This is a genomic window from Enterobacter asburiae (assembly GCF_008080435.1).
GTDB lineage: Bacteria > Pseudomonadota > Gammaproteobacteria > Enterobacterales > Enterobacteriaceae > Enterobacter > Enterobacter asburiae_C.
Genome location: NZ_VRKN01000001.1, coordinates 115,343 through 172,532 on the forward strand (window position 1 = coordinate 115,343; position 57,190 = coordinate 172,532).

55 protein-coding genes are annotated in these 57,190 nt (G+C 55.3%); 22 read left to right on the plus strand and 33 right to left on the minus strand.

The window, feature by feature from the left end; genetic code table 11:
- Positions 1-12: 12 nt before the first annotated feature.
- Entirely contained in the window at positions 13-858 is an 846-nt protein-coding gene (nhoA, locus tag FU672_RS00530) for an N-hydroxyarylamine O-acetyltransferase (protein WP_148241743.1), read from the minus strand.
- A 108-nt stretch (positions 859-966) separates the two neighbouring features.
- Here nhoA and FU672_RS00535 point away from each other — a divergent pair, with 108 nt between their 5' ends.
- The 3 genes from FU672_RS00535 (at position 967) to FU672_RS00545 (ending at position 2,480) form a co-directional block, all read left to right on the plus strand.
- Complete coding sequence (locus tag FU672_RS00535) at positions 967-1,539, plus strand: flavin reductase family protein (protein WP_063142679.1); 573 nt, start codon at positions 967-969, stop codon at positions 1,537-1,539.
- A gap of 127 nt (positions 1,540-1,666) precedes the next feature.
- Positions 1,667-2,026, plus strand: a complete 360-nt coding sequence (locus tag FU672_RS00540) for a CHAP domain-containing protein (RefSeq protein WP_148241744.1) — start codon at positions 1,667-1,669, stop codon at positions 2,024-2,026.
- A 1-nt stretch (position 2,027) separates the two neighbouring features.
- On the plus strand, positions 2,028-2,480 hold the full coding sequence (locus FU672_RS00545; protein ID WP_148241745.1) for a DUF3828 domain-containing protein: 453 nt from the start codon (positions 2,028-2,030) through the stop codon (positions 2,478-2,480).
- A 44-nt stretch (positions 2,481-2,524) separates the two neighbouring features.
- Here the strand turns inward: FU672_RS00545 and fusA are convergent, their stop codons facing one another.
- Complete coding sequence (gene fusA / locus FU672_RS00550) at positions 2,525-4,624, minus strand: elongation factor G (protein ID WP_148241746.1); 2,100 nt, start codon at positions 4,622-4,624, stop codon at positions 2,525-2,527.
- A 160-nt stretch (positions 4,625-4,784) separates the two neighbouring features.
- Here fusA and FU672_RS00555 point away from each other — a divergent pair, with 160 nt between their 5' ends.
- Complete coding sequence (locus tag FU672_RS00555) at positions 4,785-5,087, plus strand: ArsR/SmtB family transcription factor (protein WP_148241747.1); 303 nt, start codon at positions 4,785-4,787, stop codon at positions 5,085-5,087.
- A gap of 69 nt (positions 5,088-5,156) precedes the next feature.
- On the opposite strand, the gene FU672_RS00560 is transcribed toward FU672_RS00555, so the two are convergent.
- On the minus strand, positions 5,157-5,612 hold the full coding sequence (locus FU672_RS00560) for a GNAT family N-acetyltransferase (protein WP_148241748.1): 456 nt from the start codon (positions 5,610-5,612) through the stop codon (positions 5,157-5,159).
- A gap of 148 nt (positions 5,613-5,760) precedes the next feature.
- Here FU672_RS00560 and pdxR point away from each other — a divergent pair, with 148 nt between their 5' ends.
- On the plus strand, positions 5,761-7,239 hold the full coding sequence (gene pdxR / locus FU672_RS00565; protein ID WP_148241749.1) for a MocR-like pyridoxine biosynthesis transcription factor PdxR: 1,479 nt from the start codon (positions 5,761-5,763) through the stop codon (positions 7,237-7,239).
- Between the two features lie 27 nt (positions 7,240-7,266).
- Here pdxR and FU672_RS00570 read toward each other — a convergent pair whose 3' ends face one another.
- Together FU672_RS00570 and FU672_RS00575 are read right to left on the minus strand one after the other, a co-directional pair.
- The gene (locus tag FU672_RS00570; RefSeq protein WP_148241750.1) at positions 7,267-7,902 is read right to left on the minus strand and encodes an ECs1377 family protein; all 636 of its coding nucleotides are present in this window, start codon (positions 7,900-7,902) and stop codon (positions 7,267-7,269) included.
- 121 nt (positions 7,903-8,023) lie between these two features.
- Positions 8,024-9,355 carry a 2-hydroxycarboxylate transporter family protein gene (locus FU672_RS00575; protein ID WP_033145663.1) on the minus strand — a complete coding sequence of 444 codons (1,332 nt, stop codon included), beginning with the start codon at positions 9,353-9,355 and terminating at the stop codon, positions 8,024-8,026.
- Positions 9,356-9,763: 408 nt separating this feature from the next.
- Between FU672_RS00575 and FU672_RS00580 the strand changes: the two genes are divergently transcribed.
- Complete coding sequence (locus FU672_RS00580) at positions 9,764-10,711, plus strand: AEC family transporter (RefSeq protein ID WP_148241751.1); 948 nt, start codon at positions 9,764-9,766, stop codon at positions 10,709-10,711.
- 31 nt (positions 10,712-10,742) lie between these two features.
- The gene (locus FU672_RS00585) at positions 10,743-12,428 is read left to right on the plus strand and encodes an NAD-dependent malic enzyme (RefSeq protein WP_148241752.1); all 1,686 of its coding nucleotides are present in this window, start codon (positions 10,743-10,745) and stop codon (positions 12,426-12,428) included.
- A 45-nt stretch (positions 12,429-12,473) separates the two neighbouring features.
- On the opposite strand, the gene FU672_RS00590 is transcribed toward FU672_RS00585, so the two are convergent.
- The 11 genes from FU672_RS00590 to FU672_RS00640 all read right to left on the minus strand — a co-directional run bounded on the left by FU672_RS00590 (position 12,474) and on the right by FU672_RS00640 (position 22,102).
- Positions 12,474-13,475 (minus strand): Kdo(2)-lipid IV(A) acyltransferase, encoded by a 1,002-nt coding sequence (locus tag FU672_RS00590; RefSeq protein WP_148241753.1) that lies wholly within the window; start codon positions 13,473-13,475, stop codon positions 12,474-12,476.
- 191 nt (positions 13,476-13,666) lie between these two features.
- Positions 13,667-13,897 carry a tautomerase PptA gene (pptA, locus tag FU672_RS00595; protein ID WP_023335848.1) on the minus strand — a complete coding sequence of 77 codons (231 nt, stop codon included), beginning with the start codon at positions 13,895-13,897 and terminating at the stop codon, positions 13,667-13,669.
- A 37-nt stretch (positions 13,898-13,934) separates the two neighbouring features.
- A complete protein-coding gene (locus FU672_RS00600; RefSeq protein ID WP_148241754.1) occupies positions 13,935-14,552 on the minus strand; it encodes a glutathione S-transferase family protein in 618 nt (205 codons plus the stop codon).
- A 41-nt stretch (positions 14,553-14,593) separates the two neighbouring features.
- Positions 14,594-15,481 carry an ABC transporter substrate-binding protein gene (locus FU672_RS00605; protein WP_187360765.1) on the minus strand — a complete coding sequence of 296 codons (888 nt, stop codon included), beginning with the start codon at positions 15,479-15,481 and terminating at the stop codon, positions 14,594-14,596.
- A 9-nt stretch (positions 15,482-15,490) separates the two neighbouring features.
- Positions 15,491-16,264, minus strand: a complete 774-nt coding sequence (locus FU672_RS00610; protein ID WP_148241755.1) for an amino acid ABC transporter ATP-binding protein — start codon at positions 16,262-16,264, stop codon at positions 15,491-15,493.
- Positions 16,248-17,174, minus strand: a complete 927-nt coding sequence (locus FU672_RS00615; RefSeq protein ID WP_148241756.1) for an amino acid ABC transporter permease — start codon at positions 17,172-17,174, stop codon at positions 16,248-16,250. Before FU672_RS00615 ends, FU672_RS00610 begins: the two co-directional genes overlap by 17 nt.
- 9 nt (positions 17,175-17,183) lie before the next feature.
- Positions 17,184-17,693, minus strand: coding sequence for a GNAT family N-acetyltransferase (locus FU672_RS00620; protein ID WP_148241757.1), 510 nt, complete (start codon positions 17,691-17,693; stop codon positions 17,184-17,186).
- A 9-nt stretch (positions 17,694-17,702) separates the two neighbouring features.
- The gene (locus tag FU672_RS25520; protein WP_063142668.1) at positions 17,703-18,635 is read right to left on the minus strand and encodes an ABC transporter substrate-binding protein; all 933 of its coding nucleotides are present in this window, start codon (positions 18,633-18,635) and stop codon (positions 17,703-17,705) included.
- Between the two features lie 14 nt (positions 18,636-18,649).
- Positions 18,650-19,966, minus strand: coding sequence for an LLM class flavin-dependent oxidoreductase (locus FU672_RS25525; protein ID WP_148241758.1), 1,317 nt, complete (start codon positions 19,964-19,966; stop codon positions 18,650-18,652).
- Between the two features lie 16 nt (positions 19,967-19,982).
- Complete coding sequence (locus tag FU672_RS00635; protein ID WP_148241759.1) at positions 19,983-21,104, minus strand: M20 peptidase aminoacylase family protein; 1,122 nt, start codon at positions 21,102-21,104, stop codon at positions 19,983-19,985.
- A complete protein-coding gene (locus FU672_RS00640) occupies positions 21,101-22,102 on the minus strand; it encodes an LLM class flavin-dependent oxidoreductase (protein WP_148241760.1) in 1,002 nt (333 codons plus the stop codon). Before FU672_RS00640 ends, FU672_RS00635 begins: the two co-directional genes overlap by 4 nt.
- A gap of 537 nt (positions 22,103-22,639) precedes the next feature.
- Between FU672_RS00640 and FU672_RS00650 the strand changes: the two genes are divergently transcribed.
- On the plus strand, positions 22,640-24,175 hold the full coding sequence (locus tag FU672_RS00650; RefSeq protein WP_148241761.1) for a methyl-accepting chemotaxis protein: 1,536 nt from the start codon (positions 22,640-22,642) through the stop codon (positions 24,173-24,175).
- On the opposite strand, the gene FU672_RS00655 is transcribed toward FU672_RS00650, so the two are convergent.
- The gene (locus FU672_RS00655) at positions 24,172-24,570 is read right to left on the minus strand and encodes a (R)-mandelonitrile lyase (protein ID WP_148241762.1); all 399 of its coding nucleotides are present in this window, start codon (positions 24,568-24,570) and stop codon (positions 24,172-24,174) included. The genes FU672_RS00650 and FU672_RS00655 overlap by 4 nt on opposite strands.
- Positions 24,571-24,682: 112 nt before the next feature.
- On the opposite strand from FU672_RS00655, the gene FU672_RS00660 reads away from it, so the two are divergent.
- Both FU672_RS00660 and ansP read left to right on the plus strand, forming a co-directional pair.
- Positions 24,683-25,597, plus strand: coding sequence for a LysR family transcriptional regulator (locus FU672_RS00660; RefSeq protein WP_148241763.1), 915 nt, complete (start codon positions 24,683-24,685; stop codon positions 25,595-25,597).
- Between the two features lie 304 nt (positions 25,598-25,901).
- Positions 25,902-27,398 (plus strand): L-asparagine permease, encoded by a 1,497-nt coding sequence (gene ansP / locus FU672_RS00665; protein WP_148241764.1) that lies wholly within the window; start codon positions 25,902-25,904, stop codon positions 27,396-27,398.
- Between the two features lie 92 nt (positions 27,399-27,490).
- Here ansP and yncE read toward each other — a convergent pair whose 3' ends face one another.
- On the minus strand, positions 27,491-28,552 hold the full coding sequence (gene yncE / locus FU672_RS00670; RefSeq protein ID WP_148241765.1) for a 7-bladed beta-propeller protein YncE: 1,062 nt from the start codon (positions 28,550-28,552) through the stop codon (positions 27,491-27,493).
- A 242-nt stretch (positions 28,553-28,794) separates the two neighbouring features.
- Here yncE and pqqU point away from each other — a divergent pair, with 242 nt between their 5' ends.
- Positions 28,795-30,909 (plus strand): TonB-dependent receptor PqqU, encoded by a 2,115-nt coding sequence (pqqU, locus tag FU672_RS00675; RefSeq protein ID WP_148241766.1) that lies wholly within the window; start codon positions 28,795-28,797, stop codon positions 30,907-30,909.
- A 119-nt stretch (positions 30,910-31,028) separates the two neighbouring features.
- Here the strand turns inward: pqqU and FU672_RS00680 are convergent, their stop codons facing one another.
- From FU672_RS00680 to FU672_RS00690, 3 genes are all read right to left on the minus strand, one after another.
- Positions 31,029-31,697, minus strand: coding sequence for a GntR family transcriptional regulator (locus FU672_RS00680; RefSeq protein WP_148241767.1), 669 nt, complete (start codon positions 31,695-31,697; stop codon positions 31,029-31,031).
- Between the two features lie 254 nt (positions 31,698-31,951).
- Positions 31,952-32,992, minus strand: a complete 1,041-nt coding sequence (curA, locus tag FU672_RS00685; RefSeq protein WP_148241768.1) for an NADPH-dependent curcumin/dihydrocurcumin reductase — start codon at positions 32,990-32,992, stop codon at positions 31,952-31,954.
- Between the two features lie 65 nt (positions 32,993-33,057).
- Positions 33,058-33,633, minus strand: a complete 576-nt coding sequence (locus FU672_RS00690) for a helix-turn-helix domain-containing protein (RefSeq protein ID WP_148241769.1) — start codon at positions 33,631-33,633, stop codon at positions 33,058-33,060.
- 148 nt (positions 33,634-33,781) lie between these two features.
- Here FU672_RS00690 and FU672_RS00695 point away from each other — a divergent pair, with 148 nt between their 5' ends.
- Both FU672_RS00695 and FU672_RS00700 read left to right on the plus strand, forming a co-directional pair.
- On the plus strand, positions 33,782-34,300 hold the full coding sequence (locus FU672_RS00695; RefSeq protein WP_148241770.1) for a GNAT family N-acetyltransferase: 519 nt from the start codon (positions 33,782-33,784) through the stop codon (positions 34,298-34,300).
- A complete protein-coding gene (locus FU672_RS00700; RefSeq protein WP_148241771.1) occupies positions 34,297-34,746 on the plus strand; it encodes a DMT family transporter in 450 nt (149 codons plus the stop codon). Before FU672_RS00695 ends, FU672_RS00700 begins: the two co-directional genes overlap by 4 nt.
- Before the next feature lie 3 nt (positions 34,747-34,749).
- On the opposite strand, the gene FU672_RS00705 is transcribed toward FU672_RS00700, so the two are convergent.
- A complete protein-coding gene (locus FU672_RS00705; protein ID WP_148241772.1) occupies positions 34,750-34,983 on the minus strand; it encodes a YdcY family protein in 234 nt (77 codons plus the stop codon).
- A gap of 96 nt (positions 34,984-35,079) precedes the next feature.
- Entirely contained in the window at positions 35,080-36,678 is a 1,599-nt protein-coding gene (locus FU672_RS00710) for an ABC transporter substrate-binding protein (protein ID WP_148241773.1), read from the minus strand.
- A gap of 283 nt (positions 36,679-36,961) precedes the next feature.
- On the opposite strand from FU672_RS00710, the gene FU672_RS00715 reads away from it, so the two are divergent.
- From FU672_RS00715 to FU672_RS00725, 3 genes are read left to right on the plus strand one after another with little or no spacing between them, the layout of a single operon-like run.
- A complete protein-coding gene (locus FU672_RS00715) occupies positions 36,962-38,302 on the plus strand; it encodes an SrfA family protein (protein WP_148241774.1) in 1,341 nt (446 codons plus the stop codon).
- A gap of 4 nt (positions 38,303-38,306) precedes the next feature.
- Complete coding sequence (locus FU672_RS00720) at positions 38,307-41,288, plus strand: virulence factor SrfB (RefSeq protein WP_148241775.1); 2,982 nt, start codon at positions 38,307-38,309, stop codon at positions 41,286-41,288.
- Complete coding sequence (locus FU672_RS00725; protein ID WP_148241776.1) at positions 41,285-43,462, plus strand: virulence factor SrfC family protein; 2,178 nt, start codon at positions 41,285-41,287, stop codon at positions 43,460-43,462. The genes FU672_RS00720 and FU672_RS00725 overlap by 4 nt, the downstream gene beginning before the upstream one ends.
- Before the next feature lie 71 nt (positions 43,463-43,533).
- Here FU672_RS00725 and FU672_RS00730 read toward each other — a convergent pair whose 3' ends face one another.
- From FU672_RS00730 to ymcF, 9 genes are all read right to left on the minus strand, one after another.
- Entirely contained in the window at positions 43,534-44,289 is a 756-nt protein-coding gene (locus tag FU672_RS00730; RefSeq protein ID WP_148241777.1) for an alpha/beta fold hydrolase, read from the minus strand.
- 86 nt (positions 44,290-44,375) lie between these two features.
- On the minus strand, positions 44,376-44,549 hold the full coding sequence (locus FU672_RS00735) for a GhoT/OrtT family toxin (protein WP_013096478.1): 174 nt from the start codon (positions 44,547-44,549) through the stop codon (positions 44,376-44,378).
- Between the two features lie 174 nt (positions 44,550-44,723).
- A complete protein-coding gene (patD, locus tag FU672_RS00740) occupies positions 44,724-46,148 on the minus strand; it encodes an aminobutyraldehyde dehydrogenase (RefSeq protein WP_148241778.1) in 1,425 nt (474 codons plus the stop codon).
- A gap of 24 nt (positions 46,149-46,172) precedes the next feature.
- A complete protein-coding gene (locus tag FU672_RS00745; protein ID WP_008501291.1) occupies positions 46,173-46,979 on the minus strand; it encodes an ABC transporter permease in 807 nt (268 codons plus the stop codon).
- Complete coding sequence (locus FU672_RS00750) at positions 46,969-47,907, minus strand: ABC transporter permease (RefSeq protein WP_410053320.1); 939 nt, start codon at positions 47,905-47,907, stop codon at positions 46,969-46,971. The genes FU672_RS00745 and FU672_RS00750 overlap by 11 nt, the downstream gene beginning before the upstream one ends.
- Before the next feature lie 7 nt (positions 47,908-47,914).
- Complete coding sequence (locus tag FU672_RS00755; RefSeq protein ID WP_148241780.1) at positions 47,915-48,928, minus strand: ABC transporter ATP-binding protein; 1,014 nt, start codon at positions 48,926-48,928, stop codon at positions 47,915-47,917.
- A 17-nt stretch (positions 48,929-48,945) separates the two neighbouring features.
- Entirely contained in the window at positions 48,946-50,091 is a 1,146-nt protein-coding gene (gene ydcS, locus FU672_RS00760) for a putative ABC transporter substrate-binding protein YdcS (RefSeq protein ID WP_148241781.1), read from the minus strand.
- A 271-nt stretch (positions 50,092-50,362) separates the two neighbouring features.
- The gene (locus FU672_RS00765; RefSeq protein WP_148241782.1) at positions 50,363-51,772 is read right to left on the minus strand and encodes an aminotransferase-like domain-containing protein; all 1,410 of its coding nucleotides are present in this window, start codon (positions 51,770-51,772) and stop codon (positions 50,363-50,365) included.
- An 82-nt stretch (positions 51,773-51,854) separates the two neighbouring features.
- Positions 51,855-52,043, minus strand: a complete 189-nt coding sequence (gene ymcF / locus FU672_RS00770) for a cold shock small protein YmcF (protein ID WP_148241783.1) — start codon at positions 52,041-52,043, stop codon at positions 51,855-51,857.
- 425 nt (positions 52,044-52,468) lie between these two features.
- Between ymcF and FU672_RS00775 the strand changes: the two genes are divergently transcribed.
- From FU672_RS00775 to hslJ, 6 genes are all read left to right on the plus strand, one after another.
- Positions 52,469-52,951 carry an Hcp family type VI secretion system effector gene (locus FU672_RS00775; protein WP_148241784.1) on the plus strand — a complete coding sequence of 161 codons (483 nt, stop codon included), beginning with the start codon at positions 52,469-52,471 and terminating at the stop codon, positions 52,949-52,951.
- Entirely contained in the window at positions 52,948-53,427 is a 480-nt protein-coding gene (locus FU672_RS00780; protein ID WP_148241785.1) for a DUF2778 domain-containing protein, read from the plus strand. The genes FU672_RS00775 and FU672_RS00780 overlap by 4 nt, the downstream gene beginning before the upstream one ends.
- Before the next feature lie 383 nt (positions 53,428-53,810).
- Complete coding sequence (locus FU672_RS00785; protein WP_148241786.1) at positions 53,811-55,211, plus strand: cytochrome ubiquinol oxidase subunit I; 1,401 nt, start codon at positions 53,811-53,813, stop codon at positions 55,209-55,211.
- The gene (gene cydB / locus FU672_RS00790) at positions 55,211-56,221 is read left to right on the plus strand and encodes a cytochrome d ubiquinol oxidase subunit II (RefSeq protein WP_148241787.1); all 1,011 of its coding nucleotides are present in this window, start codon (positions 55,211-55,213) and stop codon (positions 56,219-56,221) included. The genes FU672_RS00785 and cydB overlap by 1 nt, the downstream gene beginning before the upstream one ends.
- On the plus strand, positions 56,221-56,349 hold the full coding sequence (locus FU672_RS00795) for a DUF2474 domain-containing protein (protein WP_008501283.1): 129 nt from the start codon (positions 56,221-56,223) through the stop codon (positions 56,347-56,349). Before cydB ends, FU672_RS00795 begins: the two co-directional genes overlap by 1 nt.
- Positions 56,350-56,477: 128 nt before the next feature.
- On the plus strand, positions 56,478-56,915 hold the full coding sequence (hslJ, locus tag FU672_RS00800; RefSeq protein WP_148241788.1) for a heat shock protein HslJ: 438 nt from the start codon (positions 56,478-56,480) through the stop codon (positions 56,913-56,915).
- Here the strand turns inward: hslJ and FU672_RS00805 are convergent, their stop codons facing one another.
- Positions 56,916-57,182: a putative hemolysin gene (locus FU672_RS00805; protein ID WP_032658293.1), complete on the minus strand. Its 267-nt coding sequence runs from the start codon at positions 57,180-57,182 to the stop codon at positions 56,916-56,918.
- Positions 57,183-57,190: the final 8 nt, after the last annotated feature.

The following is a 57,190-nucleotide window of genomic DNA, read 5'->3' on the forward strand; positions in this document are numbered from 1 at the left end:
CCCCTTTGCGCGTTATTTCCCGGCCTGAGGATGTGTATCAAAGCCCGCCATTACCGCCGTCAGATCCGCCAGTGAAAATCCGTGTTTTGCATCGTCAACGCCCAGTCCAAAGCGTTCCTGCATCAGCTGGTAAAGTGCCTCCGCATCCGGCAAGTGGATCTGCTCTTCCACATGGCCATTCTGCCAGTGGGTAAAGTTGAAGTTAGTTAGCGTCAGCTTACCGCCGTCAGGCAGATGGCGACACATCAACAGATGATGACGGAAATGCGACTGCGGCCAGTGTGCCGACCAGAAATTCCCCATCACGTAATCACTGAAATACTGCGTCGTCAGGTCAAACTGGTACATCGACTGCCAGTGCTCGTGGTGACGGAACTGCAGCACCCAGTCATTACCCTCGCTCAGCAGACGATACAGCCCGTGCGGCGTCTCTTGTTCTTCACTGGCGAGCAGACGAATCGGCGCCGTCAGCGTCTGGCCGCCAAACCCGACATCGGCAATCCAGCGCTCACCGTTAAGCTCAACCAGCAGCAGGCGGTGCGTGCGTGGCGGCATTTGCGGCGGATTTGCTAATACCACGCGTCCCAGCATGCTACGCACCGTAAAGCCGACTTCACGCAATACGCGCTCGAACAGGCCGTTTTGCTCAAAGCAGTATCCTCCGCGACGCGCGGCGACCAGCTTGTCGACAAGGGACCGATCGTCAAGCTGGATTTCACGCGGCAGAACGACATCAATATTCTCAAAAGGGATCGCACAGTTGTGATGTAAATGCAGCGCGCGCAGGGTATCGATATCCACCCGTGTCGGTTGCGTCCAGCCAATGCGAGCGAAATAGGCGGTCAGGAATGGGGACATGCATCAGTTTCCTTTGATTGTGATGTTCTGTTTATAAACTAATTTTACGCACTCACTTTGATTTCCGTGCTTTTTCGTCATACTCATCGGTGTAGATGAGGAGATCCTATGAGCCACTTTCGCCCTGTTGAATTACGTCATGCCAGCCGTCTGCTGAACCACGGTCCTACTGTGCTTATCACCAGTCGGGATGAAAGCCTCGACAGACGCAACGTGATGGCCGCCGCATGGTCAATGCCCGTTGAGTTTGAGCCGCCGCGCATCGCGATCGTCGTGGATAAAAGTACCTGGTCGCGTGAGCTGATTGAACGCAGCGGGAAATTTGGCATCGTCATCCCCGGCGTGGCGGCGGCCAACTGGACATACGCGGTCGGTAGCGTCAGCGGGCGCGATGAAGACAAATTCAACTGCTACGGGATCCCGGTCGTGAACGGTCCTGAACTTGGCCTGCCGGTGATTGAAGAAAAATGTCTGGCGTGGATGGAGTGTCGGTTATTACCCGTCACCTCCGCGGCAGAAAAATACGATACGCTGTTTGGTGAAGTGGTTTCAGCGGCAGCCGATGAACGCGCGTTTATCGCCGGACGCTGGCAGTTTGATGAGGATAAACTGAATACGCTGCATCATCTTGGGGCCGGTACGTTTGTGGCGAGTGGGAAGATGGTGAAGGCGCTGGATTGATTGCCTAAATTCTATCTTACTGAATTATAGTAAATTTCTATGGCATTTTATGTTTACCATGACGATGTAAAACGGAGGATATTTCCGTAGCTGTTGCATTAGCAACTCTCTCGTTAAGGAAATATCGATGTCATGGAATAAATATGCCGCTGTTGAATATGCCAAAAATCATGTTTACCGAGAAAGTCACAGAAAGTGTGAGCTTTTTGTGAAAAACGCGATAATTGCTGGTGGCTTGCCTATTCATGGAATAGGTTCGGCAAAGAACATGGGTCTTACGTTGTCTCAGGTTGGGTTTCAAAAAATTATCGGAGCCCCACAGTTAGGCGATGTGGTGGTTATACAGTCCATAGCAAATCATCCAGATGGTCATGTTTGTATTTATGATGGCCATCAATGGCTAAGCGACTTCGCGCAACGCACTATGTATCCTGGTTCAGGATACAGAAAATCCCATCCTCCTTATCAGCTTTACAGACATTATTGATATGAAAATCATACCCATACTTTCCTTACTCATAACCAGCTCTGCCTGTGCAGGTTATAGCGACAATGCAGCAGAAGCAGCGTTGAATTTCAATAAATGGTACATTGCTCAATATGCCGCAAACAAATTCCCCATCATGGACAATGCTGAAATAAATAAATACGTCACAGCAAGTACCATGAAAAAACTGCGACATGCACAGGATCCTCGCTTTGCCGATGAAGAGTTTTATGATGCTGATTTCTTCCTGAAGTCGCAGGATATTGAGGAAGATTGGGCAGAGAATGTGACAGTGGTTTCATCCGAATACGATCCGGTTTGCACGAATATTTATGTGTCGTTCGGGAAAAAAGAGGAGCATACGGTCATCGATTGTATGGTTAAAGAAAAAGGTATCTGGAAGGTTCAGTCTGTTTCAGGACAAGAAGTACTGCGCAACGAACATCTCAAATAGAAAAGCACATGGTAGCCTCACGACTACCATGTGCAATTAATTAACTACTTCGCACGTCGTGAAATAATCTCATCCGCAACATTCCGCGGGGCTTCCGCAAAATGATGGAACTCCATCGTATACGTCGCGCGCCCTTGGGACATCGAGCGCAATGTCGTGGCATAACCAAACATCTCTGCCAGCGGCACGTCAGCACGAATAATCTGGCTACCGTACTGCTCTGCCATTCCCTGCACCATGCCGCGGCGGGAAGAGAGATCGCCCATGATGTTACCGGCGTACTCTTCCGGTGTTTCCACCTCCACGTGCATGATCGGCTCAAGAATCACCGGATCCGCCCTTCGGGCGCCCTCTTTGAAACCGAGGATCGCCGCCATGCGGAACGCCATCTCCGAGGAGTCGACGTCGTGATACGAGCCAAACGTCAGCGTCGCTTTGACATCGACTACCGGATAGCCTGCCAGCACGCCGCTGTTCATCGCTTCCCGCAGCCCTTTCTCAACGGACGGAATATACTCGCGCGGCACCACACCGCCCTTGGTGGCATCTTCAAATTTAAAACCACTCCCGGGCTCCAGCGGCTCCAGGCTCAGCACCACATGGCCGTACTGCCCTTTACCGCCGGACTGACGGACAAACTTGCCTTCGATATCCTTCACCGTTTTGCGCAGGGTTTCACGGTAGGTCACCTGCGGACGACCAATGTTCGCCTCGACGCCAAACTCACGTTTCATTCGGTCGACGATAATTTCCAGGTGTAACTCTCCCATTCCGGAAATAATCGTCTGGCCCGACTCCTCGTCAGTGTGCAGTCGGAACGACGGATCTTCAGCCGCCAGACGCTGCAGCGCGATCCCCATTTTCTCCTGATCGGCCTTGGTTTTCGGCTCGATCGCCAGCGAAATTACCGGATCCGGGAACTCCATACGTTCAAGCGTAATCACCGCATTGGGGTCGGTCAGCGTGTCACCGGTCGTGACATCTTTCAGACCCACACAGGCCGCGATATCCCCGGCGCGCAGTTCATCCACCTCATGGCGATCGTTGGCATGCATCAGGACGATACGTCCAATACGCTCCTTCTTCCCTTTCACCGGGTTATACACCGCGTCGCCTTTGCGCAGCACGCCAGAGTACACACGGATAAAGGTCAGTTGCCCGACGTACGGGTCGCTCATCAGCTTGAACGCCAGGGCGGAGAACGGCTCATCATCGCTGGGGTGACGCTCCGCGTGCTGCCCTTTTTCATCCACACCATCAATGGCCGGCACGTCCAGCGGCGACGGCATCAGCTCAATCACCGCATCGAGCATGCGCTGTACGCCTTTATTTTTGAACGCGCTGCCGCACAGCATCGGTTGGATTTCCCCGGCAATGGTGCGAATACGCAGCCCCTTGATGATTTCAGCTTCATCAAGATCGCCCGTCTCCAGGTACTTATCCATCAGTTCATCGCTGGCTTCCGCCGCCGCAGAGACCATTTTTTCCCGCCATTCCAGAGCGATATTCACTAAATCATCCGGCACGGGCGCATAGGTAAACACCATGCCCTGCGTCGCATCGTCCCACAGAATGGTGCGCATCTTGATGAGATCCACCACGCCGGTGAAATGATCTTCTGCACCCACCGGGATGACAATCGGCACCGGATTGGCCTTCAGGCGCTCCTGCATCATCCGCACGACGCGGAAGAAATCAGCGCCCGGACGGTCCATTTTGTTGACGAAGGCCAGTCGCGGAACGTGATATTTATTGGCCTGACGCCAGACGGTTTCCGACTGCGGCTGCACGCCGCCCACGGAGTCATACACCATCACAGCACCGTCGAGTACGCGCATGGAACGTTCCACTTCAATGGTGAAATCCACGTGCCCCGGGGTGTCGATGATGTTGATCCGGTGCGGCTCATATCCTCTGTCCATACCTGGCCAGAAGCAGCTGACTGCCGCGGAGGTAATCGTGATCCCGCGCTCTTGCTCCTGCGCCATCCAGTCAGTGGTTGCCGCACCATCGTGTACTTCACCCAGCTTGTGGCTCATCCCGGTATAAAACAGGATGCGCTCAGTGGTGGTTGTTTTACCGGCATCGATATGCGCGGAGATACCGATGTTGCGATAACGTTCGAGAGGGATGGGTCGGGGCATGATATTTCCTTAGTCACTGTGACTTGTTTGTGACGACCAGGATGGTCGTTCATTCGTTCGTTTGCTATAATAGTCCTATTGTACGAGTATTATCGAACTATTTTTTAACGGTTGACCTATTGTTGATATAGCTCAATCTGACGCCATACGCAGGAAAACGATGATCCCAAACCACCCTGAAACCGAACAAATACTGCTGGAAAATGTGCTGTTTGCCCTCGGCAATCCGCTCCGGCTGTCGATAATTCGCCGGCTGGCCGATGGCAGCGAACTCAGCTGTAACGCGCTGCGCCCGGAAGATGTGGTGAAGTCCACGATGACCCATCACTGGCGCGTACTGCGCGACAGCGGCGTGATCTGGCAGCGTCCGCAGGGACGAGAAAACATGATTTCATTGCGAAGAGACGATCTGGATGCCCGCTTTCCGGGGCTGATGGCGATACTTTTACAGGCTAAAATCTAAGGACACGCCTGTTTCCCTCCTGAAAAATGCCCCGTAAAGATGTAAGGGGCATAACGTCAGCTGAGGGATTTATCTTACGTGCATACGATATTCAATCATGCCGCTTTTTTTCGCAATCCAGTCGTACAATCGTTGCCCGCGATAATTGGCTTCATGCGTATGCCAGTAAAGATGACTGGCATGATGTTTTCTGGCTTCTCTCTGAACATATTCTATTAACTGTTTGCCAATGTGTTTGCCCCTGACCGCTTCGCAGACATATAAATCTTCGAGGTAGCAGTAATCGCTCTCAGCCCATGTCGAACGGTGAAAAAGATAATGCGCAAAACCCACTACGTCTCCATTACATCGTGCCACCACGCAGAATAGCGGTTCAACGGGGCTGAAAAATCGTTGCCAGGTTCGTTCAGTAATTGCCCCGGACAGATCGACGTTGTAAAACGCCTGATATTTTCCCCATAGTGGCATCCAGCTTTCAAAATCACGTTCTGTAACTGCCTCAATTGTCACGCTCGTATTATTCATATTGCCTCTTTACCCATCCGTTATTCATTTCAGGAAGAGTGTATTATCTAAATGGCACGTTTCGCCCCGCCAATTTTCATGACTGAAGCAGACCATTTTTCCGTATTGTTTTATAATGGATGCCATACGAAGGAGAGTGGAAAAACGGATGTTTAAGCACGCACAACTTGAAACGGTCAAGGCATGGATAATTGATCCTTCACACGGATCGCTGCCCCTTCATGAAAGGATCCAGAGAGCAATACGGACACTGATACTGGAAGGGATCTTATCTAACGGTAAGGCTCTTCCTGCTTCACGTGCGCTGGCAACCTCACTGAGTGTTTCCCGGGATACGATTGAAGCAGCCTATTCCAGCCTGCATGCCGAAGGTTTTATTGAGCGACAAACAGGCAGAGGAAGCTTTGTCTCTTCCAGCGCACGGTTTTTAAAACCACATTCCCGACAGCATCATCCCGTCGCTGATAGACGAAAAGCAAAACTCAGCGCCCGAGGAAAAGTCATCTATGAAAGTGGCGGGATCCGCGAATTTTCCTCGCCCCGCCCGCTGGCGCCCGGTATTCCTGAAACCCGCATGTTTCCCATTCCAACCTGGGAGCGTCTTCAGCGGCAGGTCCTTAAGGAATATCAGCACCAGATATTGGCGCAAAGCCCTCCGCAGGGCATGGAGCACTTACGGCGAGCAATCGCGGAATACGTCAATCTTGAGCGCGGGACACGTGCGAAGGCAGAACAGGTCATCATTCTGACAAGTTCTCAACAGGCGCTTGCTCTGTGTTCCCATGTACTAATGGACACCGGGGATGGCATTGTCATTGAAGATCCCTCCTATCAAGGGGCACACAAAGCGTTTAACGCTGCCGGACTGCACTGTATTCCGGTATCTCTTGATGATAACGGCATCTCAGTTGACGCTCTGAATTCTCTGGCCGAGCCTGTCAGGGCTATCTACCTTACGCCTTCTCATCAGTATCCAACCGGGGTGACGCTCTCTCTTGACCGACGACTGGCTGTCATTGACTGGGCAAATCGTCACTCCGCCTGGATCATTGAGGATGACTATGACAGTGAGTTTCACTACGAAGGAAAGCCTATGGCCTGTCTTCAGGGACTTGATGCTTACAACCGGACAATTTATATCGGCACGTTCACCAAGTCCCTGTTCCCTGGGCTGCGTATTGCGTACATGATTGTTCCCTCAGAATTGACAGAGCCCCTTACGATGGCCAGGACATTAATGGATGGCCATACCGCCTCAATCACCCAACTGACGCTGGCTAAATTTTTGGAGGGTGGGCATTTTGGTGCCTATATTCGCAAAATGCGGAGCGTTTATGTTGCTCGTCGCGACAAACTGGCTAGCCTGATGGACGAGTATCTTTCTGATTATGTTGTGTGTGTAACGCCAGCGGGTGGAATGCAAATGCCTTGTCACCTCAGGCACGGGATATCCGAGAAAGAGATTGCCGCCGCCGCCCGCCGCGCAGATGTTGATATATTAGGGCTTACCGGTTTATATGCAGGACCGCCCGCGTCCACTGGTTTTTTGATGGGATTTGCTGCTTACACGGAAAGGGAAATAGAAGACGCTGTAAAAAAACTGGCCGCAGTTTTCCGTCATGTTTGATGCTGTCGACTGGCCAGCTGCTACTACTCATCCAGGACGAGCAAGACTATAAACAGGGATCCGCCGGCTGGTCTTTGTAAGCGTATCAAAGACCTCGGTCTCCGAGGTCACAATCCTCACGCCCATTTTCCTTAACCTCTGTACATCCGCTGCGATGCGCTGAATGCCAAACCAGAAAAGCCCGTCGAGTGCCGTCACAGACAGCCCGTTTTCCAGAGCCATCTTGAGGCGTTCCTTTGGAGCTTTAACCTGCTGGGCAATTTGCCTGTAAGGCGCTTCATTACATCCCGTCGCGTCACTGCGCTGGATCCGCGTTTTCAGGTGATAGGTAAACTCGTCAGGTATTCCGTCGAGATCCCTTTTAAGGCTATAGACGCAGCCAAAGCGCTTGCCGTTAAACAGAACATTTTTCTGACTGAGCTGCAGCTCTTTTCTGACAACATCTATTAACTGGGGCGCACGGGTAAGAAGCAGCCTGAAGGGCAGCTCGAAGCTGGTGACGTAATCCACATTAAGCAACGCGAGACGCAGCCGCTCCTCTGCCCCGGATTTTTGCTCACGACATTCCTCCATCACCTCTGCCCACTGGCGCGTCAGACGCTCCGGTTCGGCGGCTTCGGTAAGGAGATATTTTTCAATCTGATAATCAACTCTTCCGGTCATCGTGTGGTATCCCGTCGCTGTGGATGCGGTAATTCTATACAGTGCGGTGATATTTATAAAGGACTGAACCGCAGCGGCATCCTGGAAATGTCGTTGCGATTCAGTATCCTGACGTTTCGGATCAGTGTGCCATAATCCAGCCCATCAGCAGCGTGGCGAAAATCACCGTCGACGCGCCGCCGATGCGGGTGGCGATCTGCGCGAACGGCATGAGCGACATCCGGTTAGACGCGGACAAAATGGCTACGTCCCCCGTTCCGCCCAGCCCGCTGTGGCAGCAGGTCACAATGGCCGCTTCCACAGGATACATATTCAGACGCGACGCGATAAAGTAGCCGCTCAGCGCCATCGCAATCACAACCGAACCGCATACCACCACGTATCCCACCGAGAAGACCGACACCACGCTCTCAAGCGGCACGTATAACATCCCGAGGCCGATCATCAGCGGCCAGACCAGCGCAGCCGAGACGAATTTATAGCAACTGTGTGCGCCCTGCTCCATTGAGGCCGGGATCACCCTGAAGTATTTACACAGAACGGCAATCAGGATCATCAGTACCGGGCCGGGAATGTGTACCAGTTTTTCGAACAATCCGCCGACGATGAAAAACGCGCACACCATCAGTAATCCGCCCCCCATCAGATGAAAATCCGTCTGCTGCGTGCTCTGCGCCCCGGCAAACAGGCTGGCGTCGTCTTTACTCCGCGTGAGCATGCCATTTCCCGAAAGCGCAGGACGTTTCGCACCGAGACGTGCCAGCGAGCCCGCACAAATAATGGCGAAGATATTCCCGACGACCGCAGCGGGTGCCAGCTGCGCAACGTAGACGTCCGGCGTCTGCCCCAGTATTGCCGAATAGGCCAGGGACAGTGGCAAAATCCCCTCGCCAATCCCGCCGCCAATGATGGGCACAATGATGAAGAAGAAGGTGTGGTAAGGCGTATAACCAAACAGTGAGCCCACAATGAGGCCGCTCAGCACGGCCATGCATGTTCCTGCTACCAACGGAACAAACATGCGCATCATTCCCTGGATCAGCAGCACCCGGTTCATCCCCAGAATGCTGCCGACCACCAGGCAGGCGATGACGAAGTAGAGCAGATTCGCCTCTTTCATCAGCAGATGCACGGTATCAAGGGTATGTTTCCCGAATACGCCAAAATAGACCAGCACGGAGGGCACCATCAGGCACAGTATCGCCGGGCCGCCGATATCTTTCAGCACCGGGATTTGACGCCCTACTTTGGCAAACGCGAAACCGAGGGTCATGATGACCGCGAGTCCACCTATCATATTTTTCGGTAGCAGCCCTGCCCAGGCGGACGTCGCCACAATGGCGGCAATCCCGACGAACAGCATCAACGGGACCGTGCCAACCTCAGTATTGTTGAGCCCAAAGGCAAAACGCGAGGTCGACAGTTCAGAAGTCGGTACAGGATTATCTTTCATATAATCACCTGAAAATTGTGTTCGGATATACAGAGAAAGGAATAAACTGGAACTATTCCTGATACGAATAAATGTTCTTAACATATAAATTAATGACTTAGATGGCCTTTTCTAAAAACAGGCTCATCGTGAAATTAACACGGGCCTGCGGGGAGAAATGTGAACAATTCGGCTCTTTGTCTTTAAATAACTTAATTCAGAGTTAAGTAACTAAAGTTATTTATAACAGCTAATGTCGCTTTCTTGCGTCTTATCAATATTTGACGAAAGTATTACTTATCCAACTAATGCAATCTTTTTGAAATTAATAAAACCAGAGAGAGTGTGACCCTTGTCACTCCTGCCCTGCTATCTAAGCGCTAGATTAGCGCTGCAACAAAACACATAAAATACCCTACAGGAAATACTATGCCTTCATTACTATTACAGTCACTGTTTCCGCTCGTCTTTATAATGTTACTTGGATGGCTAAGTGGAAAGCTGGGATATTCCCGGCGTGAAGATGCAAACGTCATGGCAACCGTGGTGATTCGTTTCGCCCTTCCTTTCCATCTTTTTATTGGTGCATTGCATACCGATCCCAATAAAATTAAGAACCTGACCTTTATGGCCGTTTTGGTTGTCGGTTTAATGGGGTCGTATTTACTGACGCTATTTATTTCACGCTATGTTTTTCGCCACGATATCAAAACCAGCGCCATTCAGTCTCTGGTTTGCGCCTTTCCTGATATGGCCTACTTTGGCGCACCGGTCTTGGCGGTATTGATTGGGCCAGAAGGATTTATCGGTGTGCTGATTGGCAATATTATCACCAGCGTTATCATGATCCCTCTGACTATCGTCCTGATTCGTATGGGCGATAAAAACGGTCATGATGGCCTGGAGGCACTGCACCCGGGCGCGATGATCGTGCAAAACCTCATCAAAGCGGCACGCAATCCTATCGTCTGGATCCCGGTCTCCGGCGTCTTACTCAGCCTGGCCGGTGTGCAAATCCCTTCTATTCTCAGCATGCCTATTGAGATGGTTGGCAAGGTTTCAGGTGGACTGTCCCTATTTGCCCTCGGCCTGCTGTTTTACGGTGAACGTCCAAAGCTGAATGTGCAGACATTTACCAATATCAGTATTAAAAACCTGATTCAGCCAGCAATGATGGCCGCCGCAGGGCTCGCCTTTGGTCTTAGCCATAGCTTATTGCAGCAGGTTGTGATTATTGGCGCAACGCCTTCCGCTATTGCCGCGGGGATGTTTGCCTTACGCAGCGATACCTATATTGATACCGCATCCTCTTCCATATTAATTGGCACGGCCGTCGGAGTCGTGACCGAAGGCATTATGATTTATTTCATCTCTTAATCTGTTTTATTTAAAAATTCAGGAGTTAACCATGTCCCGGAAAGAAGTTCTGTACACCCCTTATAACGGGGCCGTATTGCTGGAAAATCCGCTGCTCAATAAAGGGCTCGCATTTATTAAAGAAGAGCGTGATAATTTTAATCTGCATGGGTTATTGCCGCACAACGTTGAAACCATTGAAGAACAAACCGAACGCGCCTGGGTGCAGTTCTGCCATTTTAAAAGCGATATTTCGCGTCATGTTTACCTGAGAAACATTCAGGACACCAATGAAACTCTCTTTTACAACCTCTTGCGTTTGCATCTGAAAGAGACGTTACCGATTATCTATACCCCGACGGTCGGTGAAGCCTGCGAGCATTTCTCCACGATTTATCGACGCGCGCGCGGCTTGTTTATTTCATGGCCTAACCGCCATCGTATTGATGAGATGCTGCAAAGTTTTTCGCGTAACGACATTCGCGTGATTGTAGTGACGGACGGGGAACGTATTTTAGGGCTTGGCGATCAGGGTATCGGCGGAATGGGTATTCCAATTGGTAAGCTGTCGCTGTATACCGCCTGCGGAGGGATCCATCCGGCCTCTACCCTCCCGATTATGCTGGATGTCGGTACCAATAATCAGCAACACCTCGACGACCCGATGTACATGGGCTGGCGTCATCCGCGCATCAGCGACGATCAATACGCTGAGTTTATGGATATGTTTGTCAGCACCGTTAAAGCGCGCTGGCCGAATGTTCTCCTGCAATTTGAAGACTTTGCTCAGAAAAACGCCACCAGGCTGCTCCAGCGCTACCGCGACCAGCTGTGCTGCTTCAATGATGATATCCAGGGCACGGCAGCCGTCACCGCCGGTACGCTGATGGCGGCGGCGCATGCGGCGGGCACGCGCATTCGCGATCAGCGCGTGGTCTTCCTGGGCAGCGGCTCTGCCGGATGCGGGATAGCTGAAAAAATTGTGGCGCTGATGGTGGATGACGGCCTGAGCGAGTCCGAAGCGCGCAGCCGGATCTTTATGGTCGATCGCTTCGGCTTGCTGACCGACGACATGACTAACCTGCTCGATTTCCAGAAAAACCTGCTCACCGCGCGCGACGCCGTTTGCAGCTGGCAGGTAGACGCGAAGAATATTTCCCTGCTGGACGTGGTGAAGAACGCGCATCCCACGGTGATGATCGGCGTTTCAGGCCAGCCGGGGCTGTTCAGCGAAGAGATTGTCAAAGAGATGCATCGCCACTGTCCGCGCCCGATCATCATGCCGCTCTCGAACCCAACCTCGCGGGCGGAAGCCCAGCCGCAGGATCTTATCGCCTGGACCCAGGGTGCCGCACTGGTGGCCACCGGCAGCCCATTCGCCCCGGTATTCTGGGAAAATGCGCACTACGAGATCGCCCAGTGTAATAATGCCTATATCTTCCCGGGTCTGGGGCTGGGCGTACTGGCCTGTAACGCGCGCCGGGTGACTGAAGAGATGCTGATGGCAGCAAGCCGCAGCCTGGCCGCGCAGTCTCCACTGGTCACCACGGAAAAAGGGGGATTGCTGCCGCCGGTAGATCAAATTGAAACGGTCTCACGCCAGATTGCCATCGCCGTCGCCCGGGCCGCGATCGAACAGGGCATGGCTCCGGCGATAGATGAGGCGACGTTGATGGCGCGTATCGAGAAGACCTGGTGGCAGGCGGACTATGCGCCGTACCGCAGGTCTGCGCTGTAAGCCTCGATCCTGCCCTCACCGCATAGTGAGGGCAGGATTGCTGCCTTAGTGCGGGACGCCCGACTGGTCTGAAAGATCGGCGGCGGACAGAATATCTGCCCGTGATGCCACGCTCTTGCGGCGGGCATACCGGTCAGGCTGACCTTCAGGACGCGTTTTGAAGCGCCGGTGCAGCCACATATACTGTTCTGGCGCCATCCGTACCGCTTGCTCAATCGCCCTGTTCATCTGCGTCGCAACAGATTCTTTATCTCCCCCCAGCAACGCCTCGCTGATATCCTCCAGAATGATCAGTTCGTAACCGGTGCCATCCGCCCTGCGGCGCGGCACAAAGGGAATGACGGCAGGCTTCGCGCTTTTGACCAGCATATAGCTTCCAGCGGTCGTGGCGGCATCCGGAACCGCAAAAAACGGCACAAAGACGCTATTGCTTTTGCCATAGTCATGGTCCGGGGCGTACCACAAAATCTCATTCTGCTTCAGGGAGCGGATCATGCCCTTTAAATCATGGCGATCGAGCATGGTTTTATTTGAGCGCAGGCGTCCGCGCGTCTGAAGCCAGTCCAGCAGGGCATTATTGTTGGGACGGTACACCCCAATACCGGGGTTAAGCATGCCAAATATCCGTGCGCCCAGCTCAAGCGTCAGAAAATGCATCCCCACCAGCACCACGCCCTTTCCTTGCGCCATGGCCTTTTCCATGTGCTCATAACCCGTCACGGTAAAGCATTTCCGCACCCGCCATGCAGGCCAGAACCATGCAATCCCGGTTTCGATCACCCCCATTCCTACCGATTCAAAATTACGCTGCAGCAATGACTCGCGTTCATCCTTTTTCATTTCCGGAAAACAGAGCTCCAGGTTGCGGCGGGCAATCTCGACGCGGCGTGGAAGCAGGCGCATCGCCAGTCGACCAAGGCCATGACCGATTCTGAACAACAGCGGATAAGGGAGCAGCATGATAAGCCACAGTGCGGCAATGCCGGTCCAGCTTAGCCAGTAACGGGGATGAAGAAAGGCGAGTGAAAAACGGGGTAATTTTGTCATGAGAAAATTATCCTTTAACGTGTCTGTCCTTAACTGATTCTGCAGGAGATCTTTCCTGAGGATTGATGAGATGTCAGCCAGAAACGTAAAGTGTAACGGATAAGATAAAACGCATTTTTATCGATTTTTGCGAAAAGCGGGAAGACGAGACGGGAAAAACCGGGGAGAAGAGATCCCCCCGGCGAATGCGCTTACATTGAATAGCCTGGCTTTTTGATTAACTCGTCCAGCTTCGGTCCTATTTCGGTATCCCAGACCTGCGCTTTCCAGTCCTCCTGGTTCACCTGATTCAACGCTACGGACACCGAGCTGTCTTTGCTGTTGAAATGGCGAATAATGACCTCAGCAATATCCTCGGCCAGTGCAGTTTTTTGTTCGTCGTTCAAATCGCGGGGAAAACATTTGATATCTACGTGTGGCATATGCAGGCTTCCAGTTGTGAGTCAGGACTCCACGTTATCAGATAATACCGTTGGCCTTTAACACCTTGTGCAGTTCCGGCAGCTGACATACGGTGTCCGCAATAGCCGTAAGCCTCGGCGTATTGGTCGCAAACCAGTCATGACGAGGCCCCCAGGTTCGCGCCACCGCGATATACACATCCAGCAGCGTCAGCCGTTCACCCAACGCAAACGGGGCGGCCTTGAGCTGAGTGTCGAACCACAAATAAAGGGACTTCCGGTATTCGATGCAGTTTTTCTGCAGCTGTTCCGGCGCATCCGGCACCCAGCGTTCGGGATAGTCCGCATACGTAAAAGTGGGGTAGACGTTGGCCACAAACCAGATCAGCAGACGCTGAAACTGCTGGCGTTCGGCCTGTCCCACGGGCGGAGCGAGATCGGGACATCTGTCGAGCACCATCAGGGCAATCGCCGCCGTTTCGGTCATGATGGCGCCATTTTCCAGCTCCAGCGTGGGTACCTGACACAGCGGGTTGAGCTTTTGCAGCAGCTCACGCTGCGGACCGGGCTGGTCAAACCCGTCCACGTTGATAAATTGATAAGGGATATCAGCCAGGGTTAGCATCACTTCACCGATTGCCGAGCCCCAGCCGGGTACGCCATAGAGTTTAATCATGTTGCCCCCTCAGGGATGAAAACCCTAAGTGTAGAGCACCATTAGTAGGTTATCCCAGGCGGGTTGACCTCCGATTGCGCCACCGCTTCCCCCTGCTCGCCCCAGCGCGCCAGTACCTTCTGGTAATCTCCCCGCTTAATCGCACCGTCCAGCGCGGCCTGCAACGCGTACACCAGCTCATTACCCTTTTTAGTGGTCGTGGCAACAAACGCCTTCTTCGGGCCTAACCCCACGACGCGGGTTTTGCCGGTGAGCGCCGCTTTGTAGGCTGAAACCGACTGAGGACCAAAGAACACATCCGCCCTGCCGGACTGAATATAGAGATTGCCCGAGGCATCGTCGTGGAGATAGACCGGCAGCGCAGGCGTCCGCCCCGCCTTTTTGTTCTCTTCGTTCCAGCCCAGCAGAATGCGCTCCTGATTCGTACCGGAGCCGACAATCACCTTTTTCCCTGCCAGATCTTCCGCGCTTTTGATTGACTGGATCTCGCTGGTGGATTTCACCGAAAACGCCAGCGAATCGACGCGGTAGGTCGCAAAATCAAACTTCTCTTTACGCTGTTCGGTCACCGCAATGTTCACCAGCGCCACGTCGTAACGCCCGGAGGCGATCCCCAGCGGCCAGTCTTCCCACGCCGTCGGCACCAGCTTCAGCTTTAGCCCCAGGCTGCCCGCCAGCAGGCGGGCGATATCCGGATCGCTGCCGATGCGCGTACGGTTATCGCTGGCCAGCAGCGCCAGCGGCGGGGAGTTCAGCATTGAGATGGCGACCGTCAGTGTACCCGGCTCAACGAATGTGTAATTGGCGGGGATCTTCGCCACGGCCTGCCGATCCACCGTCACCGGCAGCGGCTGCTCGTTGGCTTTCAAATCAATGCTGGCGTGGCTCACCGTCGTGACGATCAGCCCCGCCAGAAGTCCATATTTCATTGGCACTCCTTACAAGACTTTGGAGAGGAACTGACGCGTTCGCGCATGTGACGGACGGTTTAATACCTCGTCACTGCTTCCCTGCTCGACAATTTTTCCGTCGACCATAAACACCACCTGATCCGCCACTTCCCGGGCAAAGCCGATCTCGTGGGTCACCACCACCAGCGTGGTGCCGGACCGGGCCAGTTTTTTGATCACATCCAGCACTTCCCCCACCAGCTCCGGATCCAGCGCCGAGGTGGGCTCATCAAACAGCATCACCCGAGGACGTAACGCCAGCGCGCGGGCAATGGCAATACGCTGCTGTTGCCCGCCAGAAAGATGACGTGACCAGGCATCAGCTTTATCCCGCAGCCCAACCACGTCCAGCAGGCTGTACGCCCTTTCCACCGCCTCTTTTTTGCTGAACTTTTTATGCGCGATGGGCGCCTCTATCAGGTTTTCCAGCACCGTGAGATGGGGGAAGAGATTGAAGTTCTGGAACACATAGCCCACGTTGACGCGCTGTTTGAGGATCTCCTTCTCCTTTAGTTCATAGAGCTTATCGCCCTGACGACGATAGCCAATGTAATCTCCGTCAATCTGAATAAAGCCTTCGTCGACGCGCTCCAGGTGATTAATGGTGCGCAGCAGCGTCGATTTACCGGAGCCGGACGGCCCGAGGATGACCGTCACGGACCCGGGCGGGATCTCAAGCGAAACGTTGTCGAGCGCTTTATGGCGGCCAAAATACTTGCTGACGCCGGTAATCAAAATATGTCCTTCAGGAGAGGCTTGCATGGACGGGCTCCTGTGCTGGCGTGGTGGTGACAGAACGGGTACGACGGGTGGCACGGTTCTGATTAACGGCAGAGCGGCGTTCGCTGCGGGCAAGCGCGCGCTCGACGCCATACTGGATAGCGGACAGGACGGTGGTGATCGCCAGGTACCAGGCGGCACCGACCATCAGCAGCGGGATCACCTCCTGCGTGCGGTTGTAGATCATCTGGATGGTATAGAACAGCTCCGGCATCGCCAGGACATACACCATCGCCGTGCCCTTGGCGAGGCTGATGATTTCATTGAACCCCGACGGCAGAATGGTACGCAGCGCCTGAGGCAAAATGATGCGCACCGTGCGGCGCCAGGCTGGCAGACCGAGCGCGGCGGCGGCCTCGTACTGCCCGTGGTCGACCCCGAGGAATCCGCCGCGAATGATCTCGGCGGTATAGGCGCTCTGCACCAGGGTTAGTCCCACCACGGCGGTAGAGAACTGCCCCAGCACGTTGATGGTTTCAAAGCTGCCCCAGGTGATGCCGGTGAACGGCACGCCGAGAGAGAGCGTGTCGTAGAGATAGGAAAAGTTATAGAGAACGATCAGCACCACAATCAGCGGCAGCGACCGAAACAGCCAGATGTAGGCCCACGCCAGGCTGCTCAATAGCCAGGAAGACGAGAGTCTCGCCAGCGCCAGCATGCCGCCAATCACCACGCTCAGCGCGGTACCGATCAGCGTCAGCAGCAAGGTCTGGCCGACACCTTCAAGGATCACCGGGTCAAAGAACCAGCGGGCGAACACCGCCCACTCCCAGCGCGGGTTAAAGGCCACGGACTGAATCACGACCGCCAGGACAAACAGCGCCACCGCGGCGCCGACGGTCCGCAGCGGATAACGCGCCGGGACCACCTTAATGGTTTCAACGTTGCTCATCGTCGTTCCTCATGCGGTTTTACTGAACGCTTCGCGTACCAGCGTTTTAGTGAAGCGCAGCCGACCGTCAAACGGCGGCTGGCTGTACTCTTCCGGATCGCGGTTCAGATCGAACTGCGGCTGGTAGCCCTGGCTGAGATAGAGCCTGACCGCTTCCGGCTGGCGAAAACCGGTTGTCAGGTAGATTTGGCCATATCCTGCCAGCACCGCCCTGCGCTCAAGCTCCTGCACCACGCGTCCGGCAAGCCCCTGCTGACGCAGGGTTTTGTCCGTCCAGATGCGTTTGATTTCCGCGGTGCGTTCGTCGAAAGGTTTGTACGCGCCGGTAGCGATAATCTTCCCGTCGCGCTCCAGCACGATAAACAGCCCCTGCGGCGCCAAATACCACTCGGTGAGTTCCACTTCCGCGTCTTTAGAGAAGTAGTCGCCATAGCGGGCGGCATATTCACCGAACAGCCCCTCAATGATGGGCTGAAGCTCGGCATCTTCCGGTGAAACATCACGAAATCGTTCGCTCATCACGCCTCCTTAATCGCCCAGGCCAGCCGGGTTCACTTCTGACTGAGGAATGCGCTCAACCCCTTCCCCCCAGCGATTCAGCACTTTGTCGTAGTCACCGTTTTTGATCACGCCGTTCAGCGCGGTTTGCACCGGCTCAACCAGCCCGCTGCCTTTTTTCAGCGTCACCGCGATGTGCGCCGCCTTCGGCCAGCCGCCGTCGACGCTACCCACCAGTTTGGTTTTCCCGTTCAGCGCCGCTTTCCACGCGCCGATCACGTTCGGACCAAAGTACGCATCCGCGCGTCCGGACTGCAGCGCCAGCGTTTGTGCCGCATCGTCTTTGGTGTAGATCGGAGTAAAGGGCTTCAGCCCCTTCTTCAGGTTTTCGGCGTTCCATGCCAGCAGAATGGCCTCCTGGTTGGTGCCGGAGCCGACGATAATCCGCAGCCCGGCGATGTCCTCAGCCTTCTCAAGCGACTTGATCGGGCTGGTTGATTTCACGTAGAACCCGAGGGAATCTTTACGGTAGGTGGCAAAGTCAAACTTCTCTTTACGCTCTTTGGTGACGGTGATGTTGCTAATGGCGGCATCATATTTCCCGGAGGCCACGCCCAGCGGCCAGTCTTCCCAGGAGGTCGGCACCACGTTCAGCTCCAGCCCCAGGCTGTCAGCGACCAGACGGGCGACGTCCACTTCACTTCCCAGCAGCGTTTTGTTGTCATCGGAAAACACCGTCAGCGGAGGTTGATTGAGGCCCGCCACCGCAACGGTAAATTTCCCCGGCACGGCGAAGCGATAATCTTTCGGCAGCTGTGCCACCGCTTCTCCATTTTTGACGGTATTAACCGGCGTTTTATTGGCCTCGATGCTCACACCGGTGCCGTTAATATTCACATTCTCTGCCCAGACGGCAGGGGTAAAGGCCAGCGCGAGCGCCAGAATAAGCGATGTTTTCTGCATAGCGGTGTTCTCTTTTATTGTTGTGTGAACTGGTTTTTAGGTTCGTCTAAGCCCAGACTTTCGCGCAGCGTGGTGCCCGGATAGTCGGTGCGGAACAGGCCGCGCGCCTGTAAAACAGGCACCACCTGGTCAACAAAGCGCGGGAAGGTGTCCGGCGTACCGCCCTGAATGATGAAGCCGTCTGCGGCATAGCCTTCAAACCAGGCCTGCAGACCGTCTGCCACCTCTTCCGGCGTACCGGCAAAGCGCGGGCGCGGCGAAGCGGCTTCAAGCGCTACCTGACGCAGGGTTAAGTTGCGCTCGCGGGCATTTCGCTTGATTTCATCGGTGGTGCTGCGGAAGCTGTTTTTGCCTAAGTCGCCGATATCCGGGAACGGCTCGTCGAGCGGATACTGACCGAAATCGTGATGTTCAAAATAACGCCCGAGGTAGTTGAGGGCATCGTTAATCGACACCAGCGCCGCCGTGGTTTGATACTGGTTTTCCACGTCATCGGCGTCTTTACCCACAATCACGCTGACGCCCTGGAAAATATGTAAATCTGACGCGCGGCGTCCGTTTGTTTCCAGCTGCTGCTTCACGTCGAGGTAAAAGGCTTTTGCCTCATCGAGCGTTTCGTGATGAGTAAAAATGGCGTCGGCATGTTTTGCCGCCAGCTTTTTCCCGTCATCCGACGCGCCCGCCTGAAAGACAATCGGTCGTCCTTGTGGCGTTCGACCAATATTCAGCGGCCCGGCGACCTGGAAGAAGTCACCGTGGTGATCCAGCGCGTGCAGTTTGGCCGGGTCAAAAAACTGACCGCTCTCTTTGTTGCGGATAAACGCGTCGCCTTCCCAGGAATCCCACAGCCCTTTCACCACGTCGAGATACTCATCCGCAATCCGGTAACGCAGCGCATGCTCGGGGTGTTTTTCGCGAGAAAAGTTCTTCGCTGACCCTTCCAGCGGCGAGGTCACCACGTTCCAGCCCGCGCGTCCGTTGCTCAGGTGGTCGAGGCTGGCGAACTGGCGCGCCGTGGTGAAAGGCTCGCTGTAGGAGGTGGATAAGGTTCCCACCAGCCCCAGGCGCGAGGTGATGCTGGCGAGAGCGGATAACACCGTCAGCGGTTCAAAGCGATTTAAAAAATGCGGGATCGATTTCTCGTTGATATAGAGACCGTCGGCAACGAATAGAAAATCGAGTTTGCCCTCCTCCGCCTTTAACGCCGTCGCTTTGACGAAATCAAAATTGATACTGGCATCGGCGACGGCCTCAGGGTGACGCCAGGCGGACATATTTCCGGATGCACCATGCAAAATGGTCCCCAGCCGCAGTTGACGATGTGCAGACATATTCACCTCTTAAGAATTAAACGTGTTGCAGGGCTTTTTCCGCAAGCTGTGCAAAATAGCGGGCAGCGGGCTCGATTAAGGCTTCATCCGGATTGAAGGCCGGATGATGTAAACCATACGGGCTGTTGCTGCCGATGCTGACAAACGCCCCCGGGATCTGCTGCAGATAGACCGCGAAATCTTCCCCGCCCATATGCAGCTCGGCGTGCCGGGTTTCATATCCGGCGTCCCGGGCGACCGAGGTGGCGAAATCGGCCCAGCGTTCGTCATTCACCAGCGCGGTGGGCCCGGCATACCAGGTAATGTCAATCTGCGCGCTAAAGGCGCTGGCAAACCCGGCAGCGATTTCGCCCACGCGGGCTTTCACATTCTGCTGCACTTCCATGCGGTGGGTGCGCAACGTGCCTTCCAGCTCGACGCTTTCCGGCAGCACGTTCCAGGTGTTACCGCCTGCAATGCGCGTCACGCTCAGCACCACCGAATCCAGCGTGTTGACGTTGCGGCTGGCGACGCTTTGCAGCGCCGTCACCAGCTGGCTCGCCAGCACAATGGCGTCGTTGCCTTCGTGCGGACGTGCGGCGTGCGCGCCCTTACCGGTAATGCGGATCACGAAGCGATCGACATTGGCATAAAACGGTCCGCCGCGGGTGGCGAACTCACCGACCGGCAGGCCGGGTTCGTTATGCATGCCGAAGATGGCGCTGACGTCACGCAGGGCACCGGCCCGCACCATGCTCTTCGCACCGCCAAAGTTCTCTTCGGCAGGCTGAAACAGGATCCGCACCCGGCCGTTAAGCGACGCTTCCCGCTCTTTCAGCTTCAACGCGGCGCCGAGGATCACGCTGGTGTGGATATCGTGTCCGCAGGCATGCATTACGCCTGCACGCTGCGAGCTAAACGGCACGCCGCTGCGCTCTTCAATCGGCAGGGCATCGATATCTGCCCGCAGCGCAATCAGTTTGTTGCCCGAGCCGATTTCCGCCACCAGTCCGGTAGACAGGTCGTAAGGCTGCGGGGTAATCCCGGCATTCGTCAGCCACTGGCGCAGGCGCGTTGTGGTCTCCACTTCCTGGCCGGAAAGCTCCGGGTTCTGGTGCAGCTCGCGACGCCAGGCAATCAGCTGTTCGCCAAAGCTCATACGGTGACCTCCCTGTTAAGACGCGCCTCGGCAAGCAAACGCAGCGACGCGACGCGCGTTGCTCCCTCCGCTACCGGCGTGTCGATGATAAATTCGTCAATGCCCCACTGCTGGTGCAGCGCGTCGAGCTGTTCCAGGACCGACTCAGCCGTACCCGCCAGCAGCGACTGCGCCCGACGTGCAATGCGTACCGGCTCGCTGCCCGCCTGACGCGCAAAGGCGTAGGCCTGCTCTTCGCTGGCCACGGTGACACGCTGGCCGTTTGCCAGCTCGACGCCCCACACTTCGACCTTTTGCGCCAGGGCTTCTGCCTCGGCTTGCGTCTGCGCGACAATCGCCTGTACCGCCACTATCACGTCCCGCGTGCTGCTCTTACGCCAGGTCGATACCACCTCGCGCAGCAGTTCCGGGTCACCGTTCAGATGCGCGGCAAAAACAAAGTGCCAGCCGAGCCCGGCGGCCAGCAGCGCGCTTTCGGTACTCGCACCCAGCAAAAAACGTTCTGCAGGCGACGGCGGCAGAGGCGTGGCGCGGACGGCGTCCTCAGTTGACGGATGTTCAGGACGGATCCAGCGATCGAGCTGGGCCAGCTGTTCGGCGAAGCTGCCCTTTTCCTCTTGATTCAGGCCCTGCTGCAGCGCGCGAGTTGAGAGCGGCAACCCGCCGGGGGCTTTCCCGACGCCGAGATCCACACGGCCAGGCGCCAGCGCCGCCAGCACGTTGAAATTCTCGGCGACTTTATAAGGGCTGTAATGCTGGAGCATCACGCCGCCGGATCCGACGCGGATGCGCGTTGTTTGCCCGAGGATCCAGGCAATCAGCAGCTCCGGCGAGGGGCTGGCAAGATGGGGAGTGTTGTGGTGTTCGGCAATCCAGAAGCGGTGATAGCCCAGATTTTCTGCCTGCTGCGCCAGCGCCAGGGTACGCGCCAGTGCATCGGCAGCCGTTTCGTTTTCAGCGATGTGGCTTTTATCCAGAATGCTGATTCGCCATGACATGTTGCGTTCTCGTTTGACTTAACATGTCGACATTATTAAAGGCGCATTTCACCACTGAGAAACAATTAATTTACATTTAGTTTGCCGGAAATCAGATATATAAAACCACGCTAAGAATAAGTCTTTAAGGCGGTAATCAGCGTTTCCGCCTGCCCGCGGCGAGTAATGCGGACAAAACGAATGTGTCCAGATGAGAATGGACTCTCTGCTGAAGAATGCGCGCCGGAAACCAAACGTTTTCGCCCTGTGAACGAAACGCTATTTCAGCATGGCAATTTTTCCGGGGAGACGATCTCCCCCTTTCAATTTGGCTTATGTCATTTATTTGCAGCGCCACCCAAAAACGCCCCTGAAAATATTTTCATTTTTATTACATTCGATAGAATTAATAATTTAAAAATAATGAACAGGGCTATTCCGAATAATCTTAATTTCAGAGAGAATAGACAGCAGGCAGTTATAAAAATAATCACATTAATCTTACCTGAACGTTTTCAGGGCATTTCTTTATTCTTGCACATCATCATGGAGTTACTCATGAGGCGTAACAATCCCGTTACACAAAACGAGTATTTGCTTAACGATGGTTCGACGTTAATGTCGACCACCGATACAAAAAGTCATATTACCTATGCTAATTCCGCTTTTATTGAAGCCAGCGGATATAAAGAAGAACATCTTCTGGGTGAGCCGCACAACCTCATCCGCCATCCCGACATGCCTGCCGAAGCGTTTGGCGACATGTGGTTTACCCTGCAGCAAGGTGAGACCTGGACGGGGCTGGTGAAGAACCGTCGTCATAATGGCGATCACTACTGGGTGCGGGCTAACGTGACGCCGGTCTGGCAGGGTGGATCCCTGACGGGCTATATTTCCGTGCGGAATATAGCCGCACGGGAAGAGATCGCGGCCAGTGAAAAACTGTACGCAAAAGTGCGTAATAACGAATTAAAACATTACCGCTTTTATAAAGGGTTACTGGTTCGGCGCGGTTTATTTTCGTTTATGTCGCTCTTTAAACGTCTCAGCACCAGTAAACGAATCCATCTGGGTATTGCGACGACAGCGTTACTCTCCTGCCTGGCGATATATTTATTCCCTGATAGTCGCGTTCAGGCCGGTAGTCTGATGCTGCTGTTTGCAGCCCTCGCCTGTTATCTTCATGCACAGATCGCCCGACCGGTTAAATCCATTGTGCAACAGATGCAGCGCGTGGTTTCAGGACGTAAAACGAACTACTACCATTTTGACAGGATCGATGACATCGGGCTGATGATGCGCCTGGTGAATCAATCAGGTTTGAACCTGAATTCGCTGGTTGACGATGTCGGGGCGCAAATCAGCGGGATTGGCACCATCAGCCAGCAGGTGGCGAAAGAAGGTGCAGCGCTGCAGACGCGTTCAGAAGAGACCGCAGACTTTCTGCAGCAAACCGCGTCTGCGGTGGAAGAGATCGCCAGCGCGGTGAAGCAGACGGCAGAAACCGCGAAAGAAGCCACGGAGATGGCGGATCGCACCCGCGACAGCGCCCACTGCGGCGAAGCGATGATGAAAGAGACCATCGGTATGATGCAATCCGTGTCGCAGGATAACAGCCAGATCGTCGATATTATCAGCGTTATCGATCGTATTGCCTTCCAGACCAACATTCTTGCGCTGAATGCTGCCGTGGAAGCGGCGCGCGCTGGCGAAGCCGGGCGCGGTTTTGCCGTGGTGGCGGCCGAGGTGCGCAATCTTGCGCAGCACTCCGCGACGGCGGCGAAAGAGATCAAAGCGCTGATTGAGAAAAACGTCGCCAGCGTCAATGCTGGCGTGGAAAAGGTGGAACAAACCGAAACGCAGCTGACGGTCATGATCGAAAATGTGCTGCAAGTCTCCTCCCTGATTAAGGAGATCGGTCACGCCACACAGGAGCAAACCCAGGCGCTGACGCTCATCAACGCTTCTATCTCCCGTATCGGTGCAATGACCCACAACAATACGGGGATGGTGGATAACGTCACTCACGCCGCGAATCACCTGACGCAGCGCACGACGCGTTTGCAACAGGCGATTGCCGTTTTTGGCGGTTAGCCGTTCGGGTACTGCTCGTCGGTGACTTTTTCCAGCCACGCTACCGGGCTGCTGTTAACGGATTCGGCGATGGCAATATGCGTCATCGCCGTTTGCGCACTTGCGCCGTGCCAGTGCTTTACGCCGGGTGGGATCCAGGCGATATCGCCCTGATTCAATATTTCCGCCGCTTTGCCCCACTCCTGTAACCAGCCACGCCCCTGCGTCACAATCAGCGTTTGTCCAAGGGGATGCGTATGCCACGCGGTGCGCGCGCCCGGCTCAAAGGTCACGGTTGCCCCGCCGACGCTGGCAGGTTCGCCCGCCTGGAATGGCGCGTCAATGCGGACGGTGCCGGTGAACCAGGCTTCCGGTCCCTTTGCTGAAGGTAATGAACCGCTGCGGATAATTTTCATCTTATGCTCCTCGTTTACTGTTGCGTTAACAGTAGCGCAAAGCAATCCGGAGCATTAGCGTGCATAATCAGATAGGAAACATGACTGAAATTCATAAATAGAGGCAATCGCGATGCTAAAAGATAATTTCAACGACCTGCTCTCTTTTATGGTAGTCGCCCGCGAGCGCAGCTTTACGCGCGCCGCGGCGCAGCTGGGCGTCTCGCAATCGGCGCTGAGTCATGCCATGCGCAAGCTTGAAGCGCGACTCGACGTTCGCCTTTTAACCCGCACAACCCGCAGCGTTGTTCCCACCCAGGCGGGTGAGCAGCTCTTTACGCGCTTAAGCCCACATTTGCTGGAGATTGAACAGGAGCTCACGGCGCTTCGTAGTGCGCGCGACAAACCTGCAGGCTCTATCCGCATCGTCGCCGGGGAGCATGCGATGGACGTCGTGCTCTGGCCGGTACTGAAGGCGTTTATGGTGCAGTATCCTGAGATTAACGTTGAAGTGACGGTAGATAACGGCCTGACGGATATCGTGGATGGCCGTTTCGACGCGGGAGTACGCCTGGGTGAACAGGTGGCAAAAGATATGATTGCGGTACGGATCGCACCGGATATGCGCATGGCCGTGGTCGGTTCCACGGATTATCTGGCACGCTTTGGCGTGCCGCAGACGCCGGAGCAGCTCGCTGACCACCGCTGCATCAATATGCGCCTGCCCACGCGAGGGGGATTGTATCACTGGGAATTTGAACGCGACGGACGCGAGCTTCGCGTGCGGGTTGAGGGGCAGCTTACGCTGAGCAACCTGTCGCAGCGCATCGACGCCGCTGAGAATGGCCTCGGATTAGCCTACGTGCCGGAGACGTCGGTTCTGGGGGCGCTGAGTGACGGACGGCTGGTCAGGGTCCTTGAATCGTGGTGCCCTACTTTCGAGGGGTATCACCTTTATTATCCGAGCCGTCGCCAGCACACTACCGCGTTCAGGTTACTGTTAGATGCTCTGAAGCAATCAAAATCTTTACCACCTGGTAATAATTAAGAAAATCTGATGATTAAATAATCAACCTACCGACTGTTTTGTCTAAAAACTCATCATGATTCAGCGTGTTGTGATCGCCGTCTGCTCTGACCACACGATTTCCTTCGACGTGCATCACTTTCGGCACGGTTATATTTTGCGTCGCTTATGAATTGCAGGTAGGATGCCTCGCCATGTTTCGCCTTATCCATACGCAGAATGACTGGGAAGGCGACATGTGTTTGCGCAGAAGCAATCGTTTGTATTGCTCTCTGGCAGGCAGGACTATCACGATAATGGTTCAGACAGGCAAACAGGTAACTCAATGAAAACAAGCAATAAAAGCGCAGCCGATCATCATGCTGCTAAACGTCGCTGGTTGAACTCCCACGAAGAGGGCTACCACAAAGCGATGGGCAACCGTCAGGTTCAAATGATCGCCATCGGCGGCGCTATCGGAACGGGTCTGTTTTTAGGTGCTGGTGCGCGTCTGCAAATGGCTGGCCCGGCTCTCGCCCTGGTCTATCTGGTGTGCGGGATCTTCTCTTTCTTCATTCTTCGTGCTCTGGGCGAACTGGTACTGCATCGCCCTTCCAGCGGAAGCTTCGTCTCTTATGCCCGTGAATTCCTCGGTGAAAAAGCGGCCTACGTTGCGGGCTGGATGTACTTCGTCAACTGGGCGATGACCGGTATTGTCGATATCACCGCCGTTGCGCTGTATATGCACTACTGGGGCGCGTTTGGCGATGTGCCGCAGTGGGTCTTTGCGCTTGGCGCGCTGGCCATTGTCGGCACCATGAACATGATCGGCGTGAAGTGGTTCGCGGAGATGGAGTTCTGGTTTGCGCTGGTAAAAGTGCTGGCCATTGTGATTTTCCTGGTTGTGGGTACCGTCTTCCTCGGCAGCGGTAAACCGCTGGATGGCAATGCCACCGGCTTCCACCTGATAACCGATAACGGCGGATTCTTCCCGCACGGTCTGCTGCCTGCGCTGGTACTGGTTCAGGGCGTCGTGTTCGCCTTCGCCTCTATCGAACTGGTAGGCACCGCAGCAGGTGAATGTAAAGATCCGCAGACGATGGTGCCAAAAGCCATCAACAGCGTGATCTGGCGTATCGGTCTGTTCTACGTCGGTTCCGTGGTGCTGCTGGTTCTGCTGCTCCCGTGGAACGCCTATCAGGCGGGTCAGAGTCCATTTGTGACCTTCTTCTCTAAGCTGGGCGTACCTTACGTTGGCAGTATCATGAACATCGTGGTCCTGACGGCGGCGCTCTCCAGCCTGAACTCCGGCCTTTACTCTACCGGACGTATCCTGCGCTCCATGTCGATGGGCGGCTCTGCACCGAAGTTCATGTCAAAAATGAGCAAGCAGCACGTGCCGTACGCCGGTATTCTGGCGACGCTGGTGGTCTACGTCTTCGGCGTGTTCCTGAACTATCTGGTTCCGTCCCGCGTCTTCGAGATCGTTCTGAACGTTGCCGCGCTGGGTATTATCGCGTCCTGGGCGTTTATCGTGGTCTGCCAGATGCGTCTGCGTAAAGCGATCAAGGAAGGCAAAGCGGCTGACGTGAGCTTCAAGATGCCGGGCGCCCCGGTGACCTCCTGGCTCACCCTGCTCTTCCTGTTCAGCGTGCTGGTGCTGATGGCGTTCGATTATCCGAACGGTACCTACACCATCGCGACCATTCCGCTGCTGGCCGTGCTGCTGATTGCCGGCTGGTTTGGCGTGCGTAAACGTGTTCACGAAATTCACAGCACCGCGCCGGTTCATCCTGATGATGAAAAACACGACGCACCGCTGGTAGAAGAAACCTCGCGTTAATAAAAAAGCCGGGTGGCGGCTTCGCCTTACCCGGCCTACATCTCATGGTTTTGTAGGCCCGGTAAGCGCAGCGCCACCGGGCAATTCCCACCTTACAGCGCGATACGAATCACATCGTCAGGCTGAGCGGCTTCCTGCTGGCGAGTCGATTTTTGTTTCACCGTCACGTACAGGGTTTTGCCATCCGCAGAGAGCGCCAGGCTGTTCGGGTATACCGGCGTGTCGAAAGTTTTTGTGACCTTATAAGACTTCGCGTCAATCACGCTCACCTTACCGGCTTCACGGTGCGTCACATAGGCTTCATTGCGGGCCGGGTTAAACAGGACCGCCAGGGACTCCGGCGCGGTGATTTTCTCGATCACGCTGCCGTCCTTCAGGCTCACCACCAGCACTTCCGGCTGTTTTGAATCGGTCAGGAACGCACGCTGACCGGCAATGTCGAGGCTCAGATTCAGGTAGAAGTGCTCTTTCCCGTCATCCTGCACCTTTTTACGGCTCAGGATTTTGTTCGTGGCCGTATCAATCGTCACCAGCTCACCGTCCGCATTCGTGGTATAGAGGCGTTTCGCCTGTGCATCCAGCGCCAGGCCGGTGCTAAAGGTACCTGCATTGGCAATCGTCTCTTTCAGCTTCAGCGTTGCGCCATCCACCACCCAAATCACGCTCTCTTTGCCGACACCGGTGATATAAATCGTGTTGCTCGCGTCATCCGCCACCAGCTGGCGCGGCTGCAGCGGTTTGACGGTTTCACTGCGCTGGCGATTATCGAGCACCAGACGCCCTTTCACGTCGCCCGTTTTCGCATCAATGGCCGTCACCGCGCCGTTAATGGTGTTGCCAAACCACAGGGTTTGCGTCGCGCTGTCGAGAGTGGCGCCAAAGGGTTTGAGATCGCTATGAATCGCCTGCGTCACGTCCAACGTGACCGGGTCAAGGCGATAGATAACCCCGCCCTTATCGGTTTTGCGGCTTTGCGAGGTCGCCACCCACAGCGCATTCTCCTGCTGGCTAACTGCCATTTCATACGCCCCTTTGCCCACCGCTTTACGCAGCACCTCTTCGGCGGCATGTACCTGGAACGTCCCGGCAAGCAGTAAAGAGGCAGACAGCAGTGACATACTCAGACGCGGCGAGCACAGATGACGTAAAGACATAACAATTCCTTTTCTGAAAAGAGAGGTTTCCGCTGACATCACTTCCGGCAGGCAACGTCATGGCATTGCCTTTTGATAATGAGAATAGTAATCATTAATCAACTGAATGTGGAGTTTTTCTTTCACGTCTTGTCTTTCATTAACGCAATGTGCGGTTATAGTTTTCAAAACATTTACAAAACCTTTAACATGTATGGACATGTTCCATTTGGTTCGTTTAGACACCACAACCGGTTTTATTCATGAAAATCATTTCTGCCCGTAAGGCCTCTCTCCCGCTGCTGCTGGTTCCCGTTATTTTCGCGCCGCTAACCGCAATGAGCGCGGAGGAACAGACCATGATCGTCAGCGCCACGCCGCAAACCGTATCGGAACTGGATACCCCGGCCGCGGTTAGCGTCGTCAATGGCGATGACATGCGCCAGGCCGCGCCTCGCATCAACCTGTCTGAATCCCTCGGCAGCGTCCCGGGACTGCAAATTCAGAACCGCCAGAACTATGCTCAGGATCTCCAGCTTTCGATGCGTGGATTTGGCGCCCGCTCAACGTTTGGCGTGCGCGGTATCCGTATGTATGTCGACGGTATCCCTGCCACCATGCCGGACGGACAGGGCCAGACCTCCAACATCGATCTCTCCAGCGTGGAGAGCGTTGAAGTGCTGCGCGGCCCCTTCTCAGCCCTGTACGGCAACGCCTCTGGCGGCGTGATTAACATCAACACTCAGACCGGGCGGCAGCCACCGACCATTGAAGCCAGCAGCTATTACGGTAGTTACGGTACCTGGCGCTACGGCATGAAAGCCACCGGTGCGATGGGTGACGGCACCCATGCGGGCGATGTGGATTACACCGTTTCCACCACCCGCTTCACCACCAAAGGCTACCGTGACCACAGCGGTGCGCGGAAGAATCTGGCCAATGCAAAGCTGGGCGTGCGTATTGATGATGTCAGCAAGCTGACGCTGATTTTCAACAGCGTGGACATGAAAGCCAACGATCCGGGCGGGCTGAGCTATCAGGAGTGGCAGAATAATCCGCGTCAGTCTCCGCGTGGCGATCAGTACAACACCCGTAAGACCATCAAACAGACCCAGGCCGGTCTGCGCTACGACCGCCAGCTCAGCACGCAGGACGATCTCAGCGTGATGATGTACGCCGGTGAGCGTGAAATGACGCAGTACCAGTCGATTCCGTATCAGCCGCAGCTCAAACCTTCCCACTCCGGCGGGGTGATCGATATGCAGCGTCATTATCAGGGCATTGATACCCGCTGGACGCACCGTGGCGAGCTGCTGGTGCCGGTGACGTTTACCACCGGCCTGAACTACGAAAACCTGAGCGAAGATCGTCGCGGATACGAAAACTTCGTCATGGACAACGGCGTGCCGGATTACGGCGTGAAGGGTGACAAGCGTCGAAACGAACGTAACCTGATGTGGAACGTCGATCCTTATCTGCAAAGCAGCTGGCAGCTGACGCAGAAACTGTCAGTGGATGCGGGGGTACGCTACAGCTCGGTCTGGTTTGATTCCAACGACCATTACGTTACGCCAGGCAACGGCGATGATAGCGGTGACGCGAGCTACCACAAGTGGCTCCCGGCGGGCTCTGTGAAGTATGCGGTGACGGACGCCTGGAATCTCTACGCTGCGGCAGGACGTGGATTCGAAACGCCAACCATCAACGAACTCTCCTATCGTTCAGATGACAAGGGCGGACTCAACTTTGGCCTTCAGCCGTCCACGAACAACACGTACGAAGTGGGCAGCAAAACCCGCGTCGGCAATGGCCTGCTGACAGCAGCGCTGTTCCGCACCGATACGGATGATGAGATTGTGGTGGATGCCAGCTCTGGCGGACGTACCAGCTATAAAAATGCCGGAAAAACCCGTCGTCAGGGTGCAGAAGTTTCCCTTGACCAGCAGTTTGCTGAAAACTGGAAGCTGAAGCTGGCGTGGACATACCTGGACGCCACCTACCGCACCAACGTTTGCGGCGACGCAGACTGTAACGGTAATCGTATGCCGGGTATCGCCCGCAACATGGGCTACGCCTCGTTTGGCTGGCAGCCGGAGGAAGGCTGGTACGCGGGTTCTGACGTGCGCTACATGAGCGATATCATGGCCGACGACGAGAACACGGCGAAAGCGCCGTCGTATACGGTAGTCGGGCTTAACACCGGGTATAAATTCAACTATGGCAACTGGGGCATGGACGTCTTTGGCCGCGTCGATAACCTGTTTGACAAAGAATACGTTGGCTCGGTTATTGTCAACGAGTCCAACGGTCGTTATTACGAACCTGCTCCAGGCCGTAACTACGGGGTCGGACTGTCGGTCTCTTATCGCTTCGAGTAAGCAAAAAGAAAAGTTTATTTTATTAATGAAATAACCCTCCTGATGGCTTATTGCCATCAGGAGTTATTCACCAGATAAATAATTAGGTGCGGTATATAGTCGCTCTGTTAAATAATCTCTTAGTTAAAATATTGTCGCTGTAAAAGCAAATTCGCTTCATCAATCACCTTATCAATCGCCTTCTGGCAGGCAGCAACATCTCTTCGCTCAAGGGCGGAAAGGAGTTCGTCATAGTGATATGTCGACGCTTTGATGTCGTTAAGCTCCTGGTGAAGATAGTTCATACAGGGCCCGATGCGCACCCAGAGTTGTTCAATTAAGGCATTAAGGGTCGGCATTTCCGCATACTGATAAAGCGTGAAGCGGAAGACGCGATTCGCATGAAGCGCCTGCTGAACGTTTCCGTTGCACATGGCCTCATGGAATGCCTCTGACATTTTGCGCAATACCTCCAGCTTGCCTTCTGACATATTCTGGCATGCTGCGGCGACCGCCATCGGCTCAAGCTGTTTTCTGATGGCGTTAATCTCGTTATAACGCTCCAGCGTTACCTCCGGAACCAGAAATGCCTGCGCGGGCGTGGCGTGTAACGCCCCGGATGACACCAGGCGCAAAAGCGCCTCGCGAACCGGGGTAATACTGGTTCCTAATTTATCGGCGATCTCTTTCGTAATCAGTCGTGCCCCAGGTTTGAGGGAGCCTGTAATTAACGCTCCTTTCAAACTGAGTTCAACTTGCATGGTAAGACTGACCCTTTGGGCTTTTTCTAAGTGATCCAAATCAAGCATGTTCAATTCCTGTAGCTAAAACTTAATGCTATTTTTAAACGCCAGTTTTAATAAAACGACGCTGGTCCGATATATCCTGTATCGTCATGCCTGGTGATGGGAAGTACGTAAAAACATCAAAAAAAGCCAAGTTTGTTTTTTATCGACTTCGGGCCCATCCGGGATGTGGGCGCGAAATGCCATGTCCATTAATTAAAGACAATATATCGTATCTTCACAAATAAATATGGCGGGAAACCCCGCCATAGTGCTGTTTATTTATTGTCACTCGCGACGCGAATCACGACTTTGCCGAAGTTACGCCCTTCAAGCAGGCCAATTAGCGTCTCAGGCGCGTTCTCCAGCCCGTCTGTTACCTGTTCACGATAGTGAATTTTGCCCTCCTGCACCCAGCGTCCCATCGCGTCCTGGAACTCCTTAATGCGGTGCCCGTAGTCCTGGCCGATGATAAAGCCCTGCATACGAATGCGTTTCTTCAGGATGGTCGCCATCAGGAGCGGCAGGCGATCCGGCCCTTCGGGCAAGCCCGTCGCATTATAGCCGCTCACCAGGCCGCACACCGGCACGCGTGCGGAGGTATTGAGTAACGGCAGCACGGCGTCAAACACTTTCCCACCGACGTTTTCATAATAGACATCAATCCCGTTCGGGCAGGCGTGTTTCAGCTGTTCGGCAAAATCGGCCGCGTGATGATCGAGACACTGGTCAAACCCGAGAACCTCAACGGCATGGCGGCATTTTTCTGCACCACCGGCGACGCCGACCACCCGGCAACCTTTGATTTTACCGATCTGTCCGACGGTCGCGCCAACCGGGCCTGTTGCCGCGGCGACCACCAGCGTTTCACCCGCTTTTGGTTGCCCGATATCCAGCAATCCCATATAGGCGGTAAAGCCTGGCATGCCCAGAATACCCAGCGCCCAGGAAGGATGAGACGGATTTTCGCCCAGTTTCACCAGGCCGCTGCCGTCTGAGAGCTCATACTCCTGCCAGCCGCTGTAGCCCAGAACCCACTCACCCGGTTTGAAATCGGGGTGACGGGATTGCTCAACGCGGCTGACCGTTCCCCCCACCATCACCGCGCCCAGCTCGACCGGAGGTGAATAGGATGGCGCATCGCTCATGCGCCCTCGCATGTAAGGGTCCAGCGACAGCCAGACGGTACGCAGCAAAAGCTGCCCCTCAACGGGTGCTGGAACAGGCTGCGTTTCCAGACGAAAATTTTCCGCGACCGGCGCACCCTGCGGACGAGAGGCCAGTACCCAGCGGCGATTTTGCGAAACAGGTTGATTCATCGGGATCTCCTTCTGGTACAAATGTCATTACAGCCTGGCTCACGATCGGCGTTATCGCATTAGCATTACGAGGCAGACTGGTTAAGCCGTACAACCAGATAGATACAGGTTTCATTCGTTTCGTTGATGAACCGGCAGTCATTTGGCGGCCCCAGCTCGAGACAGTCTCCGGCGTGCATTTCGTGGCGCGTATCGCCCTCCTGAAACACCAGCTCACCGGACTGCAGCCAGATAAGCTGACGTGCCAGCGCGTAAGAAGAGGCAGGCATAGGAACATCGCTGCCCGCAGGCAGCTCAACCTGAACAAGGTCGATGGGCAGATCGGTACGAGGAGAAACATGGCGGCGGAGGTAGTGCGTCTGTGGGTCGCGCCAGACGGGCTGGTTTACAAGGCGCAGCAGCTTGCCTTCCTGCATTTCGGCCCGGGCAATGAGCGTTGACATGCTGATGCCAAACGCGCCAGACAGGCGGGCCAGCAAGGTGGCTGTCGGGCTACTGTCTCCGCGCTCTATCTTGTGGATCATCGCGCGCGAAACCCCTGCCCGGTCAGCAAGCTCGCTCAGGGACCATCCGCGAGACTCGCGTTCAAGGCGAATTCTTGCGCTAATCCGTTGATTCATCGTGTCTGTTATTGTGTTCATGACGTCATACTATAGTGTATGAACGGCATTTCAATGGGCTTTTGATAACAAAAAAATATGGCTTATGCCGTAGCGATCGGGCGATACAGTTGTGTAATATCGTAGCTACAACGTAATACTATAGTGAACAACACACAGAGGGTTAATCATGATCGTTCGTCATGCCTGCAAAGAAGACTGCGCTGCGATAGGAGAAATCTACAATCACGCGGTGCTGCATACTGCCGCGATCTGGAACGATAAAACCGTCGATACTGATAACCGAATCGCGTGGTTTGAGGCGCGCACGCTCGCGGGTTACCCGGTTCTGGTGAGTGAGGAAGACGGTGCGATCACCGGTTACGCCTCTTTCGGCGACTGGCGCGCCTTCGACGGTTTTCGTCATACGGTTGAGCATTCGGTCTACGTCCACCCGGCCCATCAGGGCAAAGGCATTGGCCGCACGCTGATGAACGCGCTGATTAACGAGGCTCGCGCCATTGGTAAACACGTGATGGTGGCCGGTATTGAAGCGCAAAACCATGCCTCGATTCATCTCCATGAAACGCTCGGTTTTGTGACAACGGGGCAGATGCCGCAGGTGGGGACCAAGTTTGGCCGCTGGCTGGACTTAACCTTTATGCAGCTTCAACTGGACGAGCGCAGCGATCCGGACGCTATCCCATGAATCAGTCACTGACGCTGGCGTTTCTGGTGGCGGCGGGGATCGGTCTGGTGGTGCAAAACACCTTAATGGTGCGTATCACCCAGTCCTCCTCCACCATTCTTATCGCGATGCTGCTGAACTCCCTGGTCGGCATTGTGCTGTTTGTCAGTATTCTGCTGCTGAAACAGGGCTTCGCCGGGTTTAGCGAGCTGGCCGCAACGGTACGCTGGTGGACGCTTATCCCGGGGCTGCTGGGGTCATTTTTCGTGTTTGCCAGCATTAGCGGGTATCAGAACGTTGGCGCGGCGACGACCATCGCCGTGCTGGTGGCAAGCCAGCTGATTGGCGGGCTGGTGATGGACGTGCTGAGGAGCCATGGCATTCCGCTTCGCGCCCTGATCGGCCCGGTGTGCGGCGCGGTGATGCTGGTCGTCGGGGCCTGGCTGGTGGCGCGGCGCCAGTTTTGATCGTTACAGTATGGTGCCGCCTTTGGTCAGCTGTTCCTCACGCGCGTCCATCTCCTCTTTATGCTGCTTACCGTGGTGCGAAATCGCGGTACGCAGACGCTGCTGCTGGGTATAGCGATCTTCACGACTCAGCTCTGCGTCTTCGCTTAATTCGATCAGCAGTTCATTCATGTGGGTAATCACGCTCTCTTCAATGGCGGCATCCACACGTGCGGTAACTTCATTTAAATGTGACATTGTCACTCCTTGTGAATTGCCGGGTGGCGGCTACGCCTTACCCGGCCTACAGGGGGAACCGTAGGCCCGGTAAGCGCAGCGCCACCGGGCAACAAACTAGTTCAGCTTCGCTTTGGAGAAATCGCTGCCCATCAGGCTCACGCTGTATCCGGTCACGTTGCTGCGGGTCGCATAGAACGTTTTCCCGTTGGCCAGTGCGATCCACGGTGCCTGCTGGTAGAAGATTTCCTGCGCCTGGCCGTAGAGCTTCGCGCGCTCAGCCGGATTGCTGGTCAGCTTCGCTTTTTGCACCAGAGCATCATAACCCTTATCACACCAGCGCGCGGCGTTTGATCCGGTTTTAATGCTGTTGCAGCCCAGCAGCACATCGGCAAAGTTATCCGGGTCGCCGTTATCGGACATCCAGCCAAACAGCGCGGAGTCATGTTCGCCTTTACGCATCCCGGAGAGATATTCACCCCACTCGTAAGAGACAATTTTGGCCTTCACGCCGACTTTCGCCCAGTCGCTCTGGATCATCTCTGCGATACGACGCGAGTTCGGGTTATACGGACGCTGAACCGGCATTGACCACAGCGTGACTTCGGCCCCCTTCTCCAGCCCCGCCTGCTTCAGCAGCGCTTTCGCTTTTTCAGGATCGTAGCTGTAGTCCTTCAGTTCTTTATTAAAACCCAGCATATTTGGCGGGATCGCCGATTTTGCCACCGTACCCGACCCCATAAAGACCGCATTGACGATAGCCTGCTTGTCGGTCGCGTAGTTAAGCGCCTGACGCACCAGCACGTTATCAAACGGTTTTTTCTCGGTGTTAAACGCCAGATAGCCGACGTTCAGGGCATCGACCGAGTGCAGCGTCAGGTCTTTGTTGTTCTTGATCGCGTCAAACTGGACCGGGGACGGCGCAGGAATGATCTGGCACTCGTTGGTCTGCAGCTTCGCCAGACGGGTTTCCACATTTGGCGTGATGGAGAAGATGAGATGTTTCGTCGGCACCTCGCCTTCCCAGTAGTTCGGGTTAGCAACATAGCGGATCAGTGAATCCACCTTGTACTGCTGCAGGACATAAGGCCCGGTACCAATCGGCCAGGTGTCTACGTTTTCAGGCGTGCCTTTTTTCAGCATCGCGTCGGCGTATTCGGCGGAGAGAATGGAGGCGAAATCCATCCCCCAGTCGGCCAGAAACGCGGCGTTGGGCTCGCTGAGGGTGAACTGAACGTGGTAATCATCGACCTTTTTAACGTCCTGAATCAGCTTATCGAGCCCGACATCGTTAAAGTATTCGTAGTTGCCCTGCGACACATTATGGTACGGATGTTTAGGGTCTTTCTGACGCATAACCGAGAAAATAACGTCATCAGCGTTAAAGTCGCGCGTCGGTTTGAAGTATTTGTTGCTGTTGAATTTCACCCCTTTGCGCAGGGCAAAGGTATAGGTCTTGCCGTCCGGTGAAATCGTCCAGGACTCCGCCAGCGACGGGACCGGGGTGTTTTTCACCGGGTCAAAATTGATCAGGCGGTTGTACAGTACCTGAGAGCTGGCCACAAAAGACGGGCCAGAGCTGGCGATTTGCGGGTTGAAGGACTCGGGGGACGCTTCAGAACAGTAAATAAGGGTATCGTTGTTTGCCGCCCATGCGGCACCGGCTGGTAGAAGAGCGCTCAGCGCAAGGGCGAGCAGTGTTTTCCCTGTAGACATGGTTATAACCCTGATAGTTTTATTATATAAGACAGTAATAACAGCACAGGCGGTATGACCTGGCAAATAACGAAACACTATCAGGTTATTCTAAAGCCGCGTTTTTTGCTGTTTTAACCGTCAGCACCTAAAAAGGTGATTTGCCTTAAGGGCCATTATTCGTCAAGCACAACCGTCACTTTCTATGCCGCAAGAAATCAGCCCTTTTAGCGTCTCTTCCCCCGTTTGTTTGACGCCCTATTTCGTTAAAGTAACGGTGTGAAGAAGTATATGGGATCAAATCGTGGCAAAAACTCTTTTACGCAGCGGTAACCTGGATGACTTTCAGGCCGTTGGCGGCGGCGGACAAGCCGTTTTTGAATCAGCGTTACAAATCCGGGAAGCGCTCCGGTTGCGCAAACAACAGGCCATCGTCGACTGTCTGGCTATTCCTCAGGTCAACGACAGCGGTGACCGCGTGGACTGGTATTCCCCTGTTGAAGGGAGCGTAACCAGCTGGAAGGCGGCCGATGAAGATGACCGTTATCGCGCCCTGCGCTATCTGGAAAACACGCTAGCCAGCGTCGAGTCGTTAAGCAAGAAATGTCTCCAGTCACCCAAAACCGCGCAGCAGCTTTTCGGTTCTCTGCTGTCGAAGGCGTTTCAGTTCCCGGGTGAAAACTTCCTCTTCCTGGTTGACGGAAAGCCGGTCATCAGCTTCTGGGGGTTTGTAAACCTGAACGAGAATGCGCGCGACGATGTCCTCGACTGCCTGCGTGAATCGCTGGTTCCTGAGCCTGCCCCCGTTGTCATTGAAGATCCTGAACCCGAGCCTGAGCCAGAACCGGTAGTAGCCTTTGAACACGCAGACGAGCCGCTGATCGCCCCTTCCACGGTGGTGCGCATTACGCCGGAAGATCTGTATGAGCCAGAGCCAGCTCCGGTCGTGGCGCAACCCGTTCAGGAACCGGCTCTGCCGATCGTCGCGAAAAAGCGCCGCGTTCCCCTGTGGACGCTGCCGGTTGCCGCCGTAATCGTTGCCGCCATTGCCGCACCGCTGCTGTGGCCAAAACAGTCGCCTTCCCCTGAGCCCGCACCGGCGTCCGTACCTGAGCCCGTGGAGATTGCGCCAAAACCGATCAAAGCGGTTGAGCCGCTGGCAATGAAATTACCGCTGCATCAGGCAGAGGTGCTGACAAGCAAAGAAAAAGAGCCTGCTCCTGCGCCACAGCCCGCTCCGGTGGTGATTGTCGCCATCCCGAAAGATGCCATGGTGATGGAAGCGAATCAGGTGAAAGCGGGATCGACGCGTTTCCTGAACGGCACCTGGCGTGCGGTTCTCGATGTGAAAGATCCGGTAACCGGCAAACCGCCGTCGATGCGCTATCAGATTCAGAACAATAAAGGTTTCGCCCGGGTTGTCCATGGCGACAACGTTGTCTGCCGCGCGGAAGTCTTCTCCGGGCTGCACAGCAATGGCGAGCTGATGATTAAAAGTCGCGGTACTGCCCGCTGCACCGACGGTTCCCGCTACCCGATGCCGGAGATTGCCTGTAAAGCAGGTGCCAGCGATATCGCAGAATGTCGCGCCCGTTATGATGCCAATACCGTCGTCCCACTGACGTTCAAGAAAGCAGGTGCCTGATCCTATGCTGGTAAATCTTTGCGACTATAAACAAAGCGTCACGCTTATTGCCAACAGCGGCGTGCAGTTCCTTGATTTCGGTCTGACGCCGCAGGACACCGCCAGCAACGGGCGCTTCGTACGTAAAACCGCGAACGGCCCGCTTCTGCGACTCGATTTCGACCTGGTCAACGGGCGTTATACCGTGCCGGGGACGAACGGCGGGCAGCCTGAAGTGGTCAAACCGGAAACCACCATCCCGCTGCATCAGTCTCTGACGGTACTGGACGGCGTCTGGCTTCCGGTTCCGTTCCTGCGCTTCAACCCTCCGCGAACCTTTGTTGAGGGGCCGGATAACTGGGCCCGCGTTCAGGTGCGCAAGCTGGATACACCCGATACGGCAGGCAATACGCACCGCGTCACTCTCGCTCTTGACAGCCAGATTGCTGAACATGCCACATCCGCCCTGTCCCCGGTTGAAAACGATATTTTGAACGGGACCCGCTTCGCGCTGGCCTGGCGAGACAATGAGGTTGAAAGTTTCCTCGACCAGACCTGGATTGACGGCTGGCTGCGCGAGGCCTTTACCCAGTATGCCGACAGCGTTGAAAACCGTTCAGAACGCGACCTCCAGCAGGCGATGCGCGGTTTTGAATATCAGGCCCACTGGCTCAACCTGATGACCATGCTCGGTGAACAGCTCACCGTACCGGAAGTAAAATTTGTTACCCATACGCTCAGCACGCCAGCCATTCCGGTCGACCTGATCCTCGACGTGGGCAATACCCACACCTGCGGGGTCATTATTGAAGACCACGGCGACGCCAACGATGGACTGCGCCAGACCGCTGAGCTGCAGGTACGCTCGTTAAGCGAGCCGCAATTCCTGAACGAGCCGCTGTTCACCAGCCGTCTCGAGTTTTCGGAAGCGCGTTTTGGCAAACAGCACTTCTCGGTTGAAAGCGGTCGCGAAGATGCCTTTGTCTGGCCGTCGATTGTTCGCGTTGGCGATGAAGCCCGTAAACTGGCGATGCAGCGTCTGGGAACGGAAGGCAATAGCGGCATCTCCAGCCCGCGTCGCTACCTGTGGGATGAAACGCCGGTCGTGCAGGACTGGCGCTTTAGCCAGATGAACAGCAAAACCCAGCGTGAACCGCTCGCCACCGCGTTTCCGCTGATGAACCTGATGAACGATGACGGAGAGCCGCTCTTCACGCTGCCGCAGGACGAACGGCTGCCGGTCTTCTCGCCGCAGTACAGCCGCAGCACCCTGATGACGCACATGCTGTGCGAGCTGCTGGCGCAGGCCCTGGGGCAGATCAACAGCGTCGCCACGCGCTTGCGTCTGGGCTTCCCGGCGTCGCCGCGCCAGCTGCGCACCCTGATCCTGACGCTGCCCTCGGCCATGCCAAAGCAGGAGCGCGAGATTTTCCGTCGCCGCATGTTTGAAGCCATCGCCATCGTCTGGAAAGCGATGGGCTGGCACCCTCAGGATGAGGATTTTGTCACCCGTAAACAGCAGGATAAAAGCGTGGTGCCGGTTCCTGAAATCCAGATGGAGTGGGATGAAGCCAGCTGTGGTCAACTGGTCTGGCTGTATAACGAAGCGATCTCCCGCTTTGGCGGTCAGACGGAAGCCTTCTTCGCCTCCCTGGCCCGCCCGGACCGTGAGCCTGAGCCGGGTAGCCAGCCGGGTCGCGCACTGCGCGTCGCGTCCATCGACATCGGCGGCGGCACAACGGATATGGCGATCACCCATTATCAGCTGGATGACGGTTCCGGCAATAACGTCAAGATCACCCCGCAGCTGCTGTTCCGTGAAGGCTTTAAAGTCGCGGGTGACGATACGCTTCTGGACGTGATTCAGCGCTACGTGTTGCCTGCCCTGCAAACGCAGCTGCAAAAATCCGGTATCGCGGACGCCTCGCTGCTGATGGCTTCGCTGTTCGGCGACTCCGGGCGCATCGATACCCAGGCCGTACTTCGCCAGCAAACGGCGCTTCAGCTCTTTATGCCGATTGGCCATGCCATTCTTGCCGCGTGGGAATCGAGCGACGTTGACGATCCGCTGGCCGGTCTGCATGCCACCTTTGGCGATCTCCTGGCGCAGAAACCGACCCGCAACGTGATGAATTACCTCCAGCAGGCGATCGATCATGCCCTGCCTGCGGGTTCAGACGCTTTTGATCTGTTCGCCGTGCCGCTGCATGTGAACTTCCACGAAATGCAGGATGCGATGCTGGCCGGGCAGTTTACGCTGGCCTCACCGCTCCACGCGGTATGCGAGGCGATATCCCATTACAGCTGCGATATTCTGCTGATCACCGGGCGCCCCGGCTGCCTGCCGGGCGTTCAGGCGCTCATTCGTCATCTGCAGCCGGTGCCGGTCAATCGCATCGTCTGGCTGGATAAATACCAGGTGCACGAGTGGTATCCGTTCAGCCAGCAGGGGCGCATTGGCAACCCTAAATCGACAGCCGCAGTGGGGGCCATGCTTTGCAGTCTGGCGCTCGACCTGCGTCTGCCGCGCTTCAACTTTAAAGCCGCGGACATTGGCGCGTATTCAACCGTGCGGTATCTCGGCGTGCTGGATAACACCGTCAATACCCTGCGCGAGGAAAACGTCTGGTATCAGGATATCGATCTTGATAAACCCGGCGCGAAACTCGACGCGCGTCTGCACTTCCCGCTACGCGGTAACGTCACTCTCGGCTTCCGCCAACTGGCGAACGCGCGCTGGCCCGCCACGCCGCTCTACACGCTCAGCATTAACTCGGCTGAACTGGCGAAAGCCATTGCCGGTGACGGCGTGCTGAACGTGCGGCTCAAACTCTGCGGCGGCAGCAAGCAGGAAGGCCCGGAGGCCTTCGAGCTGAGCGATGCCTGGCTGCAGGACGGCACGCCGGTTGCGCCTGACGCATTAACTTTCAAACTGAATACTTTGGCCGATCGCCGACACAGCGGTAGCCACTACTGGATCGACAGCGGGAGCGTATACCTGAAATGACAGCGACGACGACCACCACTCAGGCCTTAATCGGGTGGATTAATGAGACGCGCCTGAACGCCCCTGTACTGGATAACGATGCTGACGCCCTGCTTGCTCGCATCAACGTGACGCAGGCGCGGGAGCAGGCCATTGAACACGCCATGACCCGCCAGAGCAGCATCGGGCTTTACGGTCATTCGCAGAGCGCGAAAGCACACCTGCTGTTGTCTCTGTGCGGCAGCGGTAATGGACGCCTGAACGTTACGCCAGGGCAGCGCACCTTTGACTATTTTTCGCATATCAATCCGGGACATGCCCTGACCAACATGGCCGTCCGCTTCACCCGGGACAACCCGGAGGCGGCTGATGAGGCGTTCCCGCTGCGCCTGCGTCTGGTCACCGAGGCCGAGCTGGTACAGCTGTTTATTGCCCGCACGACGCTGCATCCGCAGATGCGCGCGGTGGATAAGGCGGTCATTGAGACACGTCTGGAGAAATGGCGCGGGCTGCGTCAGCCGCAGGGCGTGCCCGGCATTACGGCTCAGGAAGTGGGTGCGATTGCCCGCTTCTGGCAAAGCACCGTACCCGCCGCGAAACAGCAAATTGATGATGCCCTGTGGCATGAATTTGCCCGGCTGGTGCCATCGCTCGATCTCAGCACGCGGGCCGGCGTCTGGTCGCTGCTGTGGGGCGAGCAGCAGGAGTTGACCCAGCAGTGGTTAAACCTGGCCCATGTGCTGCACCAGACCAGCCATGCCAGCGAGCTTGCTGCCCCGCTTAGCCTGCTGGTGGACAGCTTCGGGCTGCCGGGTGAAGGGTTCCTGACGCAAGACGGCACGTTAGACCTTCAGGACGCACAGGAGACGCTGCTTCATCCTCTGAATAGCGGTGAAATGCTGAACGCCATCAGCATCCCCGTCGATGTATTGGCCTTCCTGACCCGCGAGCTGGTGTTGCCGGTTGAGAACGGCGCGCTGGATAACGTCGATATTATTGATATTCCGGTTTTTGAAGATAACCGTGCCGACACGCTACGCCAGGCGAAATCACAGTGGCTGCTTGAGCATTATCGTCAACAGCTTCAGCCGGATGTGCTGGTGATTTGTAATGCAACGGCGCATCACGAGCAGACGGCCAAAAAAGCAAAAGTGTTAATGAACTGGGTGAAGGAGACGCAGCCTGCTGAAGAATCCGCCCTTCCAGGTCTGGTGTGGGCAATTACCCCCCATGACGCCCGCTTTACCACCCGGCAGAATCTCGATGAAGCCGTACAGCATCTGCTCGGGAAGCCGGGGTTACGCTGGGGCACGCTGCAGGCGCTGGACAGCCACAGTATGCAGCGCGTCATTGAGTGGCTGTCACAGGCCACGCTACCCGCGCAGCGACAGAAGCGTCTCAGCACGCTGAAAGGCTTGTTGCGGCAGGAGCTCTCTTCGCTGATGCAATGCTATCTGGTGCCGCTGGTTGAGGAGCCGGGGACAAGACGTGCTCAGGCCGAAAACATGGTGCGCACGCTGCAAAGCAGCGCCGCCCGCCACGGCGAACTGCTTGAAGGCCTTCTGCCGCCGCTGAAAGCCTTTGAAACGCTGCTCGCCGTTCAGCAGCCTCGCGAGGAGCAGGTGAACGGGCTGTTTACGGACACCATTGACCTGTTTGCCGAGAACACACAGGAAAGCGCAGGCCTGTTCCAGACAAAAGACAAAGCGCGTCTGGCGCACAGAGTCTGGATAAATCATCTGCGTCAGTGGAGCCGCAATGAGGCCGCGGCCGCCCGTCTTGGGCTGGAACCTGCGGTGTTACAGCAAATCGCGGATGTGCTGGTGGTCACCAGCTACCGGCTTAATCTGCCCCAACAGCTTCAGCGTATTGTCGAAGCGGATAAAAGTAGCGCTGCGCAACTGCATGCCGTGATGGGCAATTTCATCGGCTGGCTGGGTTACGACCAGACGCCCGTGGCGGCACGTCCGGCAAGCCGCATCCGCAAGGGCCAGGCAATCTTCGTCACGCCGGTGGTCAGCAGCGCCGAGCCCCGTTTGACACGCCTGGGGGAACAGCCCGTGCATGCCGCCACCGCGTACGTTTACGACTGGCTGGTCGCACTCTATAGCCGCGCGATAGAGAACATTGATTACCAGCATCCACATGATGTTCAGCCTGACGCACGTCAGGCACTACGGGCTTTAATAAAGTAGCCGCCTTTCTTGCCGGGTGGCGCTGCGCTTACCCGGCCTACATTTCGCAACGATGGTAAATTGCACAATAATCACATCGTCATACACCCGGCTAACGTCTCTGCCAGCGCAGACGGGTTTTCCCACGACATAGAATGCCCCGCCGCAGGGATGATTTTTACCTCAACGCCCTTTCGCTTCAGATTATCCACATCGTCATCTGGCAGAGACAGCTCGCCAAAAATCAACGTTACCGGGCAAGGGAGTGACAGGAACTGCGCGTCCCATTCCGGCTCAACGCCCGCCACCAGGCTCGATGCCCCCCGCCAGACGGCATACGGCGCATTACTCTGCAGACACCCCGCCCACGCCGTTTTTTCCGCGCTGAGCATGGCGTCATAGCCCTGGTTCAGAAACTGTTGCTCGGTTTGCGCTGCAATAGACCGGCTGAACATCCCCCCACCCGCATGAAAATTGGGTTCTGACACCATCAGCCCCTTCACGCGCGTTGCCAGCAGCCCCGCCGTTTCAATAGCAATGCTGCCGCCCATGCTGTGGCCGTATAACCAGAAGGCATCCAGTTTAAGATGGTCAATCAGTTCCGCCACAACGTGCGCCTGGTCGGTGGTTTTATAGCTGTAGTGCTCAGGCTTGTCGCTGTAGCCGCTGCCGGGCAAATCGATGAGAATCGCTCTGCGCGCGCCAAACAGCGGGTCATGAACGACACGGGGATATTCATAGGAAGAGGCGCAGCCCAGCCCGTGAATGAACACCACGGGATCGCCGGTGCCGGGCAAGTCATGCCAGCGCACGGTGCAACCGGCCTGCTGCGAGTAAAAACTGTTCATAAGCACTCCTTTTACGATGCACTGTTTATTTATACAGTTACCGTATCTGGAATGCCATATTCATTTTTTAAAAATGGAAGCGTGCTTCAGAAAAGCGAGACCAGCAGCGCAACGGGAAAGCTCATTGGCCAGGTTGACCCCACCAGAAAAGCACTGAGCAGGCGGATACGTTTGCGGTCTTTGGAGAGGAACCAGGTAATTAATGCGCAGATGGAAGCCATGATTGCGTAAAAAACCAACATCTTTTGATACAACGTCATTCTGTATACCAGAGCCGAAAAAATAACCGCACGCAATATGCGTCATATGTTGATACAGATCAAGTTTTTTCGTTACAGAATAACCACTTAAAAATTACGGATAACAACAATTGAGTATTTTACGTAACATTCATGGTAAACGCCTGACCGCACATGCGACCAGGCGTGACGAGCTTAGTGTTTTATCATGACATGCCGCACTACCGTATAATCCTCAAGCCCGTAGACTGACATATCTTTGCCGTAGCCGGATAATTTCATGCCGCCGTGCGGCATTTCGCTCACCAGCATAAAATGGGTATTCACCCAGGTGCAGCCGTACTGCAGGCGCGCACTCAGACGATGAGCGCGGCCCACGTCTTTGGTCCAGACCGATGACGCCAGGCCATACTGCGAATCGTTCGCCCAGGCCAGCACCTGCGCCTCGTCGTCAAACTCGGTAACGCTCACCACCGGGCCAAACACCTCGCGCTGAACGATGGCGTCGTCCTGTTTTGCCCCCGCCAGCAGGGTTGGCTGGAAGTAGTAGCCCGCCCCCTCTTTTTTGCTCCCGCCAGTGACAACGCGGATATGGCCGAGCGCTTTCGCGTCATCGACGGCCTGGCAGACGCGTGAAAGATGGGCGGCCGAGCTGAGCGGTCCCAGTTCGGTAGAGGCATCCTCCGGCGCCCCCATTTTAAGGCTGGCAACCGCTGCGCCCAGCTTTTCCACCAGCGCGGCATAAATGCCCTTCTGGGCATAAATACGGCAGGCCGCCGTACAGTCCTGCCCGGCATTGTAGAAACCAAACGTCCGTACCCCTTCGACAACCGCACCCAGGTCGGCATCATCAAAGACGATAACCGGCGCTTTACCGCCCAGCTCCATGTGGGTGCGTTTGATGGAGGACGCCGTATGGCCGATGATATGCTCCCCGGTAGCAATCGAACCGGTCAGCGAGACCATACGGACTTTTTCATGCCCGGTAAGCGGGTCGCCGACCGTTTTCCCCCGGCCAAACAGCACGTTCAGGACGCCTGCCGGGAAGATATCTTTTGCCAGTTCTCCCAGCTTCAGCGCGGTCAGCGGCGTGATCTCTGAGGGCTTAATCACCACGCAGTTCCCTGCCGCCAGCGCGGGTGCCAGTTTCCAGGCTGCCATCATCAGCGGGTAGTTCCAGGGGGCAATAGAGGCAACCACGCCCACCGGATCGCGGCGGATCATAGACGTGTGGCCGTCAAGGTACTCGCCCGCGGCCAGCCCGTTCAGACAGCGGGCGGCCCCGGCAAAGAAACGGAAAACGTCGACCACCGCCGGTATTTCATCACCCAGAGCACAGTGCAGCGGCTTGCCGCAGTTAAGAGACTCAAGCCGGGCGAACGCTTCACCATTCGCTTCAATGACGTCAGCCAGTTTCAGCAGACACTCAGCTCGCGTTTTTGGCGTGGCTTGTCCCCACTCGATAAAAGCCCGGTCGGCGGCCCGAACAGCCGCGTCGACCTGAGCCGCTGAGGCTTCAGCAATCTCCAGCAGCACCTCACCGGTGGCGGGGTTATAAACCGGCTGTTTTTCTCCTTCTCCGGCAACCAGTTCACCATTTATCAGCAGATGTTTTTGCATAGCATTGTCCTGTTGAATTCACTGTTATTTCCCGCTGCCGGCAATGTTCTCACCGTCGCGGGTTAGCCACCAGGCTCCCAGAATGGGGATAGTTGTCACCAGCATCACCAGCAGTGCAACGACGTTGGTGACCGGCACGTCGCGCGGACGGCCGAGCTGATTGAGCAACCACAGCGGTAACGTGCGCTCGTGTCCCGCCGTAAATGTTGTGACGATTATCTCGTCAAAGGACAGGGCAAACGCCAGCATTCCCCCGGCCAGCAGCGCGGAACCCAGATTGGGCAGCACCACATAGCGGAAGGTTTGCCATCCGTCGGCCCCGAGATCCATCGACGCTTCCACCAGGCTCCAGGAGGTGCGTCTGAACCGGGCAATCACGTTGTTAAACACCACCACCACGCAAAAGGTGGCGTGTCCGACCACGATGGTGAAAAAACCCGGCTCAAGGTTGATGGTTTTGAAAGCGGTCAGCAGCGCCAGGCCGGTGATGATCCCCGGCAACGCAATCGGCAACAGCAGCAACAGTGAGATCGCATTCTTGCCAAAAAACTCGCTTCGCCACAGCGCCGCTGCAGCAAGCGTGCCAAGCACAAGGGCAATCGCGGTAGATAACGCTGCAATTTGAAGTGACAACGTCACGGATTCGATAATATCTCCACGCCCCGCCGCCACGCTAAACCACTTCAGCGTCAGCCCCTGCGGCGGAAAGCTGAAGGCTGCATCTTCAGTATTAAAAGCATAGGTCGCGATAATCAGCAGCGGGAAGTGCAGGAAGATAACCCCTCCCCACGCTGCTACTTTCAGGAACAGCGGTGCGCGTTCAGAGTGCATCGAATGCTCCCAGACGTTTCACGAACGCCAGATAGAGTGAAATCAGCACGATGGGAACCAGCGTGAACGCAGCGGCCATCGGCATATTGCCGATAGCCCCCTGCTGGGAATAGACCATATTGCCGATGAAGTAGCCCGGCGGCCCCACCAGTTGCGGAACAATGAAATCCCCCAGCGTCAGGGAAAAGGTGAATATTGAGCCCGCGGCAATACCCGGGATCGCCAGCGGCAAAACGACATAGCAAAAGGTCTGGCGAGGACGCGCGCCGAGGTCGGCTGAGGCCTGCAGTAGCGAAGCTGGCAGGCGTTCCAGCGCCGCCTGGACGGGTAGGATCATAAACGGCAGCCAGATATAGACGAAGACCAGAAACCGTCCCAGCCCGGAGGTGGACAAGGTGTTGCCACCAATCGCCGGGAGCGTAAGGAGTGAGGTCAGGATAGGTTCCAGCCCCATATGATTGAGAAACCACTGTGCCACCCCGTCCTTCGCCAGCAGCAGCGTCCAGGCGTAGGCTTTGACAATGTAGCTCGCCCACATCGGCAGCATCACAGCGATATAGAAAAACGCTTTCCACTTGCCGCGGGTGTATCGCGCCATGTACCAGGCCATCGGGAATGCCAGAATGGCGCTGGCCATGGTCACCGCAATCGCCATCGTTAACGTGCGCAGGATGATGTCGTAGTTTGCCGGCTTGAAAAGCGCCTGAATGTTCGCCAGGGTTAGATCCGGCGTGACTGCCATGGTGAAATCGTCAAAGGTGTAAAACCCTTGCCACAGCAGGGTCAGAAGCGATCCTAAATAGACAATGCCAAACCACATGAGCGGCGCGAGCAGAAGCAGGAACAGGCCGAGCGACGGTTTACGCCAGAACAGCGCCGTCATGCGGCTTAAGGGGCCGCGCGAAGCGGGAGGATGCGCAACGCTCATAGCCATTTCACCTCTCCTCCTGCAGGCGAATCATCGCCTCGCGTGACCACGACGCCATGACCGCCTGCCCCGGCGCAATGCCGCTCAGCGGCGAGGTTTCACTGAAATTGGCCTGGCTCACCAGCAGTTTGGCGCCATCGGCGAGTTTCAGCTCCAGCCGCGTGGCGGCCCCCTGATACTGAACGGCCTGCACGACGCCCTGAACCTGAACGTCTCCGCCCTCATTAAGGCGAATATGTTCCGGGCGCAGGGAATAGCTGCCTTCCATGCCGCATATTTTCTGCGCAAGGCCTGCATCAAAGACGTTGGACGTGCCGACAAAACCGGCGACAAACGGCGTGCGCGGACGCATGTAGAGATCGCGCGGGGTATCCACCTGCTCGATGCGCCCGTTATTGAACACCGCCACCCGGTCTGACATGGAAAGGGCCTCGCCCTGATCGTGGGTGACAAAGATAAAGGTGATACCGAGTTCCTGCTGAAGCTTCTTCAGCTCGAACTGCATCTGTTCACGCAGTTTGAGATCGAGCGCACCCAGGGGTTCGTCCAGCAGCAGGACGCGCGGTTCATTGACCAGCGCCCGGGCGATGGCAACGCGCTGCCGCTGGCCGCCGGAAAGTTGCGACGGTTTGCGGGCAATGGCAAAGCTTAGGCCCACTTTTTCCAGAGCGTCACGGGCCTGCGCATGGCGTTTTTTCTTGTCGATGCCTTTGACCATCAGCCCGTAGGCGACATTGTCGAGGATCGACATATGCGGGAACAGCGCGTAGTCCTGAAAGACGGTGTTCACATCCCGCTCCCACGGCGGCAGCGCGCTCGCCTCTTTGCCGAAGATAGAAATCGTGCCGCCTGACAGCTGCTCAAAGCCGGCAATCAGACGCAGGCAGGTGGTTTTGCCGGAGCCCGAAGGCCCCAGCATGGAGAAAAACTCTCCGTCACGAATCGCAATGGTAACCCCATCCACCGCCCGTACGTCGCCGTACAGACGGGAAACATTGTTAAACTCTACCGCGTACGTCATGTTCTGCTCCCGGGCAATTAACGACCGCCCATGATGGCGATGTAATCCTGCGTCCAGCGGCTGTAAGGGACAAATTTGCCGCCTTCAGCGATGGGGGTTTTCCAGAACATGATTTTGTCGAACTCGTTATAACCGTTTGTTTCGCAGCCTTTATCACCCAGCAGCGTGCTGGCCTTACACCCTTGTGCAACCACAGGCAGGGAGCCAAACCATGCCGCCAGATCGCCCTGCACTTTCGGTGTCAGCGACCAGTTCATCCATTTGTAGGCGCACATCGGGTGTTTTGCCTGCGCGTGTAGCATGGTGGTGTCCGCCCAGCCGGTCACCCCCTCTTTCGGGAAGACGGTGGCAATGGGCTGGTTCTCAGCCTTCAGGGCATTCGCCTGATACGGCCAGGCGCTGGAGGCCACGACGCCTTCGTTTTTGAAGTCGCTCATCTGGACGGTGGTGTCATGCCAGTAGCGGTGGATCAGCGCATGCTGCTCGCGAAGCACCTTGAGCACGGCGGCATACTGTTCTTCGGTGAGTTGGTACGGGTCTTTGATACCCAGTTGCGGTTGAGTAGCTTTGACGAACAGCGCGGCATCGGCAATATAAATCGGGCCGTCATAGGCCTGAACGCGTCCCTGATTGGTTTTACCGTCCGGCAGATCCTGTTTGGTAAAGACCACGCTCCAGCTGTCCGGCGGCGTCGGGAAGGTTTTGGTATTGTACATCAGCAGGTTTGGCCCCCACTGATACGGCGTGCCGTAGACTTTACCGCCGACGTTAAACCATTCCCCTTTCACAATCCGCGCGTCGAGGGTTTTCCAGTTGGGGATGAGGTCAGGGTTAATGGGCTGAACGCGTTTGCCCATGATCAGGCGCAGGGAGGCGTCACCCGAGGCGGTGACCAGGTCATATCCCCCTTTCGCCATCAGGCTGACCATTTCATCCGACGTGGCCGCCGTTTTGACGTTGACCGCACACCCTGTCTCTTTTTCAAACTGGGTAACCCAGTCATAATTTTTATCCGTCTGTCCCCGCTCGATGTAGCCCGGCCAGGCGATAATATCCAGCCGACCTTCCCCGTCACCAATGGCCTTTGGTGGTTCTGCGGCTTGCGCTGTCATGATAGTCATGCCGAGCGCACACAGGCTGCTGCGGGCAAAAATTTTGCTCATAAGAGTTACTCCTGTCGCAATGAAATTTAGCGGCAGCCGTGCCGTAAAAATATCTCCCTTATTAAACGTAGACCGCGCAAATGCGCCGCACCGTACGGCTTCAGGAAATTTCATCAAGGTGTGACCGAGGGCGCATTCCCTGTTAACTGGATTATAGACAAGGAGTTAGCCGCGAGAGACGGTATGCAGATTTCCTATGACAGGGCACCGCGAAATATTCGCCGTGCCGTCATCAGGATAAGAATTGATTATTTAAATAACGCAGAAAAGATTATTCCAGCATCGTGCTAATTAATTTTCCTAACTGAATAACCGCCTGCTCTTCTCGCTCTCCCCAGGCCCAGGAGGTATTAAAACGGAAGAACGGTGTCCATGCGTCAGAGGTGGAAAACATCTTTCCGGGGGCAATGCTGATGTGGTGCGTTAAGGCTTTTTCGCTCAGCAGCCCCGCATCCAGCTGCGCCGGAAGCTCCAGCCATAAAAAGTAGCCGCTGTCGTTATGGTGGATTTTGACACCGGCAGGCATATGGCGCAAAAGTGACTGCCAGGCCTGCTGCTTTCGCTCGGCCAGCGTCCGCCGCAGGCGGCGCAGATGGGCGTCGTAGCGTTTAGTCGCCAGATAATCCACCAGCGCCAGCTGCACAGGAGAACTGGTTGAGAGCGTGCTCATCAGCTGGAGCTGCTGAATGCGTCGGGCGTGCTTCCCTGCTGCGACCCAGCCGATGCGAAAACCGGCCACCAGACATTTTGAAAAGGACGAGCAGTGCAGCGTCATGTCCTGACGATCCCATGCTTTCGCCGGGAGCGGCTTTTCGCGGCCAAAATAGAGCTCGCTGTAAACATCGTCTTCAATCAGGGGGACATTGTGCAGCGTTAACAGCGCGACAAGCTGCGCTTTTTTCTCCGCGCTCAGCGTGAAGCCAAGCGGGTTCTGGCTGTTGGTCATGATCCAGCAGGCTTTAACCGGGTACTCATTCAGCGCCTGTTCAAGGGCATTGAGATCAATCCCCTCGCGGACATCCGTCGCAATCGACAACGCTTTGAGTTTAAGACGTTCCAGCGCCTGTAGCGCGCCGTAGAAACACGGGTTTTCGACTATCACCCAGTCACCTGGCTCGGTCACCGCCTGCAGGCTGAGATTGAGCGCTTCAAGCGCGCCTGCGGTGATCACGATCTCTTCCGGGGAGATGTTCATCCCCTGCTGCGCGTAGCGACGGGCAATGGCGTGGCGGAGATCGACGTTACCCGGCGGCAGGTTCTCAATCACGCTCATCGCCGTCGCTGTTTTGCTGACGTTCGCCAGCGATCGGTTGAGCTGCTGCAGCGGGAAAAGTCGGGGATCGGGAAACGCGGAGGCAAAAGGGACAACGGACGGGTCGCGGCTGGCCTGTAAGACGTCGAAGATGTAGGTGTTAATATCCACCACTTCGTCACGCATCACCTGGGCAGGTGGAGCAGGCTGTTGTGCGGTCGGGCGCGAGGCAACGTAATAGCCCGACTGCGGTCTGGCGACAATGCGCCCCTGACTTTCCAGCATCTGATACGCGTGGCCAACGGTCATAAAACTCATACCGCTGCTCGCCACCTGCTCTCGCAGCGAAGGCAGCTTATCGCCCGGCAGCCATACGCCAAGCTCAATCTGCGAGATAATTTGTTGCGCCAGACGCTGGTATTTTTTCATCAGATTCTCCTTATGACCGACAGTGTATATCAGCAGGAGAAAAAGAGAAGATTTAGCTAACTGTTATAGTTCGTGAAATGAATTACTTACGATACTCGGTAACGTGGCTTTGTGCCTGGCGCGCAGCGGACAGATGATCGAACGTGATCATCGACGATTTGCAAAAGATGCATTTCGCGCCGAGTGGGTTTTTCTCAGACACATCAAAGACTGAGGTACGGTACTGCGAGCCATGACAGCATGGGCAGCGAAAATGGATATAAGAAGTCATAGGATTCTCCTGTAAACGCAAAAACGTAAATTACTAATGGGCCGATTGGGCAATAATGGTTTTAGACAAAACTAATCGGAATGTAGATAAAGACCCAAGAGAGGCTGCGGAGAGGCACAACGTGATGAGAACTGCTTTATAAAACTACGTCAGATATTTATTTGGACTCAAAACCAGAAGACCATTAACGCACGGCGCCGACGACAAGGCAAGCAGTTTTATGCATAAAATTCATAAAAATACTGTTTTTATTCAGAAATGCTCAGGGTGGCACTAAATATAAACGGGATCAATTCCGCACAAAACACTTATAAATCAATGAAATATAAATATTTTGCATGGCATTTTTTGCCTAATAACCTTAACACACTGGGCGTATTAACATTCTTTAAAACACGAATTGTTAGAGAAAAAAGGAGTTTAAGATGGCAATTCCAGCATACCTTTGGCTAAAAGACGACGGTGGAGCAGATATTAAAGGCGCTGTCGATGTACAAGATCGCGAGGGTAGTATTGAGGTGATGGGGTTCGGTCATGGTCTGCATCTGCCAACAGACAGCATGACGGGGAAAATTACTGGCACTCGTATTCATTCAGCTCTCGTTTTTGAGAAGGAATTTGACAGTTCTAGCCCCTATCTCTACAAAGCCGTTGCAAAAGGTCAGACGCTGAAAAGTGCGGAATTTAAGTGGTATAAAATCAACGATTCCGGGCAGGAAGTTGAATACTTCAATATGCAACTGGATAATGTCAAGGTTGTATCTATATGTCCACTCATGCATGACATTAAAAACCCAGCAACTGAGAAGCATAACCATCTGGAAAGTATCGCTCTGCGTTACGAAAAAATAACCTGGAAGCACTGTGACGGTAATATTATTTTTTCTGACGAGTGGAAAGACAGATGATTCGGTGCACTTTTCATTTGAATGGCTATCAGCTTTCCACTTTGAGTTGTCCTGGCTTAGGCTTTTTCCCCGCGTATTCTGGAAACTCGGGTAATAACAGAAATAACCCTAATGCCGTTGCGACTGCTGAGGTGGGCCCCTTACCCCCAGGACTCTATTATATCGTGACACGTCCACGAGGCGGGTTTGGTTCTCACTGGCATGACGCAATCAAAGGGTTAGAGAGCGGTTCAAACCGTGACTTTTGGTTTGCTCTTTACCGCCACGATACTCACATTGACGACAGAACTTTTATCAATAACGTTGAGCGTGGTGCTTTCCGGTTACACCCTGCGGGACAGTCGGGAATTAGTAATGGATGTATTACGTTACCAAATCACTCCCATTACAGAATACTGATGCATGGTCTACTCGCATCCGGCACGTTTAAAGTTACTGCTGGATTAGTTGCACTTGGAACAATACAGGTATATTGATGAATGCAAAAAAGCATGTCCTGACCTGGGTTATTGAAACATTGATGCTGTTTGTTATTTACTCCTTTGTATGTTACTTCATGCCCGATGTATTACTTTATCATCTCTTCACCAGACATTTTGGCTTTGTAACTGAACTTGAATGGAGTGAAAGCTATACACTATTGCTTTTCATCCTTTCATTTTTGCTCAATGCCATGTTGATTTACCTCTGGGCATTACGAAAATGAACCTCTCTTGGGCGGAAATATTGCCGCCAAACAAGAGCTACAGCATAGGCAGGCAAGAAAACTGTTATAGATAAATAACACAGGTCTGTTTCTGCAACCCAGAGCTGGCGCGGCTTAGAATGGCATCGACATAATTACATCGCGGAGTTTTGCATGTTTGGTTTAGATGCTTTTCACCTTGCACGGATACAGTTTGCCTTTACCGTATCCTTTCACATTATTTTCCCGGCAATCACCATCGGCCTGGCAAGCTACCTTGCCGTACTCGAAGGCCTGTGGCTGAAAACAAAAAATCCGGTCTGGCGCTCCCTGTACCAGTTCTGGTCAAAGATTTTTGCCGTCAACTTTGGCATGGGCGTGGTCTCCGGGCTGGTGATGGCCTACCAGTTTGGTACCAACTGGAGTGGATTTTCACAGTTTGCGGGCAGTATTACCGGCCCGCTGCTGACCTATGAAGTACTTACCGCCTTCTTCCTTGAAGCCGGGTTCCTCGGCGTGATGCTGTTCGGCTGGAACAAAGTCGGGCCGGGTCTGCACTTCTTCTCCACCTGTATGGTGGCGCTGGGCACCATTATCTCCACCTTCTGGATCCTCTCTTCGAACAGCTGGATGCAGACACCACAAGGGTATGAGATCGTCAACGGTCAGGTGGTACCGGTGGACTGGTTCGCCGTGGTGTTTAACCCCTCCTTCCCTTACCGCCTGCTGCATATGTCGATAGCCGCGTTCCTGAGCAGCGCTCTTTTTGTAGGCGCATCTGCCGCATGGCATCTGCTGCGTGGGAATAGTACCCCTGCCATCCGCGCGATGTTTTCTATGGCGCTGTGGATGACGCTGATTGTCGCCCCCATCCAGGCCATGGTTGGCGATATGCACGGGTTGAACACCTTAAAGCACCAGCCCGCCAAGATTGCTGCCATTGAAGGCCACTGGGAAAATCCGCCGGGTGAGCCTACCCCGCTGCTGCTGTTTGGCTGGCCGGATATGGAACAGGAGCGCACCCGCTTTGGGCTGGAGATCCCGGCGCTGGGGAGTCTTATCCTCACGCATAGTCTGGATAAACAGGTTCCGGCACTTAAAGAGTTTCCGAAGGAAGACCGTCCGAATTCCACCATCGTCTTCTGGTCATTCCGTATTATGGCGGGCCTGGGCATGCTGATGCTGCTGCTCGGGGTGATGGCACTCTGGCTACGCTACAAAAAACGCGTTTATTCGTCGCGCCCTTTCCTGTGGTTTGCACTGCTGATGGGGCCAACCGGGCTGATTGCCATCCTAGCCGGGTGGATCACCACCGAAGTGGGCCGCCAGCCGTGGGTGGTCTACGGACTCCAGCGAACGAAGGATGCGGTTTCTGCCCACGGTGACCTGCACATGAGCGTGAGCCTGCTGGCCTTCTTCGTCGTCTATACCTCGGTATTCGGCGTGGGTTACAGCTATATGGTGCGCCTCATCCGAAAAGGCCCGCAGCCGCATGAATCCTTCGCCACCGAGTCAGACGGACGTCCGGCGCGCCCGCTTTCTGCCGTCACAACTGAACATAAGGAGCAGCCATAATGGGTATCGATCTTTCCATTATCTGGTTTGTGATCATCGTCTTTGCCACGCTGATGTATATCGTGATGGATGGTTTTGATCTGGGGATTGGCATTCTGTTCCCGGCAACGCAGAACGCCGACGATCGCGACGTGATGGTCAACAGCGTTGCGCCGGTCTGGGACGGAAATGAAACCTGGCTGGTGCTTGGCGGTGCCGCCCTGTTCGGCGCATTCCCGCTGGCGTATGCGGTGATCGTTGATGCTCTCACCATTCCGCTGACGTTAATGCTGATCGGTCTTATTTTCCGCGGGGTGGCATTTGAGTTTCGCTTTAAAGCCACGCCGGCCCACCGCCCCTTCTGGGATAAGGCGTTTATTGGCGGTTCAATTCTGGCAACGTTTACCCAGGGCGTGACGGTAGGCGCCGTCATTAACGGCTTTACCGTCACCGGCCGGGCCTATACCGGCGGCCCCTTTGACTGGTTCACCGCGTTTAACCTGTTTTGCGGCGCGGGGCTGGTGGTGGCTTATGCGCTGTTAGGCTCTACCTGGCTGGTGATGAAAAGCGAAAACGCGCTGCAGCAGCGGATGCGTGAGGTTTCGAAAACGCTGTTAATCGTGCTGCTGGCGTTTATTGCGGCGATCAGCCTCTGGACGCCGCTGGCACAACCGGCCATCGCTGCGCGCTGGTTTACGCTGCCGAATCTGTTTTATCTGCTGCCTGTCCCTGCCCTGGTGGTGATTTTTAGCCTGTACCAGTGGCGCTGCCTGAATAATCCCGACAGCCATAGCCGTCCGTTTATCCTGACGCTGGGGCTGATATTCCTCGGCTTTAGCGGGCTTGGGATCAGCATCTGGCCGCATATTATTCCACCGTCGATCACCCTGTGGCAGGCCGCCGCACCGACGCAAAGCCAGGGCTTTATGCTGGTGGGTGCGCTGTTGATCATTCCCGTTATTCTGGTCTACACCTTCTGGAGCTACTACGTGTTTCGCGGCAAAGTTCAGCATGGGGAGGGTTATCACTGATGCAACAACCGGTCTGGAAAAGATTGCTGTGGCTGGCCATTATCTGGGGCGGCAGCGTACTGGCGCTGGCTGCTGTCAGTATGCTCTTCCGCATGTTGATGACGGCGGCAGGGTTTAAATCGCATTAACGTCATTCCGGGCAACCGCTGCGTTGCCCGGTACCTCTCCCCCGCACTTTCAGATAAACCCCATTAACGCACGGCAGAGTATCGTTACACTGGAAAAGATTCACAGTATTTATAGTTTGAGAAGAAAAATGAAAAAGCTCATTGCGTTAAGTGTTATTAGTCTTGTCCTTACCGGCTGCGTTAATCCGGGTAAAGCCTCCGTTCAGCCGGAGCAGCTTAAAAACCACCGCTTTGTGCTGGAAAATGTAAACGGTAAGGCCGTGAAGACTGCGACAACGCAACCTGAGATCAGTTTTAGCGCGCTGCCAGATATCAGCCTGGTTAATAACATCAGCGTTTCTGGCCAGATGTGTAACCGCTTCAACGGACAGGGGAAATTGTCCGAAGGCGAGCTTAAGGTTAAAACGCTGGCCATGACGCGCAAGCTCTGTACTGAACCTCAGCTGAATGAGCTGGATCAGGCCATTGGCGACATGCTGCGCAAAGGGGCGCAGGTCGACCTGACTGAGGACCAGTTAACGCTGGCGACAGCCGATAAAACGCTGATGTTTAAGCGTGCAGAATAATCAGTAGTTACCGCAGCTTCCAACGGCAAGCGACTGTTCACTACAGCGTTTGCCGTTTGGCAAGGCGCACATCCCAATAGCAGAACCATCAAGCTGGCGGGCGACAGACAGCGAACCGCCAATCATTGCGCAGTTGGCCTGACCTGAGCTGGACATCGCCGCTTTCATTCCCGGCGCCACGTGGGCTGCCGTTGCCTGCTGGACTGGTTCACTGCTACATGCCGACAACAATAATGCGGCACACCCTACCAAAAATGCTGAGCGCATGCTCTCTC

Coding starts and splice junctions, on each gene's coding strand:
- FU672_RS00560 (WP_148241748.1), bottom strand. CDS start 5,612: ATGAATAATACGAGCGTGACAATTGAGGCAGTTACAGAACGTGATTTT.
- FU672_RS00750 (WP_410053320.1), bottom strand. CDS start 47,907: ATGAGCGTTGCGCATCCTCCCGCTTCGCGCGGCCCCTTAAGCCGCATG.
- FU672_RS25520 (WP_063142668.1), bottom strand. CDS start 18,635: ATGCAGAAAACATCGCTTATTCTGGCGCTCGCGCTGGCCTTTACCCCT.
- FU672_RS00735 (WP_013096478.1), bottom strand. CDS start 44,549: ATGACGTTGTATCAAAAGATGTTGGTTTTTTACGCAATCATGGCTTCC.
- ansP (WP_148241764.1), top strand. CDS start 25,902: ATGAAAACAAGCAATAAAAGCGCAGCCGATCATCATGCTGCTAAACGT.
- FU672_RS00780 (WP_148241785.1), top strand. CDS start 52,948: ATGATTCGGTGCACTTTTCATTTGAATGGCTATCAGCTTTCCACTTTG.
- FU672_RS00720 (WP_148241775.1), top strand. CDS start 38,307: ATGCTGGTAAATCTTTGCGACTATAAACAAAGCGTCACGCTTATTGCC.
- yncE (WP_148241765.1), bottom strand. CDS start 28,552: ATGTCTTTACGTCATCTGTGCTCGCCGCGTCTGAGTATGTCACTGCTG.
- FU672_RS00690 (WP_148241769.1), bottom strand. CDS start 33,633: ATGAACACAATAACAGACACGATGAATCAACGGATTAGCGCAAGAATT.
- FU672_RS00640 (WP_148241760.1), bottom strand. CDS start 22,102: ATGTCATGGCGAATCAGCATTCTGGATAAAAGCCACATCGCTGAAAAC.
- FU672_RS00590 (WP_148241753.1), bottom strand. CDS start 13,475: ATGACAAAATTACCCCGTTTTTCACTCGCCTTTCTTCATCCCCGTTAC.
- nhoA (WP_148241743.1), bottom strand. CDS start 858: ATGTCCCCATTCCTGACCGCCTATTTCGCTCGCATTGGCTGGACGCAA.
- pdxR (WP_148241749.1), top strand. CDS start 5,761: ATGTTTAAGCACGCACAACTTGAAACGGTCAAGGCATGGATAATTGAT.
- FU672_RS00570 (WP_148241750.1), bottom strand. CDS start 7,902: ATGACCGGAAGAGTTGATTATCAGATTGAAAAATATCTCCTTACCGAA.
- FU672_RS25525 (WP_148241758.1), bottom strand. CDS start 19,966: ATGTCTGCACATCGTCAACTGCGGCTGGGGACCATTTTGCATGGTGCA.
- FU672_RS00725 (WP_148241776.1), top strand. CDS start 41,285: ATGACAGCGACGACGACCACCACTCAGGCCTTAATCGGGTGGATTAAT.
- pptA (WP_023335848.1), bottom strand. CDS start 13,897: ATGCCACACGTAGATATCAAATGTTTTCCCCGCGATTTGAACGACGAA.
- cydB (WP_148241787.1), top strand. CDS start 55,211: ATGGGTATCGATCTTTCCATTATCTGGTTTGTGATCATCGTCTTTGCC.
- ymcF (WP_148241783.1), bottom strand. CDS start 52,043: ATGACTTCTTATATCCATTTTCGCTGCCCATGCTGTCATGGCTCGCAG.
- hslJ (WP_148241788.1), top strand. CDS start 56,478: ATGAAAAAGCTCATTGCGTTAAGTGTTATTAGTCTTGTCCTTACCGGC.
- fusA (WP_148241746.1), bottom strand. CDS start 4,624: ATGCCCCGACCCATCCCTCTCGAACGTTATCGCAACATCGGTATCTCC.
- FU672_RS00775 (WP_148241784.1), top strand. CDS start 52,469: ATGGCAATTCCAGCATACCTTTGGCTAAAAGACGACGGTGGAGCAGAT.
- FU672_RS00785 (WP_148241786.1), top strand. CDS start 53,811: ATGTTTGGTTTAGATGCTTTTCACCTTGCACGGATACAGTTTGCCTTT.
- FU672_RS00605 (WP_187360765.1), bottom strand. CDS start 15,481: ATGAAATATGGACTTCTGGCGGGGCTGATCGTCACGACGGTGAGCCAC.
- FU672_RS00545 (WP_148241745.1), top strand. CDS start 2,028: ATGAAAATCATACCCATACTTTCCTTACTCATAACCAGCTCTGCCTGT.
- curA (WP_148241768.1), bottom strand. CDS start 32,992: ATGAATCAACCTGTTTCGCAAAATCGCCGCTGGGTACTGGCCTCTCGT.
- FU672_RS00555 (WP_148241747.1), top strand. CDS start 4,785: ATGATCCCAAACCACCCTGAAACCGAACAAATACTGCTGGAAAATGTG.
- FU672_RS00575 (WP_033145663.1), bottom strand. CDS start 9,355: ATGAAAGATAATCCTGTACCGACTTCTGAACTGTCGACCTCGCGTTTT.
- FU672_RS00755 (WP_148241780.1), bottom strand. CDS start 48,928: ATGACGTACGCGGTAGAGTTTAACAATGTTTCCCGTCTGTACGGCGAC.
- FU672_RS00585 (WP_148241752.1), top strand. CDS start 10,743: ATGTCCCGGAAAGAAGTTCTGTACACCCCTTATAACGGGGCCGTATTG.
- FU672_RS00805 (WP_032658293.1), bottom strand. CDS start 57,182: ATGCGCTCAGCATTTTTGGTAGGGTGTGCCGCATTATTGTTGTCGGCA.
- FU672_RS00610 (WP_148241755.1), bottom strand. CDS start 16,264: ATGCAAGCCTCTCCTGAAGGACATATTTTGATTACCGGCGTCAGCAAG.
- FU672_RS00580 (WP_148241751.1), top strand. CDS start 9,764: ATGCCTTCATTACTATTACAGTCACTGTTTCCGCTCGTCTTTATAATG.
- FU672_RS00600 (WP_148241754.1), bottom strand. CDS start 14,552: ATGATTAAACTCTATGGCGTACCCGGCTGGGGCTCGGCAATCGGTGAA.
- FU672_RS00795 (WP_008501283.1), top strand. CDS start 56,221: ATGCAACAACCGGTCTGGAAAAGATTGCTGTGGCTGGCCATTATCTGG.
- FU672_RS00710 (WP_148241773.1), bottom strand. CDS start 36,678: ATGTCTACAGGGAAAACACTGCTCGCCCTTGCGCTGAGCGCTCTTCTA.
- FU672_RS00705 (WP_148241772.1), bottom strand. CDS start 34,983: ATGTCACATTTAAATGAAGTTACCGCACGTGTGGATGCCGCCATTGAA.
- FU672_RS00765 (WP_148241782.1), bottom strand. CDS start 51,772: ATGAAAAAATACCAGCGTCTGGCGCAACAAATTATCTCGCAGATTGAG.
- FU672_RS00745 (WP_008501291.1), bottom strand. CDS start 46,979: ATGCACTCTGAACGCGCACCGCTGTTCCTGAAAGTAGCAGCGTGGGGA.
- FU672_RS00730 (WP_148241777.1), bottom strand. CDS start 44,289: ATGAACAGTTTTTACTCGCAGCAGGCCGGTTGCACCGTGCGCTGGCAT.
- patD (WP_148241778.1), bottom strand. CDS start 46,148: ATGCAAAAACATCTGCTGATAAATGGTGAACTGGTTGCCGGAGAAGGA.
- FU672_RS00650 (WP_148241761.1), top strand. CDS start 22,640: ATGAGGCGTAACAATCCCGTTACACAAAACGAGTATTTGCTTAACGAT.
- FU672_RS00660 (WP_148241763.1), top strand. CDS start 24,683: ATGCTAAAAGATAATTTCAACGACCTGCTCTCTTTTATGGTAGTCGCC.
- FU672_RS00655 (WP_148241762.1), bottom strand. CDS start 24,570: ATGAAAATTATCCGCAGCGGTTCATTACCTTCAGCAAAGGGACCGGAA.
- FU672_RS00615 (WP_148241756.1), bottom strand. CDS start 17,174: ATGAGCAACGTTGAAACCATTAAGGTGGTCCCGGCGCGTTATCCGCTG.
- FU672_RS00535 (WP_063142679.1), top strand. CDS start 967: ATGAGCCACTTTCGCCCTGTTGAATTACGTCATGCCAGCCGTCTGCTG.
- FU672_RS00700 (WP_148241771.1), top strand. CDS start 34,297: ATGAATCAGTCACTGACGCTGGCGTTTCTGGTGGCGGCGGGGATCGGT.
- FU672_RS00680 (WP_148241767.1), bottom strand. CDS start 31,697: ATGCTTGATTTGGATCACTTAGAAAAAGCCCAAAGGGTCAGTCTTACC.
- FU672_RS00540 (WP_148241744.1), top strand. CDS start 1,667: ATGTCATGGAATAAATATGCCGCTGTTGAATATGCCAAAAATCATGTT.
- FU672_RS00695 (WP_148241770.1), top strand. CDS start 33,782: ATGATCGTTCGTCATGCCTGCAAAGAAGACTGCGCTGCGATAGGAGAA.
- FU672_RS00620 (WP_148241757.1), bottom strand. CDS start 17,693: ATGAGCGAACGATTTCGTGATGTTTCACCGGAAGATGCCGAGCTTCAG.
- FU672_RS00635 (WP_148241759.1), bottom strand. CDS start 21,104: ATGAGCTTTGGCGAACAGCTGATTGCCTGGCGTCGCGAGCTGCACCAG.
- pqqU (WP_148241766.1), top strand. CDS start 28,795: ATGAAAATCATTTCTGCCCGTAAGGCCTCTCTCCCGCTGCTGCTGGTT.
- ydcS (WP_148241781.1), bottom strand. CDS start 50,091: ATGAGCAAAATTTTTGCCCGCAGCAGCCTGTGTGCGCTCGGCATGACT.